The sequence below is a fragment of the Paenibacillus sp. FW104-T2 genome (assembly GCF_058789975.1).
On the sequence record NZ_JBYTCE010000034.1, the window covers coordinates 1 to 42,758 of the forward strand.

At 43.1% G+C, this 42,758-nt stretch carries 40 protein-coding genes and 2 pseudogenes; 30 read left to right on the forward strand and 12 right to left on the reverse strand.

The window, feature by feature from the left end; genetic code table 11:
• The 7 genes from AC3WQ3_RS27370 to AC3WQ3_RS27400 all read left to right on the forward strand — a co-directional run.
• The coding region (locus AC3WQ3_RS27370) for a dihydrofolate reductase family protein (protein WP_492474213.1) at positions 1-219 on the forward strand (219 nt) is incomplete at its 5' end.
• Positions 220-234: 15 nt separating this feature from the next.
• Complete coding sequence (locus AC3WQ3_RS27375) at positions 235-2,511, forward strand: ATP-binding cassette domain-containing protein (RefSeq protein WP_492474214.1); 2,277 nt, start codon at positions 235-237, stop codon at positions 2,509-2,511.
• A gap of 447 nt (positions 2,512-2,958) precedes the next feature.
• Positions 2,959-3,327, forward strand: a complete 369-nt coding sequence (locus tag AC3WQ3_RS27380) for a VOC family protein (RefSeq protein WP_492474215.1) — start codon at positions 2,959-2,961, stop codon at positions 3,325-3,327.
• A 278-nt stretch (positions 3,328-3,605) separates the two neighbouring features.
• On the forward strand, positions 3,606-4,166 hold the full coding sequence (locus tag AC3WQ3_RS27385) for a helix-turn-helix domain-containing protein (protein WP_492474216.1): 561 nt from the start codon (positions 3,606-3,608) through the stop codon (positions 4,164-4,166).
• A gap of 217 nt (positions 4,167-4,383) precedes the next feature.
• Positions 4,384-5,628 (forward strand): CynX/NimT family MFS transporter, encoded by a 1,245-nt coding sequence (locus AC3WQ3_RS27390; protein ID WP_492474217.1) that lies wholly within the window; start codon positions 4,384-4,386, stop codon positions 5,626-5,628.
• The gene (locus AC3WQ3_RS27395) at positions 5,621-6,052 is read left to right on the forward strand and encodes a universal stress protein (protein ID WP_492474218.1); all 432 of its coding nucleotides are present in this window, start codon (positions 5,621-5,623) and stop codon (positions 6,050-6,052) included. Before AC3WQ3_RS27390 ends, AC3WQ3_RS27395 begins: the two co-directional genes overlap by 8 nt.
• A gap of 427 nt (positions 6,053-6,479) precedes the next feature.
• A complete protein-coding gene (locus AC3WQ3_RS27400; protein WP_127537104.1) occupies positions 6,480-6,611 on the forward strand; it encodes a sporulation protein YjcZ in 132 nt (43 codons plus the stop codon).
• Positions 6,612-6,862: 251 nt separating this feature from the next.
• On the opposite strand, the gene AC3WQ3_RS27405 is transcribed toward AC3WQ3_RS27400, so the two are convergent.
• From AC3WQ3_RS27405 to AC3WQ3_RS27420, 4 genes are all read right to left on the reverse strand, one after another.
• The gene (locus AC3WQ3_RS27405) at positions 6,863-7,171 is read right to left on the reverse strand and encodes a winged helix-turn-helix transcriptional regulator (protein ID WP_492474219.1); all 309 of its coding nucleotides are present in this window, start codon (positions 7,169-7,171) and stop codon (positions 6,863-6,865) included.
• Between the two features lie 48 nt (positions 7,172-7,219).
• Positions 7,220-7,927, reverse strand: a complete 708-nt coding sequence (locus AC3WQ3_RS27410; RefSeq protein ID WP_492474220.1) for an ABC transporter permease — start codon at positions 7,925-7,927, stop codon at positions 7,220-7,222.
• The gene (locus AC3WQ3_RS27415; protein WP_492474221.1) at positions 7,902-8,846 is read right to left on the reverse strand and encodes an ABC transporter ATP-binding protein; all 945 of its coding nucleotides are present in this window, start codon (positions 8,844-8,846) and stop codon (positions 7,902-7,904) included. Before AC3WQ3_RS27415 ends, AC3WQ3_RS27410 begins: the two co-directional genes overlap by 26 nt.
• Positions 8,847-8,937: 91 nt before the next feature.
• Positions 8,938-10,506, reverse strand: a complete 1,569-nt coding sequence (locus AC3WQ3_RS27420) for an FAD-dependent monooxygenase (protein ID WP_492474222.1) — start codon at positions 10,504-10,506, stop codon at positions 8,938-8,940.
• Between the two features lie 121 nt (positions 10,507-10,627).
• Between AC3WQ3_RS27420 and AC3WQ3_RS27425 the strand changes: the two genes are divergently transcribed.
• Positions 10,628-11,254: a TetR/AcrR family transcriptional regulator gene (locus AC3WQ3_RS27425; protein WP_492474223.1), complete on the forward strand. Its 627-nt coding sequence runs from the start codon at positions 10,628-10,630 to the stop codon at positions 11,252-11,254.
• A 560-nt stretch (positions 11,255-11,814) separates the two neighbouring features.
• On the opposite strand, the gene AC3WQ3_RS27430 is transcribed toward AC3WQ3_RS27425, so the two are convergent.
• Positions 11,815-13,203, reverse strand: a complete 1,389-nt coding sequence (locus tag AC3WQ3_RS27430; RefSeq protein WP_492474224.1) for an MFS transporter — start codon at positions 13,201-13,203, stop codon at positions 11,815-11,817.
• Between the two features lie 115 nt (positions 13,204-13,318).
• Between AC3WQ3_RS27430 and AC3WQ3_RS27435 the strand changes: the two genes are divergently transcribed.
• Positions 13,319-14,206 (forward strand): LysR family transcriptional regulator, encoded by an 888-nt coding sequence (locus AC3WQ3_RS27435; protein WP_336781602.1) that lies wholly within the window; start codon positions 13,319-13,321, stop codon positions 14,204-14,206.
• A 183-nt stretch (positions 14,207-14,389) separates the two neighbouring features.
• Positions 14,390-15,552 (forward strand): IS3 family transposase gene (locus AC3WQ3_RS27440; RefSeq protein ID WP_492474225.1). Its coding sequence is split into 2 segments (ribosomal slippage): positions 14,390-14,654 and positions 14,654-15,552, totalling 1,164 coding nucleotides; the frame shifts between segments, so codons are not numbered across the junction.
• A gap of 317 nt (positions 15,553-15,869) precedes the next feature.
• On the opposite strand, the gene AC3WQ3_RS27445 is transcribed toward AC3WQ3_RS27440, so the two are convergent.
• Complete coding sequence (locus AC3WQ3_RS27445; RefSeq protein WP_492474226.1) at positions 15,870-17,195, reverse strand: sensor histidine kinase; 1,326 nt, start codon at positions 17,193-17,195, stop codon at positions 15,870-15,872.
• Positions 17,173-17,889: a response regulator transcription factor gene (locus tag AC3WQ3_RS27450; RefSeq protein WP_154894185.1), complete on the reverse strand. Its 717-nt coding sequence runs from the start codon at positions 17,887-17,889 to the stop codon at positions 17,173-17,175. The genes AC3WQ3_RS27445 and AC3WQ3_RS27450 overlap by 23 nt, the downstream gene beginning before the upstream one ends.
• A 193-nt stretch (positions 17,890-18,082) precedes the next feature.
• On the opposite strand from AC3WQ3_RS27450, the gene AC3WQ3_RS27455 reads away from it, so the two are divergent.
• The 4 genes from AC3WQ3_RS27455 (at position 18,083) to AC3WQ3_RS27470 (ending at position 21,643) form a co-directional block, all read left to right on the forward strand.
• Positions 18,083-19,102, forward strand: coding sequence for a DJ-1/PfpI family protein (locus AC3WQ3_RS27455; RefSeq protein ID WP_492474227.1), 1,020 nt, complete (start codon positions 18,083-18,085; stop codon positions 19,100-19,102).
• Between the two features lie 50 nt (positions 19,103-19,152).
• On the forward strand, positions 19,153-19,812 hold the full coding sequence (locus tag AC3WQ3_RS27460) for a DUF2306 domain-containing protein (protein WP_492474228.1): 660 nt from the start codon (positions 19,153-19,155) through the stop codon (positions 19,810-19,812).
• A gap of 206 nt (positions 19,813-20,018) precedes the next feature.
• Complete coding sequence (locus AC3WQ3_RS27465; RefSeq protein WP_095357945.1) at positions 20,019-20,321, forward strand: ArsR/SmtB family transcription factor; 303 nt, start codon at positions 20,019-20,021, stop codon at positions 20,319-20,321.
• A 143-nt stretch (positions 20,322-20,464) separates the two neighbouring features.
• Entirely contained in the window at positions 20,465-21,643 is a 1,179-nt protein-coding gene (locus AC3WQ3_RS27470; RefSeq protein ID WP_492474229.1) for an MFS transporter, read from the forward strand.
• 335 nt (positions 21,644-21,978) lie between these two features.
• On the opposite strand, the gene AC3WQ3_RS27475 is transcribed toward AC3WQ3_RS27470, so the two are convergent.
• Positions 21,979-22,527: a TetR/AcrR family transcriptional regulator gene (locus AC3WQ3_RS27475; protein ID WP_492474230.1), complete on the reverse strand. Its 549-nt coding sequence runs from the start codon at positions 22,525-22,527 to the stop codon at positions 21,979-21,981.
• A gap of 253 nt (positions 22,528-22,780) precedes the next feature.
• On the opposite strand from AC3WQ3_RS27475, the gene AC3WQ3_RS27480 reads away from it, so the two are divergent.
• From AC3WQ3_RS27480 to arsC, 9 genes and pseudogenes are all read left to right on the forward strand, one after another.
• A complete protein-coding gene (locus AC3WQ3_RS27480) occupies positions 22,781-23,782 on the forward strand; it encodes an NADP-dependent oxidoreductase (RefSeq protein WP_492474231.1) in 1,002 nt (333 codons plus the stop codon).
• A 372-nt stretch (positions 23,783-24,154) separates the two neighbouring features.
• Complete coding sequence (locus AC3WQ3_RS27485) at positions 24,155-24,853, forward strand: SDR family oxidoreductase (RefSeq protein ID WP_492474232.1); 699 nt, start codon at positions 24,155-24,157, stop codon at positions 24,851-24,853.
• A gap of 43 nt (positions 24,854-24,896) precedes the next feature.
• On the forward strand, positions 24,897-25,976 hold the full coding sequence (locus AC3WQ3_RS27490; protein ID WP_492474233.1) for an alkene reductase: 1,080 nt from the start codon (positions 24,897-24,899) through the stop codon (positions 25,974-25,976).
• Positions 25,977-26,196: 220 nt separating this feature from the next.
• Positions 26,197-26,625, forward strand: a complete 429-nt coding sequence (locus AC3WQ3_RS27495; RefSeq protein WP_492474234.1) for a helix-turn-helix transcriptional regulator — start codon at positions 26,197-26,199, stop codon at positions 26,623-26,625.
• 208 nt (positions 26,626-26,833) lie between these two features.
• Positions 26,834-27,094: pseudogene (locus tag AC3WQ3_RS27500) on the forward strand (glycoside hydrolase family 16 protein); the annotation flags it as partial.
• 207 nt (positions 27,095-27,301) lie between these two features.
• Positions 27,302-27,745, forward strand: a complete 444-nt coding sequence (locus AC3WQ3_RS27505; protein ID WP_492474235.1) for an ASCH domain-containing protein — start codon at positions 27,302-27,304, stop codon at positions 27,743-27,745.
• Between the two features lie 481 nt (positions 27,746-28,226).
• A complete protein-coding gene (locus tag AC3WQ3_RS27510) occupies positions 28,227-28,556 on the forward strand; it encodes an ArsR/SmtB family transcription factor (protein WP_154894196.1) in 330 nt (109 codons plus the stop codon).
• Positions 28,553-29,989, forward strand: a complete 1,437-nt coding sequence (locus AC3WQ3_RS27515; RefSeq protein WP_492474236.1) for an arsenic transporter — start codon at positions 28,553-28,555, stop codon at positions 29,987-29,989. Before AC3WQ3_RS27510 ends, AC3WQ3_RS27515 begins: the two co-directional genes overlap by 4 nt.
• A 2-nt stretch (positions 29,990-29,991) precedes the next feature.
• Entirely contained in the window at positions 29,992-30,417 is a 426-nt protein-coding gene (gene arsC, locus AC3WQ3_RS27520; protein WP_176475961.1) for an arsenate reductase (thioredoxin), read from the forward strand.
• Between the two features lie 490 nt (positions 30,418-30,907).
• Here the strand turns inward: arsC and AC3WQ3_RS27525 are convergent, their stop codons facing one another.
• Together AC3WQ3_RS27525 and AC3WQ3_RS27530 are read right to left on the reverse strand one after the other, a co-directional pair.
• On the reverse strand, positions 30,908-32,287 hold the full coding sequence (locus tag AC3WQ3_RS27525) for a sugar phosphate nucleotidyltransferase (protein WP_492474237.1): 1,380 nt from the start codon (positions 32,285-32,287) through the stop codon (positions 30,908-30,910).
• A 10-nt stretch (positions 32,288-32,297) separates the two neighbouring features.
• Positions 32,298-33,113, reverse strand: a complete 816-nt coding sequence (locus tag AC3WQ3_RS27530; RefSeq protein WP_492474238.1) for a DUF6492 family protein — start codon at positions 33,111-33,113, stop codon at positions 32,298-32,300.
• Between the two features lie 199 nt (positions 33,114-33,312).
• Between AC3WQ3_RS27530 and AC3WQ3_RS27535 the strand changes: the two genes are divergently transcribed.
• Positions 33,313-34,074: a YheC/YheD family protein gene (locus AC3WQ3_RS27535; RefSeq protein ID WP_492474239.1), complete on the forward strand. Its 762-nt coding sequence runs from the start codon at positions 33,313-33,315 to the stop codon at positions 34,072-34,074.
• 1,097 nt (positions 34,075-35,171) lie between these two features.
• Here the strand turns inward: AC3WQ3_RS27535 and AC3WQ3_RS27540 are convergent.
• Entirely contained in the window at positions 35,172-36,236 is a 1,065-nt protein-coding gene (locus AC3WQ3_RS27540) for a GntR family transcriptional regulator (protein ID WP_492474240.1), read from the reverse strand.
• Positions 36,237-36,501: 265 nt separating this feature from the next.
• Between AC3WQ3_RS27540 and AC3WQ3_RS27545 the strand changes: the two genes are divergently transcribed.
• The 6 genes and pseudogenes from AC3WQ3_RS27545 to AC3WQ3_RS27570 form a co-directional block, all read left to right on the forward strand.
• Complete coding sequence (locus AC3WQ3_RS27545) at positions 36,502-37,839, forward strand: ABC transporter substrate-binding protein (RefSeq protein ID WP_336781582.1); 1,338 nt, start codon at positions 36,502-36,504, stop codon at positions 37,837-37,839.
• Between the two features lie 84 nt (positions 37,840-37,923).
• Positions 37,924-38,820, forward strand: a complete 897-nt coding sequence (locus AC3WQ3_RS27550) for a carbohydrate ABC transporter permease (protein WP_127537155.1) — start codon at positions 37,924-37,926, stop codon at positions 38,818-38,820.
• A 31-nt stretch (positions 38,821-38,851) separates the two neighbouring features.
• Positions 38,852-39,670, forward strand: a complete 819-nt coding sequence (locus AC3WQ3_RS27555; protein WP_419720031.1) for a carbohydrate ABC transporter permease — start codon at positions 38,852-38,854, stop codon at positions 39,668-39,670.
• Positions 39,671-39,698: 28 nt separating this feature from the next.
• The gene (locus AC3WQ3_RS27560; RefSeq protein ID WP_492474241.1) at positions 39,699-40,682 is read left to right on the forward strand and encodes a glycoside hydrolase family 43 protein; all 984 of its coding nucleotides are present in this window, start codon (positions 39,699-39,701) and stop codon (positions 40,680-40,682) included.
• 540 nt (positions 40,683-41,222) lie between these two features.
• The gene (locus tag AC3WQ3_RS27565) at positions 41,223-41,366 is read left to right on the forward strand and encodes a hypothetical protein (protein WP_492474242.1); all 144 of its coding nucleotides are present in this window, start codon (positions 41,223-41,225) and stop codon (positions 41,364-41,366) included.
• 17 nt (positions 41,367-41,383) lie between these two features.
• A pseudogene (locus AC3WQ3_RS27570) lies at positions 41,384-41,740 on the forward strand (Ger(x)C family spore germination C-terminal domain-containing protein); the annotation flags it as partial.
• 163 nt (positions 41,741-41,903) lie between these two features.
• Here AC3WQ3_RS27570 and AC3WQ3_RS27575 read toward each other — a convergent pair.
• On the reverse strand, positions 41,904-42,356 hold the full coding sequence (locus tag AC3WQ3_RS27575) for a hypothetical protein (RefSeq protein WP_492474243.1): 453 nt from the start codon (positions 42,354-42,356) through the stop codon (positions 41,904-41,906).
• Positions 42,357-42,758: the final 402 nt, after the last annotated feature.

Below are 42,758 nucleotides of genomic sequence, written 5' to 3' on the forward strand. Positions count from 1 at the left end.
GGTAAAGATATCTGGCTATATGGTGGAGCAAGTCTTATTACAACTTTTATCAATTTAGGGCTTGTTGATGAATTTAGATTATCAGTCCACCCTGTTGTTTTGGGAGAAGGAAAACCACTGTTTGTTGATATAAAACAGAGGTTGAATTTAAAAATGGTGAATACAAGAACGTTCTCTTCGGGTGTTGTACAACTAATTTATCATTTAGATGAAAATTAAATCCGAGGTGAGGCTATGAACGTCAATGAAATCATCATTGAAGGAGCACGCGAAAATAACCTGAAAAACGTGAGTGTACGCATCCCGAAACGAAAAATCACGGTCTTCACTGGTGTTTCGGGTTCTGGCAAATCCTCTCTGGTCTTTGACACCATCAGCGCCGAAGCTCAGCGGCAGCTTAATGAGACGTTTTCTGCATTCATCCGCAATCGGCTGCCCCGGTTCAGTCAGCCGGACACCGATCGGATCGAGAACCTGTCTACAGCGATTGTCATCGATCAGAAAAGGTTTGGTGGCAGCTCCCGTTCGACGGTCGGCACGATAACCGATATTTATGCGATGCTCCGGCTGCTGTTCTCCAGAATTGGTAAGCCCTTTGCCGGCAATTCTCATGTTTTTTCGTTTAACGACCCGGCCGGTATGTGTCCGGAATGCTCCGGAGTCGGGCAGGTTGTACAGTTCGATGTTGACAAGCTGTTGGACAGGTCCAAGTCGCTGAATGAAGGCGCGATCCTGTTCCCTGTATTTAAAGTGGGGAGCTGGTACTTGAATACGTATGTCCATTCTGGTTTGTTCGACAACAACAAGCAGCTTGCTGAGTATACGCTGGCAGAATGGGATACCCTCCTCCATGGCAAAGAAAGCAAGATCGTATACCGCACCAAAGGCGGCGACATTGAATCGGATTATGAAGGTCTGCTACCCAAGCTCACCCGCCTGTATTTAAAGCGGGATAACAGTGAAATGTCAGATGCTAAACGCGAAACTCTTGACCAATTTCTATCCTATAGCGAATGTAACCTTTGCAGGGGAAGTCGGCTTAATCAAGCGGCATTAAGCTGCCGAATCAACGGGTACAACATTGCACAATGCGCGGCGATGGAGATAGGGGATCTTATTCGGATGATCGAGATCGTTCGAGACCCCGTTGCTAGCCCGATAATAGACGGAATTCTGACACGGCTGAACCATCTGGTCGATATTGGGCTGGACTATCTTAGTCTTGACCGACAGACAGCGACTTTGTCGGGCGGGGAGTCACAGCGCATCAAAATGGTCCGTCATCTGAGCAGTAGTCTAACTGACATGATCTACATTTTCGATGAACCGAGCGTCGGACTGCACCCCCGAGATGTCCATCGTTTGAACGGCATGCTGCGCCAGCTACGGGACAAAGGGAATACCGTACTTGTCGTTGAACATGACCGCGAAGTCATGGAGATCGCCGATTGCATCATCGATGTCGGACCTTATGCGGGAACCCGCGGCGGGGAGATCGTCTACAAAGGAGACTTTGTAGGCTTGCTGCGCTCGGATACATTGACAGGAAGGTGCTTGAAGCAAAATCTGCCCTTAAAAACAACAACTAGGGTGCCGAAGGGCAAAATGACAGTAGCTGGTGTCAGCCTGCACAATCTGAGGGATGTTACGATTGATATACCCGTTGGTGTGCTAACGGTGGTTTCTGGAGTAGCGGGCTCAGGTAAAAGTACGCTGATTAACGGAGCCTTCCTGCAAACGTATCCGGAAGCGATTGTCGTTGATCAGACGGCTGTGGGAACTTCCGTCCGCTCCAATCCGGCTACCTACACAGGTATGATGGATGAGATTCGGCGGCTGTTCGCAGCAGCTAACAAGGTAAGCGCATCCTTATTCAGCTTCAACTCCAAGGGAGCCTGTTCCAATTGTCAGGGTCTAGGGATGATCTACACGGATTTGGCCTTTCTCGAGCCGGTAAGGACGACATGTGAAGTTTGTGAGGGCAAGCGGTTTAACAATGAAGTGCTGCAGTATGAACTGAACGGAAAATCCATCAGCGATGTCCTTGAAATGACAGTACGGGAAGCTTCGGAGTTCTTCAGCAGGAAGGAGCTGCTTCGTCAATTGCAGACATTGGAGGAGGTGGGACTCGGATACTTGACACTGGGCCAGCCTCTGAACACTTTATCGGGCGGTGAATGCCAGCGCATTAAACTGGCCGGAGAACTTCACAAGGAAGGCAGTCTTTACGTAATGGATGAACCGACAACCGGACTGCATATGTCCGATATTTCCCGTCTGATGGACATAATGAACCGCTTGGTAGACGGGGGTAACACGCTGGTGGTTATCGAGCACAACCTGGATGTGATCAAAAGCGCGGATTGGATTATTGACATGGGTCCAGAGGGCGGCTACCGGGGTGGCCAAATTGTATTTGAAGGTACTCCTGTCCAGCTTTCAGCTTGTGAGCATTCGATAACGGGGGCATATTTACGCAAAGCAGAAGCCGCCAAGTCAGCATCATCCTGATTGAAAAGGGAAAAGCCCGGTATTATTAAAAACATGGATAAAGCTTCAGACTTGAATTAACGTTCATCAGTCACTAAACAGCAATCGGTACAAGTTCGTGTTCCGTAACAAGGACAAGAAGAACTTGTGCCTTTTCGTGTCCGTCAACCTGAAGCTTACCAAAACCAGGTAAGAAAGAAAAGAAATCAAAAACTGAAAAGTGCTACTGACATACTGTTGGCAGTAACGGGTTTATATAATCGAGACATACAAAGTGAGAGAGAGGTTATTTACATGACTTTATAATAAATGAAGGGTGAACAGAGGGAGGATGACCTACGCTTTTTCAGGGCGATGGCGAATGATCCACGAGAGAGCGAGTTAAGAGTAGAGATCTCTTACCATTGAGAAATAAAATTACAACAAATAACATAACAACCCCTAATAACAAAGGAGGACATAAACATTATGTCAGCAATTGGACCCGACTTCATTTCACTTCAAGTGAGTAATCTTGAAAGCTCTGCAGAATTCTATCAAAAATATCTTGGACTGGTTCGCTCACAGGCAGGACCACCTCATGCGGTAGTCTTTGAAACTAAGCCTATTGCATTTGCCTTTCGTGACTTAATGCCAGGAGTAGAGCTCGGTTCAGGTAGTCAGCCTGGACTTGGTGTCGCTCTGTGGCTTCAAGCCCCAGATACGCAAGAAATCCACGACAAGCTAGTTGCAGCAGGCGTAAAGATCACATCTGCACCAATCGATGGACCATTTGGGCGAACCTTTACATTTGCAGACCCAGACGGTTACTTAGTTACCCTTCACAGTAAAGCCTGATATGAAAGTGTACCTAGCTTAACAATACGGATAACTTTTCCAGTCACATTGAGCCAATTGTTATTACAACATTAAGAGTCTATTCCCGTAATTTGTATTCTCCCCATACAGTAGACAGGTGAAATAATCCTTCCTGATACAGTGAGGGGAGTTTTTTCATATTGATGATTCCTGCGATCCAGCAACAACTATTCCTTAGAACGTGAGGGAAGTCTGGAAAAGAATTCAGATAAACAATATACTAGCTATAACAGTTTTATTGTTGAGGTGAATATTCAATGGATGAAGTCAATGAATCAAAACAAATGGTATTACAATTGGGCGGTGCCTTGAAGAAGTACAGAAAAGAAAAAAATATGAGCTTGGATGACTTAGCGGAATTAACGGGCGTAAGCAAACTTACACTGGGGAATATCGAACGTGGCGAGACCAATCCAACGTTGGCGATTATATGGAAAATATCAAAAGGCATATCTTTACCGCTATTGGCTTTGTTCAAATCAGAAGACCCTGTTAGTTTGTATCGAGCAGGCGAAGGACTGCGATTTTCTAATGATCAAAAAAATTGGATCATTGAACCCGTCTTTAAAAGCAACGGTATTGAAATGTGTCGGGCTTACTTGCAGCCGAATAGCTCGTATCACCCTGAAGGTCATCATGTGAACACAACTGAAATTGCAACAGTAATGACGGGTTCCATTGAAATTCAAGTCAATGAAGAGATTCACACATTGAATCAATATGATACGATCAGTTTTCGTGCAGATTGTCCTCACGCTTATACCAATCATACGAATAGCGAAACAGTGCTCCATATCTCCTTAAAGTATGGTTTCTAAAAATCAAAATTCTACTTATTATACAACTCCGAATTCCATGACGGGAATTCAGAGTTGTATTTTTGTTTTTAAACAATTTAAAATATATTATATAATACTTATTGTAAATATTAATGTATTATAATATACTTTTGGTGTCCGCGCGGATGTTATTGCCTCTTTTTTCAATTAGCAGGAAACAAACCATACGTATGAATTCAGAAAGGAGAATTGAAGAATGCCGAACCAACAAAATAAAAAAGCCGTACCATCTTCTATAGGGTTTATCATTCTCGGCATTATTGTGATTGCAGCTAATTTACGTACTCCCTTAACCTCAGTTGGGCCTTTGGTGAGTCTTATAAGGGATGACGTTCAAATTTCAAATACATTAGCCGGCCTCATAACAACGCTACCCTTACTTGCCTTTGCTTTATTATCGCCTCTAGTACCCAAATTAGCACGAATGTATGGGGTTGAACGCATCATTTTGATTGCACTCATATTTCTGACTGTTGGTATTGTAATACGTTCTTTATCTGGCGCAGCTAATCTGTATATCGGGACTGCAATTCTTGGGTTGGCAATTGCCGTATGTAATGTATTATTGCCCAGTATTATCAAAAGGGATTTCCCAAATAAAATGGGTTCCATGACAGGTCTTTACTCTATTTCAATGAGTTTAAGTGGAGCAATCGCATCAGGAATAAGTGTACCGCTAGCCGTGAACGCAGGTCTAAAATGGCAGGGAGCGCTAGGAATATGGGGGATTCTAAGCTTCGTATCGATCCTTTGTTGGTTACCGCAATTAAAAAATCAAACGAGGCAAACAGCCACGACGAGCCAACACAGGGACAGCAAGGATGTGAATGTTTGGCGTTCCCCTCTTGCCTGGCAAGTAACCTTATTTATGGGTATACAATCTATGGTTTTCTATGTGTTGATCGCATGGTTACCCGAAATTTTAAAGCAACAAGGAATTGACTCCAACCAATCAGGATGGTACCTCTCGATCATGCAGTTAGCCATGCTTCCATTTACATTTGTTGTTCCCGTTATTGCTGGGCGAATGTCTAGCCAACGTTTGTTAGTGGTCATCACAACCACTTTGCTTTTGACGGGAACGCTCGGACTTCTTTATGGGAGTTCCGATATCATATTGTTGTGGATCATAATACTTGGAATTGGGGGAGGCTTCGCCTTTAGTTTGTCCATGATGTTTTTTGGATTACGTACCGAAAATGCACATCAAGCAGCTGAACTGTCAGGCATGGCGCAATCGATCGGATATCTTCTTGCCGCAGTCGGTCCTGCACTTATAGGATATCTGCATGATGCGACAAATAGCTGGAAACTGCCACTTATCATTCTACTTGGTGCTTCGGTCTTACTCTTTTTAGTTGGTATAGGAGCAGCAAGAAATCGTTTTGTAGGTAACCGATATAGCTACGAGCTGCACGGAAAGGACGATAAAAATGTTTGAGAACATTATGGTGGCCATTGATCAAGATCAAATAACAAACAAAATCCTCGATGCAACCGTTGAAATAGCCCGAAACAAACCAACTCAAGTTACCTTGATTAATGTCAGCCAGGAATATGTATCGAATGGCATGACATATGTACCAGAGAATTTCTTGGAAGAAATATTGAACGAAATGGAGAAGGCGAGCTTGGAACAATTACAACAAGCCAAATCCAAATTAGAATTTGCGGGGATTAATCCGAAAACAGTTCATCTTAAGGGAAACCCTGCACATGAAATATTAAAATATGCAAGGGATACTGAGCAGCAACTCATTATTATTGGAAGCCGAGGACTAAGCGGGATAAAAGAAATAATGCTTGGAAGTGTCAGCCACAAGGTTTCACAGCTATCCATTTGCCCAGTTCTCATTGTACATTAACACCTCTGTGCTGCAGAGATGATGTATTGATATACGAACGGGGAACGTACAGCGGCATTCTAGGGCCTTGTGTCCTACAATGCCGCTGTTTCGATATCCTTTTAGCTGACCAAATGCTGACGCAGACGCTGAAATTGAATGGAGGGAGGACCTGTCGACCATATGGTTGAGCCTTCCAATGCTACAGAGCTCAGATACATGCTGAAGGATGAAGGGTGTTTGCCAGCAAATAACTGCAGAGTGATCGGAAGGGATGGTCAGCTTGAAGAACAATCTACTATGTTTGCAGCTATGATTAAGAAGACTCCCATTCATAGTTGATTGAAGCAGACTTGCCTGTTGGTTGGTGGCCTTTTTTTAATAAAGCCTTGTCAAAATGGATATACCTGAATAATCTATCCCATACCACAAAGAGGGGGATGGAAGCATGAGTGAAGTTGGATATGGTAATGATAATGTAGGAGGAGTAAGTGGAGGATATGGTGGCTTTACGTCCATCGGTGCAATACTCGTACTGTTTATTTTATTGGTCATTATCTCCAAGGCTTTCTTAGTTTAAGAGTTCACTTCTTAGTTTTCCCGCCAGCTTTACTGGCGGTTTTTTTTTGATTTGCTTACGTTCGTTGTACGATGATAAAAACTAGAAAGTCACCTCAGGTTGATATGTATTTAAAGAATTACTATAGCACGTTAAGCTAATGGGAAACGATAACTCAATGATATAAAGAAAGCAGTTGATCAAAGCGACCAGCTGCTTTTGTTCAGGTAACGGGCAGTTTAGCGTAGTAATTGAGGGAACGTCCATTCAAATTACCTGTTTTCACCGAATTCTTTACCGAAGTCCTCCATCTTTTCAAGGATTGGAAGTAACTTCATTCCCTTTTCTGTCAAAGAGTACTCGACTCGTGGAGGAACTTCCGGATAAACATCACGTTGAATAACGCCATCATTCTCTAATTCCTTAAGTTGCTTGGTAAGCGAGCCCTGAGAGAGATCGCCAAGAAATTTTTTGATGTCCGAATAACGACGTGTTTCATTTTTTAGATACCATAATATAAAATACTTCCAGCGTCCGGAAAGAAGATTCTGCGTAAAGGCTATATTACTTTGTTCGTGCATCATCTTTTTCCAAATGGATTTTACGCAGAAGTCTTCCTTGTAAAATCATCACTGCTCCCTGTTTTGTAACCATTTAACCGTTCCAATGAGACCTAGGATTCCGACTAAGAAAACAAGTAAATAACTGGTACCCAACAAGGGAAATAAAGATACTCCGCTTTCCTGCAAATGCAAAGCAGGTACAGACCATGGCAGATAAGCTCCAAGGGCGGTTGGGCCGAACACTAATGCCAACATTAAAGTTGTAAATGCAAAGCCGATCGGTACCAGATAACCGCGTGATATACAAGCCAATAGGGCAAGAGGAGCACTTAATAATAGGTGGAGAGCACCAATTATAAGTATTAAGAACAAATAATGTTGAACAATTGCAAACGAAAAGCCAGGAAGTCTGATTGCAAAACCAAGTATTAAGGCATAAGCAAAGCTGATCAACATCATTACTAAACACCAGAATATAATTGCAACATACTTGGCAATCGCGATTTTACCACGTGATACAGGCAAAACGAGCAAATCCTTGAGCGTCCGATCGGAATACTCTCGGCCAAATGTCCAACTTGTTACCAATCCAAACCCCAGCAGCCCAAACACAGATGCATACAAAAATGCAGTCCGTTCAAAAAATGAACGCCAATTGGGCTGTCCTAAGAACAATGTGGTGACAAACAATATAAACAGAAGCGTGCCCCATAAAACATAGGAACGACGCAATTTGTAAACTTCAACACTACAGGCTGTCAACAATGGTCTCAATCCGTTTATCCTCCTCGGCTCCGATTACATTGAGAAAATAATGCTCCAAATTCTCTTCTTCAATGTTAAGCATGGTAAGCGGTACTTCATGATGAGCAAGCAATCTCGCGATATGTTCGGGATGTTTAACGGCATGATCGTCCGGTAGCGCAAAGCCGTTCGAAGTCGAATGTACCGCATACCCGGACTCTGTAAGAATAGCTTGAGCCTTTCGATCATCTTTTGTCCCGATTATCAACTGCTTTCGGCGGATGGTTTCAAAGTCTTTTGTTGTCAGTTCTTCAAGCAATACGCCTTTGTGAATAATGCCGATTCGAGAAGCCATTTTGGATATTTCCTCAAGGATATGGCTCGATATAAACACGGTAACCCCTTGTTGAGAAGCTAGAGCTTTCAGCAGCTCCCTTATCTCGACAATTCCGGCTGGATCAAGCGCATTGGTTGGCTCATCAAGAATCAGGACGTCAGGCTTATGAATTAACGCTTTGGCCAACCCAAGTTTCTGCGCGTTACCAAGTGACAAATCTCTTGCCTTACTATGCGTATATTGGGTCAAATTCAATTGCTCCATAATTTCGTTAACTGCCCTCGGAACCGATAATCCTCGCATTTTGGCCATTAAACTCAAGTTTTCCCTAACCGTAAAGGTAGGGTAGGCATAAGGAACTTCCACCATATAACCTACTCGTCTTGACAAATCAGGATTCCCATTCGCCCAGCGCTGACCAAACAAATACACTTCTCCGGAAGAAGGCTTACTCATTCCGAGAAGAGCCCGGATGGTTGTCGTTTTCCCTGCACCGTTCAATCCCAGGAATCCATAGATTTCTCCCTTCTTAACGGAAATCGAAACGCGATCTACAATGACTTTATTCCCGTACTGCTTGGTCAAGTTAACGGTTCGAATAATATCTTCCATAGTAACAGTCCTTCCATAACCTAAATTTAAAGAATATAAGAGCCGATAGCCATATGAGATGTTGAAAAGAATTCCACTGGCCTTGACCAAATCAATTTGCGCGATAAATGGAATTCAAGTAATTCGAAATCGATGCGGTATCATGATTGTAGGCCCGCAGTGCGATGTAACCGTCAGGACGAATCAATACGAGTTCATTACTTTTTACATCGTAAATCCGATAGGCATTCCCTCCGGTATCCGTTATACCTTCCACTTTTTCCACATGCGATGGAAGGATGCAATGCACATGGAGTTCGTCGTAGGCGAAGTCTTTCAAAGAAAGATGATCTGTGCGGTTTACAAAAGCCAAAAGAGTCCAGTGTGGGCCGCGCAATAAGTCAAATACACTTCCTGCAAATCCTATACCTTGCAGACCCTCGGCATTAGGAGCACGGTCCCCGGCCAATGAACGGGTAACATTCCTGCGAGCAGACGGGCGGGTAAGAGAACTTGATCGATAGGAAATGAGAAGCCCACTTGTCAGATCGTCGGATATGGTGCTCAACGATTGGGACAACCCTCCGCCTTCAGTCGCCGTTCCTATGACCCCTTGCATCTTCTTCGTGCTGTCCTCAAGCACGGCTTGAGCAACTGGGCGGCGCTCCTCATCGTATGTGTCGAGCAGGTCGGTGTCTGCTCCGCGTATGACAGCCGCCAGCTTCCAGCCGAGGTTGTACGCGTCCTGCATCCCCGTATTCATGCCTTGACCGCCGGCCGGCGAATGAACATGAGCAGCATCGCCGGCAAGGAAGACCCGGCCGTTGCGGTAACATTCAACCATACGGACGTTGACCCGGTAGATAGAAAGCCAGGAAGCATCCGTGAGCCGAACAACTCCTGCCCCGGCCCTGCGGTCAAACATGGCTTGATACGCCTCGAGTGACGGCTGCTCTGGTTCTTCGATATCTGCCGGAATTGTAGCTTGCAGCTGCCAAATATCGGATTTCGGCAGTGGTGTCACCCCGACCATCCCTTCCGAAGATGTCCAGATATGAATATGATCGCGATCCAACCCTTCCAATCGTACATCGCCAAGATACCATCGCTCATCATCGTGTGTTTCCCCAACCAGCGGTAAGTGAATAAACTTGCGGATATTGCTTTTGCCCCCGTCAGCGCCGACGACATAACGAGCGCGAATTTGCTCTTCTCCTTGCGGTGTATTCAAGGTTACCGTCACACCATCCAAGTCCTGTTCGAGCCCTACAGCTTCCACGTCCAACTCGACTTGACCGCCAAGCGCTACATAGCGGTCGCGCAATGCTTTTTCCACATCATACTGAGCAATCCAGACCGGATCACGATAGGGTGTCTCCAGTTCGGCGCTGGCTGGAACGGTAATAGCAGGCTTATCGACACTCCTGCCATCTTCGGTATAGTAACGAACAGGCAAATCCACAACACCTGTGTCCATAATGTAACGAACGGCCTCCAAATCATCAACAACCTCAAGCGAGCGGGGCTGGATTGCTTTGGCGCGAGACGCTACGTTATATAAGGCGCTTCGTTCAATAATACGATGGTCGACGTTTCGACGGGCAAGGTCGCAGGCAAGTGTAAGCCCTGTTGGTCCGGCCCCGACAATGAGAACATCAACAAAAGACTGAGCGGTTTCCATGGATAAATTCCTCCTTGATCATTAATATTGATATGATGCATTGATTATACTACACCGTGCAGTGTAGTTTGTAAAGTGGAACTCATTTTTGATAGTATACCTATAGGGGGGAAACATAAGGATGGATAATACGGTAAACAAAAAAATCCGCAAAGGCTCCTTAGACAAACGAGCCAAAATTATTGCGGCAGCACGAGACCTGTTTCTTTCAGATGGTTTTGATCGCTCCAGCGTCGATGCAGTCGCAGCTAAAGCGGGAGTTTCCAAACGGACCGTTTATGATTATTATGGGGACAAACAGAACTTGCTGCTTGCTGTTGTGGAAGAAACCAGTGAGGCGGTTCTGGACATGATCAAGCAAGGGATATCAGACTACCTCTTGGAATTCGAGGATCTGGAGCAGGCCCTCATCTTATTCTGCGAACAATTCGTAGCTTCTGCGAACGGTTCGTCCGATTACAGCGCTTTGATGCGTCTGGTTACTATGGAAGCCGCCAATCTACCAGGCTCGTTTTTAGAAAAGCTGGATAACGCAACGGAAGAGGGGATTATCAGGAGGTTTACCGAGTTTGGACAAGCCGGACTGCTCGCTGTGCCAGATCCTGTAATGGCTACAAAGCACTTTGCTGCCTTAACGTTTTTGTTGGTATTTGATCAACCGATAAAAGCAAGCGATTTGGAGGAGGAGCAAACCAAACGTATCATCACAGAAGGCGTACGCGTCTTTCTTTGCGCTTATGGAAAATAGCAGGGAAGAGAAGTGAGGAGATCAGTGTTCCTCTCTTAAAGAAAATCATTGAGATGAGATATCAATCGTTCCCAAAATAGCTCTCAAGTATAGTTATCAATAAGCAAATAAATTACATCGACTGAAATCTCAAAAAATAGTTGATTCATATGAAAACATATCGAATTTTTTAAAACCGTTAAGTTTAATATTAACGGTTTTTTGTTGTAATATTGTCGTGGTATTGAAAAATCTCCATTGAAGAATAGACAGCGGATATCGAGAGACTAGAACATGGTCCCATTGCCAGTTAGGCGTATATCTAATCGTATCTTGCCCTTCAATTCATTCAACTAACGGGAGAACTTTACTTCAATGTCGTGTAGGAGTCGGTCGGTCATATGAACCGCCTATTTTTTCGGAACTTAAGAATAGATGAACAGATGATAAGATTACCCTGCTGCTGCCGTCATTATACCAACGAGAAACGTTAATTCAACAAGAAATTACGGTAGCTGATTTTCACAATCAGCTGCCGCTTTCTGTTGAGTAACAAAGGATAATTTACATCTGTGAGATAACTAGGAGTCATGCAACTGCCCTGTCTCCTTGTGCCGCCAATTTATGAATACCAATGACAATGCAATTAACGTGAGGATCATCCCAAGTACTCGAAATCCTTCGAAGCTGAAGTGATCTCCCATTACAATGCTAATCAGTAAAGAAGAGAGAATGGTTCCCAGGTATCTTGAGGTATTGAATATTCCAGATGCTACACCAATAATTTCTTTTGGTGAGCTTTTGAATAAGGCCGCTTGCATAGCTACACTGTTCAACCCGTTGCTAATACCGAATGCAGCTAAAGCAAGACATACACTAATAACCGGTGAAGTCTGATCCAGTGTCACGATCCACACGGACCCAAATGTCATTAGTATTCCGGACATAAGCAATGCTGGCCCGGGTCCTGATTTATCGATCCATCGTCCTGCCATTGGGGAAGCAACGAGCGAGCACAAGCCTAAGCTTAGCATGAGCATCCCTGTATCGAACTCGCTGACATGACGTACGATTTGCAAGTAGGATGGAAGCCCAAAAAAGAGAGAGTAAAAAAGCAAGTTAACGACCATGAATTCGACATTGATCCAAGTCATTGCAGGATATTTAGCGAATGTGCGTAAAGGAATAAAGGGTGCCTTCGCTTTTAGCTCATGTCGCACGAAAGCTCCCAGTCCAACGAAGCCAATCAGCCCGACAATAACGTTGTTAAATGAAATCTGACCAGATGATTTTGCGGACAATAGTCCAACGAGCAGAGCTACGAGACCCACGGTAAATAGCAGAATTCCTGATGCATCAATCAAATCAAACCATTTGCGAAAGGACATGTTGCGTGCAACTGATGTGGTAGACGGATCATCCTTAGGAATATGCCTCCATGCTAATAAAAAGCTTGTCACGACGAAAGGAATATTAACCCAAAAGATAGCAGGCCAGCCCCACCAGTGAATGATGACCCCGCCAATAAAGGGGCCAATCGCTGCCGCTCCGGACAGAAATATGGACAACATTGACAGTGCAGTTGCTTGTTTCTCCGTAATATGAATTCGCACAATGGCCATTCCAACCGCAACCATCATGCTTGTTCCGATGGATTGCACAATGCGGAACACGATGAGCCATCCAAAGTTTGGGGATAGTGGAGCTAATAATGATGCAGCGAAGGATACAACAAGTCCGCTAAGAAATATCCTCCTTCTACCGAATAAATCGCTGGCTTTTCCCATAATCGGTTGAGCGATAGCACTCGCAATGTAGAACGAAAAAATAATCCAGGAGACCACTGTAAAGTCGAGATGGAACACATTTTGCAGCCTTGGAATAGCAACTGAAACCATTGAAGAATTCAAAGGGTTCAATAGAATCCCTAGTCCAACGGAAATCATCAACCACCTACTGCGAATACTCATTTTAATCCCCCACTCTGTATCTTAGTGTCATCATCGTACTTGAAATCATTTATTTATTCCAATGCATTTTATGTTATGATTTCATTGACTCAAGGGAATGAGTGGAGGGTGTAAAATGGAACTTCTTCAACTGAAATATTTTCTAGAGGTAGCTCGTTTGGAACATATGACCGAAGCAGCACGAAGTCTGCACGTCACCCAATCATCACTAAGCAAAACGATTGGGCGCTTGGAGGAGGATTTGGGAGTCCCGTTATTCGATCGAGTAGGGAGGAAACTGCGATTGAATGAGTTTGGTAGCAGATTCTATCTCCGTGCAGAAAGGGCGTTGTTTGAATTGGAACAGGGGAAGCAGGAGATTAGCGATTTGTCCAGCCCAGAACATGGCACACTCGAATTGGCGGTGACTACCGCAAGCACATTGCCTCAGATCCTTCGAGAGTTTCGGAACAAGCGACCTGATATCCAATTTCATGTGCAAATGCTCACCACGCAGGAAATGGTTACGCTTCTTCATAGAGGAGAGGTTGATTTTTGCTTGTCCTCACCTCCTATACGAGGGGAAGACATCGAATGTCAAATCATGTTTGTCGACCCGATTCTTGTAGCTGTTCCCAAAGGGCATCGGCTTGCTGACCGAAACAACATATCTTTGACTGAGCTAAGGGATGAATGTTTTGTTGGTGTAAAAAGAGGCTACGGTACTCGCGATCTGGTGGATTCTATATGCAAATCGGCTGGATTTATACCTACATATGTGTATGAAGGTGATGAACCTGCAAGGCTAAGTTCTCTAGTGGAAGCTGGGATTGGCATAGCCTTTATACCAAGTACGGCGAGGTATTCTGGGGCACATATCAAATATCTCAAAGTAGAAAATCATGAATTGGTAAGGGAGATCGCTTTGTTATGGCAGAGGAGTCGGTACATTTCGCGAGCGGCTCACGAATTCCGTGAGGTAGTTATAGAATATTTCCGGACGATATCCAAACAGACAATTTAATTATCCGACATCTAATGCCATCTCTAAATCCGTTTATTCCGCTAAGAGGAAGGAAAAATGTTGAGGGACAAGAACATGGTCCCATTAAAGTCGATATTTTGGTATTATCCCCTTTTAGTAGACATGAGAAAAAAGACATCTGTTAAGATGAACTTAATCATGTAAACGAAGGGGATTTTTTTCATGGCTAAAAAAGGACAAACATACAGGCGGTACTCCTTGGAGTTGAAATTGGAGGCCGTCCGGCTGGTCAACGAAGAACATATGAGTATACGTGAAGTAGCGACGCGTTTAGATATTCAAAATAAATCTCAGGTACAAGTGTGGGCAGCCAAAGCTAAACAGGGAATGAGTCTAGAACCTGCTACATCCAAACGGGGACGCCCTAGAACCAAGTTTTCCAGTATGGAAGAAGAGATGGCGTATTTGCGGGCGGAAATTGAATACTTAAAAAAGCAGTATCCAAATCTACACAAGGAGTGACGAGTAAAGCAGCCAGATTTCAAATCATTGAGGACCTGAGAGCACGCCATGGTCTGGGTTGGCTCTTGAAGTTAGCTGCGGTTTCACGCTCGGGTTATTACAAGTGGAGAAAAAGCATAACAGCAGCAAAAGAGCGTAGAAACAAGGAACATGAACTAGAATCCCATTTGCTTGCCATCCATCGCGTGCATCCTTACTTTGGCTATCTTCGAATGACAGTTGCTTTACGACGGGAAGGCCTTCGAGTCAACCACAAAAAGGTGTACCGATTAATGAAACAATTAGGCATTTGTTCTGTCATTCGAAAAAAGCGTCGATTCTTTGGAAAACAAGCCTCTGTGGTGAACCCGAATCGGCTGGAGCGTCAGTTTCGGGCGGATACACCACGAACGAAGCTGGTTACGGACATTACCTATATTCGTGCTGGAGAACACTTTGTGTATCTCTCTGTTATTCAGGATTTATACAATAACGAGATTGTAGCGTGGCATCTTTCTGAACGAAATGACCTTGCTTTGGTTCATGAAACGCTGGATAGACTCCGTCAGCACGTGGATCTGAGTGGTGTAATCCTACACTCGGATCAAGGATTTCAATATACTTCGAAGCCCTTTAACCGTAAACTGAACCAGCTCGGCATGCTAGGCAGTCATTCCAGGCGTGGAAATTGCTTAGATAATGCTTGTATTGAGTCTTTTTTCTCTCATTTAAAGACCGAGAAAATATACTTGAATAAGGCGGCAAACAAAGCAGAGGTTGAGCAGCAAGTGAGTGAATACATACTGTTTTACAACCAAAACCGATTTCAGAAAAAACTAAACGACCGTTCCCCGGTAGAATACCGGGAAACGGCCGCAGCATAAATTTTGTCTTTTTAGAACTGTCTACTTGACGGGGTTATGACCATTTTAGCGGCTTTTTTATTTTATCGGTACAAGTACTTGTCCTGACCCAAGGATGAAGATAGCAAAACTATCTTGCATCGTATAATAGCAGAGTTAGATTATTGATCTTTTGGACAAGAGATACTCAGTCTCACTAATTGGAGAGAGAGTGTCATCAAACTAACGAAGAAACGATAGCTTAATAAAACTAAGAAAGCAGCTGATCTATATGATCGGCTGCTATTTTTTTACTAATGGACTGGTCTCTATCAATCCATTGGGAGCCTCTTACATGATTATTTCAAGGATGGAAGCCATCCCGACAAGAGCGCTCCGCCGCGGGTATCGTTGTCAGCCAAAAGTTCGCCTCCATGTCGCCGGATGATGCGTTCGGATATAGCCATGCCCAGACCGCTGCCTCCAGTAGAACGGTTACGGGACATCTCACCTCGAAATAAGGGTTCGAATACTCGCTTCAGTTCATTCTTTGCAAATCCTGAACCCGTATCTCGGATTGTAAACCTGATTTGATCGGTAAATCTGTTGCACTCTATGATAATTTTTCCGGAATCAGGGGTGTATCTGACGGCATTATCCAATAAATTGCTGATCGCGCGTTCTAGCAGATGAGCGTCGCCGCGAACAATGCATGCTCCTGTTAAATGCAAATTTATTGAGATATTCTTTTGCTGAGCCGAGGGCGCCACACTTTCTACCGATTGCTGCAGAACAGTGTGCAGGTTTACGACTTCTTCGATAAGCATAAATTCGCTATAATCCATTTTGGAAAACGTAAATAGATCCTCAACCAAACGGTGCAGCTGTAATGCTTTTTCTTTGCATACGGCGACGTACTTCGCTGTTTTTTCTTGGGATTGGGCTATCCCCAGTTCAAGTCCTTCGAGGTATCCACGCAGTGCAAAGAGCGGGGTTCGAAGATCGTGTGCCACAGCGGCAATGACGAAACGACGTTCCTCTTCGAGGCTCGTTTGTTTCAAGTGAGACGTTTGCAATCCTTGCACCATCTCGTCAAAAGCATCCCGGACATCGGCAATTTCCTTGATGTGTGAAGCAGGAATAGGCACGTTCCAATCCCCGGAAGCAAGCAAGCGCACAGACGTACTAAGACTCTCAAGCGGTTTGATCAAAAAATGCCGCATCGCCATGCTGATGACAAACAAGGCAAGCAAAAATCCGATAAAGATTGAGAACACTTGGAGCTGGTTTGATTTAGGAATGTAAAGTTCGATTTTCCCTTTTATTTGACCATCTGCGAGCAATGTATATCGCTCAACAGTTGAATATCTATTGATATGGTCCGCATCAGTACGATAAATCTCCTGTCCGGCAGCGGAGACCAGGGAAACATTCATGTTTGTATCATCCAACAGGCCTTTCAACTGCACCTGCCATTCGGGTACACTCCAGCGGTCCATATTCGCTTCGATCTGCCCAATAATCTCATTCTGCTGCATTTGTTGTTCTTCATTCAGCAGTGGAGCTGCGGAAAATCGTAAGGTTCCGGTTTCGATATAATGAGCGGTCAAAAAGAGGAGCCAAGGCAACAGCAGGATGAACAGCAGAAAAAGCAACATGAGTTTACGAATCCTTAACGTTCTCACGTGAACCTCCTTCGTAGCGATATCCCACGCCCCAAACATTCACCAGATATTGCGGATTAGCCGGATCGATTTCGATCTTCTCGCGCAGGCGGCTTACATGCACACGAACCGTATGTCTGTCGCCAATGCCTGCCCAATACTTGTCCAGTAATTGATCATATGTAAATACGTGCTTGGGGTGCTGGGTAAACAGCAGCAACAATTCATATTCCTTGGGGGTAAACATGACTTTGTTGCCTTCTACGTATACCTCTCTGGATATGAGGTTTAATTGCAAATGACCGTTTTCCAGCAAAGATTCTACCGAGGTCTGAGGTGGGGAAGAAGAGGTACGTCTTAATACGGCCTTTACTCTAGCGACAATTTCGCCAGGAGAAGCCGTTTTCACAATGTAGTCATCTCCACCCAGCGAAAGCCCTCTAATTTTATCCACGTCATCACTTTTGGCGCTTAAGAACAAAATCGGCACAGGATTTTCTTTGCGAATCTGGCGGCACAAATCGAAGCCGTTCTGTCCAGGCATCATGATATCCAGAACGATACATTGAATGGCATAATGCTGGAGCGCATCCCAAGCCTCAGTAGCGTTGCAAGCCGTGATGACGCGAAATTGTTCGTGTTCCAAAAAGTCTTTTAATAATTCGACAATGCTAAGGTCGTCGTCAACAATAAGCACAGTAATTGAATCGTTCATACGTATCCCACCTTCAAAACCTAGTGTAACATGGTCGTATTGAAAACCAATGGATGTTTATAATTTTGTGATATTTTGTTGATGGTTTTGTGGCGAGTATGGACCTTCTTTTGAGAGGTTTTGTTGGTATCCTTATCAAAGGAACAGGGAGAATCCCCTGCATCAAGATCGAAATCATAGGGAGGACATATTTATGCTGCATGTTCAAATTGTGTTGTTTGATGGCTTTGATCTCTTGGATGCAATTGCGCCTTATGAAGTGTTTATTGCGGCATCAATGTATACTGAAGAAGCCCTGAGGGTAGAACTAGTGACCGCGGAAGGGCCGCGGCATGTCACAAGTGGCATTCAAGGGCTGGAGATCGAGGCGACTGGGAAACTGGATCCTGAATGTGGGGGCATAATCCTTGTACCGGGCGCATCCGGTAAAGTCTCCGGAGAGGAGCCTGATTCAATTCCAATCCTTCTGAACCGTGCTGCTGGTACAGAAATCGCTGTACAAATTAGACAAGCATTGGAACGAGAAGACGTTCTAGTTGCTACGGTGTGCGGTGGTTCACTTCTGCTTGCCATGGCTGGTTTGCTTGAAGGCAGACATGCAGTTACGCATCATATGGGCATGGGAGTTTTGGGCGCTACCGGAGCATTTCCTATTCAGGCACGCATTGTGGATGACGGCAATTTGGTGAGTGCAGGTGGTGTGACTTCTGGGCTGGATATTACGTTATATTTAGTGGAACGTACACTAGGCCCTCGTATCGCACATGCCGTGGAACAGCTATTTGAATTTGAGCGGCGGGGAACAGTATGGAAAGCAGAAGGAATGGTGCGGGCGGATGACATGGACGCGACAGGAAAAGAAGAGGAAATAAAATTCGCGCCGGTTATCCTAGAGAAGGTGCATGCCTCTGCGTCACTTTACGAAGGGAAATGGGAAGTAGTCATCTCAACACCAATTGGAAAACTTGAAACTAGTCTTGTGATTCATACAGATAACGGCAGCATTCGGGGCACAGCTACGCAAGACGGTGAGACTGTGGAACTCATCCATCCTCGGGATCAGGGTGATAAATTAGTCTGGGATCTTCGGGTGAGCAAACCGATGAAATTACAGCTTCATTTTGAGGTAACCGTACAAGGGGATGTGATGACTGGAACTGCCAAGGCTGGTTTCTTGCCAGCATCGAAACTGACAGGTCATCGCTTAGTTTGATTGAGATTCAGTGTAACGACAGATGATATTAGAAACGGAAAGGTTCAATCATGAAAAAAACAAACATGGCCTACCGCGTTTTGGTCGGGGTCAGCATCATTTTCATTCTGTATTCGCTAGTTAGGCATTACGTATTCGATCCGGAAGCAACCGCATTTCTCAGTCACAAAACCGGGCTGAAGCGTGAATTGAATCTTCCGGTATGGCTAAAAGTTATGTACATTCATGTTGCATTTGCATGTTTAGCAATGGCAGCAGGACTAGTCAATTTTTCAAGCTTCATACTGGAGAAACACCGGAAAATTCATCGGATCAACGGGTATGTCTATGTCGTTTCTGTAATGACGGTTGTGCTGACATCCGGCTACATGGCTCCATATTCCACTGGAGGCAAGATCAACAGCATCGCGTTTAACATAATCAACATCATTTGGCCACTAGTGACAGTTATGGCGATTGTGCAGATTAAAAAGAAACGAATCGTAAAACACCGGAATTACATGATCCGAAGTTATGCTTTCTGTTTTACGAATATGTTGGTTCATTTAATCACGTTTATGTTCAGTGAAGTCTTCGGCTTGGCCTATGCGAGTAGTTATACATATGGTTTGTATAGCAGCCTCGTTCTGTTATTGATCTTTCCGGACATGTTTATCCGGTATCTGAATAAGATTAAAAAAAACAAAACGATCGGAACCTACTTTTCATAGGTTTCGATCGTTTATGTTGAAATGTAGCAGCGTTACATGTCCTGTAACGATTCTTTTCTGTCTGTAACAAAGTTTATCCTATCTAAAAATTTGAATTTTAGCTCAAAATACTTAATACCGCAGTTATATTATCGGTACTTTCCATGATCTATATGTTATAGGAAATTTAAATTGACATATCGCAAATGATCGATATAATAAGGGTTATGAATCCAATTGAAGTATTTAAAGCCATTTCGAATGAATCCAGGTTACAGATCTTACAATGGCTCAAAGAACCATACGTGCATTTCAAACCCCATGAAGGAGTGGATATGAAGGAAGTAGGGGTTTGTGTAAGTCAAATAACCGACAAGCTTAACATGACACAGTCAACGGCTTCTCAATATCTTACGATATTGCAGCGGGCAGGGTTGATTACAACAAAACGGATAGGCAAATTTACGTATTATCAGAGAGACGAGGAAGCCATAAAGCAATTGGCTCGTTATATGATGAATGATATGTAAGTTATTACTGAGTTCTTACCAAGAATTCAGTTTTTTCTTCGCTGATCATTTCGACAATTCGTTATATGTTTATTTGTAATTATACATATCTACATTTCGCAATATGTAATTTATTATACTTTATTAAAGGAGTTGTATTACATATGTCATCGAGTTTGAAAGTCTATATTTTAGCTATCGTTAGTTTTTTGGTTGGGACTTCTGAGTATATTTTATCTGGCATTTTAGATAAGGTAGCCGGGTCTTTTGATGTCTCACTGGCTGCAGCGGGTCAGTTAATTACCATTTTTTCTCTGGTCTATGCTTTATTCACTCCAATTCTAATGGCGGTAACCGCAAGTATGGACAGACGAAAATTAATCATTATTGGCCTGGCAATATTTGTGATTTCTAATATCCTCGCATTTACCCTACCAGGATATGGACTGTTTGTAGTTGCTCGTATCATTATGGCGATTGGTGCAGGAATCGTTGTGGTCACTGCTTTAAATATTGCAGCTAAAATTGCACCAGCAGGTAAACAAGCAAGTGCTATTGCCACAGTGGTCATGGGTTTCACGGCATCATTAATCGTTGGTGTACCTCTTGGACGAATCACAGCCGACACACTTGGTTGGAAATCAGTGTTTGGGGGGATTGCACTTTTGGGGATTATCGCAATGATCATTCTTTCTTTCGCCATTCCGCGTATTAAGGGGGACGCGCCCATTCCGTTAAGACAGCAGTTAAGTTTATTGAAAAAGCCAAAAGTTGCATTAGGATTATCGATTACCTTCTTTTGGCTTGGAGGATACTCCATCTCTTATACGTACCTCTCTCCCTATTTGCTTGAAGTATCGGGACTAGGTGATAAATATCTCAGCGGCGCATTGCTTATATTTGGTATAGCCAGCATGATTGGCTCCAAAATCGGTGGCTTCAGTACGGACCGTTGGGGCGTTCATCGAACATTATCCGTTGGATTGGCACTCCACATTGTAATGCTGATCCTGTTGTCCGTTGTGACCCATACATTACTTGGTGTAATGATCGTACTTTTGTTGTGGTCCTTCTCAGCATGGTCATCCGGTCCAACGCAGCAATATCATTTAACGACAATTGAACCTGAAGCATCAGGAGTTATGCTTGGTCTTAATCAGTCCATGATGCAGCTTGCTATGGCAGCAGGTGCGGGTGTGGGAGGGATAGCTATTGAAACGATCTCTCTCACGTCGATTACATGGATTGGTGCTGCAGGGATTGCGATTGCAATATTTGCATTGGTCATCCTAAATAAAATGAATACCGTTACAAAAGTTAATTCCAGCATCAACTATAAGTGAATTACAAGGAGCGCATTACGGTGATCCGTATCATAGGTAGAAGTACAGAACATTACGCTAACGGGAAACGCTAATTTAATATACTAAGAAAGCAGCTGATCTATGGGATCGGCTGCTTTTGTTCAACTATAGGACAGTTTAGTTGAATATTAATTGCTCTGAACTAGAACAAAGGCGAATATTCTTTTGGGGAAAAGACGGAAAAGAACTCCCCAGTCCCAGGCTCTCATGTGCAAGAACAAGTTCCCACTTAGATAAGAATTTAAGTGCAGCAATGAATCAGGAGCAGGTACCTTAGGCAGGCAACACCGCTCCTTGTAATATAGGATATCCTTTCAAACACCCTGTTTGATTAAACTCCAGATGCGTTCAAACCGATCTTGGTAGTCTGGTGAATTCCAGGATTCCTTAAAAGAGGGGAGACTAAACACCGCAAAAGCAGATAGTATTGCCTCAGCCCGTTCAAAGTGAGGATCGTTATAACCCATAAACCCATCAATAATTTGATATGAATCCCAGAGAACATCCCGTAATACCAAAGGATTACTGTCCACATACTGTGTATTTAATGCGAACATTTTGGGATTCTCATTATAAGCGCGTTTTTTGGCATTCACAAATGCCCAAAGCCAGTCGTGGAGCACTTCCTGGGAAGAGGGCAAATGCGCCATGTTTATACTGATTTGTTCTGAAATCATCCGATTGAACCAGTTTTTAGCTACAGCTGCCCAGAGTTCTTGTTTATTTTTAAAATGCTTATAGAGTGCTGCATGGGTAATATTCAGTTCATCCGCTATTTGTGAGAGCGTCACTTCAGATTTCTCCGTGCGCTCCATTAATGCCTCGGCAGTTTCAATAATAAGCTGCTGCGTGATTTTAGCCATTTGTTATGGCAGGTGAATATGGGGCTTTTTGAAGCGACCAGTTACTGCTATACCCCAGTCTCACACCGTTATGCCCAACCCTTCTTTCGTTGATTAGTCTTTACCGCCCGTAATCATACCTTCCATTTATTTTAGCATATAAAATATGGAGTAACAAACGTTGACTTTTGTAACCAATAAGATTATGCTTGCTGTGTAAGTTACAAAATTAAATAAATGTTACTTGGTGAACTGCATACAGGAGGATAATTTTATGAAAGCAGCACAGATTACCCAATATTCAAAACAGTTTAAAGTTGAAGTACGCGATATCCTAGTCCCGGAAATAACGGATCACGAAGTTTTGGTGAAGGTGAAAGCTGCGGCGGTCAACCACCTGGAACTGCTTATCGCAACCGGAAGCGTGAAGTTAATCCAAGACTATGCGTTCCCGCTGACACTCGGTAATGAGCTCACTGGTATTGTCGAGAAGATTGGCAAGAACGTCACTGGTTTCAAAGTTGGCGATGCGATTTATACACGGCTCCCGCTGCAAAAAATCGGTGCGTTTGCCGAATACGCGGCGATTCATGCGGATGCCATCGCTCACTTACCGGGTAATCTGGACTTTGTAACCGGTGCGGCTGCGCCTTTAACAGGATTAACAGCCTATCAAAGTTTGCATGAAGAGCTAGCTGCAAAAGCTGGCGAAAGCTTGTTCATTCCCGGCGGCTCCGGTTCATTTGGCCAAATGGCTATTCCTATCGCTAAAAGCATGGGGCTGAAGGTCATCGTTAGTGGAAGTCCAACAGCACGCGAACGTACAATGGCCGCTGGAGCGAATCAATACATTGACTACACGACAGAGAACTATTGGGAACAACTTAGTGATCTTGATTATGTGATCGATACCTTGGGACCCAGTGAATTCGATCATGAACTCTCCGTCATTAAACCAGGTGGTCATCTTCTTTCGCTAAGGACAGGCCCTAATAAACGTTTTGCTAAAGCAATGGGCTTACCGTGGTGGAAACAGAAGCTATTTAGCTTTGCCGGAGCCAAGTATGATCACAAGGCAAAGAAAAAGAAGATTGAATATCATTTCGTTTTTGTTCGCAGCGATGGAGAGCAATTGCGGAGAATGACTAAGATTATTGAAAAGAACGGAATTGTTCCCGCGGTGGATCCTACAGAGTTTCGCATTGAAGATATCAATGAAGCTCTAAACCTTGTTGGAACAGGTCATCCTAAAGGAAAAGTCATTATCCGATTTTAAGGGAAGGGGGTGATGATCATGAAATTGAAAGGTAGAACCATTCTGATATGTTTAGTGCCTGCTCATTTCGGAAACCAATCTCACAGAAAATTTTGATGAAGGTTTCTTGACCTACAGCAGATACATCGATTCAACTGCTAACTAAATAATGATTGAAGATCCGACTAAGAAAGCTTGGTTGCATCATTCCCTATGCACTTTCTAGTATGATCGTTCTTGAATTAATGATCTATCCTTCATTTAAATAATCTTACTAAATGGTGCTTTATTCAAGCATTATTAGAATGATCGTTCTCAAACATTCAGCCTTTGGACCCTGATTTTATTATGAATAATTACAATTCAAAACAAACAAAAAAAGGAGTTAATACAATGAACATTTCTAAACAAGTCGCATTGGTTACTGGAGCAAACAGGGGGCTTGGCCGCCAGCTTACACTTGAACTTCTTTCTAGAGGGGCTAAGGTTTACGCAGGGGCAAGAAATCCAGAGACCATCGATATCCCCGGGGTTATACCTGTAAAACTTGATGTAACCAATCCTCAAGAGGTAGCAGCAGCTGCCAACCTTGCTAAGGACGTTACCCTTCTCATCAATAATGCAGGATCATCTACAGGTGCTTCTCTCCTGGAAGGGGATTTGGCAAAAATCCAGCTGGAAATGGATACGCATTTCTTCGGTACGTTATCCATGGTTCGTGCTTTTGCCCCGGTCATTGAAAACAACGGTGGAGGTACGGTTCTGAATATTCTTTCCGCATTATCTTGGTTCAGTGGCGGAACTGCGGGTGCTTATACTGCTGCGAAGGCTGCAGCTTGGGCATTGACGAACGATCTGCGTTTGAATTTGTACCCTCGTCAGATTAGAGTTGCAGGCTTACATGTAGGATTTATGGAAACAGACATGACAGCCGGTCTTGATGCTCCCAAATCGAATCCTTCAGATGTTGCGCGAATGGCTATTGATGGCATCGAAAGCGGCAGCTTTGAGATTCTTGCCGATGATAACAGTCGAATGATTCAAGCTGGACTTTCCGGTGGCGTTGCTACTCTATACCCGCATCTTTCTTAATTACAATTACGGTTTGGACTAAAATTAAAGAGGAGTGTTCAAAATGAACAAATTGTGGAGTGAAACCAAAGTCGGTAATTTGAAATTGCCGCATCGTTTAGCTATGGCACCGATGACACGCAGCAGAGCAAAAGAAGACGGTACGCCGGGTGAATTAACCTCCCTTTATTATGCACAAAGAGCTTCGATGGGGCTTCTCATTACGGAAGGGGCACAACCATCCGAAGATGGTCAAGGTTACCTGTGGTCGCCGGGGATCTATACAGAACAACATATTGAAGGATGGAAAAAAGTTACAGATGCCGTTCATGCAGCTGGCGGATTTATGTTTATCCAGTTAATGCATGCTGGCCGGATGTCTCATCCCGACAATACACCCCATCATCGTCAGCCCGTTGCGCCATCAGCGATTGCTCCTGGTGTACAGATGTTTACCGCTACAGGCATGCAGGACATCCCTGTTCCACGCGAGTTAACCAAAGAGGATATTCAGACGACCATTGCAGATTTCCGCAAAGCAGCAGCAGCGGCTATTGAAGCCGGAGCAGACGGCGTTGAAATTCACGGAGCTAATGGGTATCTCATTAATCAATTTATTGGTGAAAACTCGAATACACGGACGGATGAATATGGAGGATCGATCGAAAACCGGGCCCGCTTCGCAATTGAAGTGACCAAAGCCGTTGTAGAAGAAATTGGTGCAGAAAGAACAGGCTTCCGTATTTCACCGGGGACACCTCTTGGAGGAATTGAGGATGGGGAACAAGGTCCTGAACTGTATCTCTACCTGGTTCAAGAATTAGCGAAGCTGGATTTGGCTTACCTTCATGTGATGCATCTTGGAAATGAAAAGCTGCTGCAGGACGTTCGCTCCATTTGGACCAATCCACTATTAGTCAACCGGGCAGGACGTGCTCTGGAAGATCTGAGTAACGATCTTGATCACGACATAGCTGATATCGTACCAGTCGGTGCATGGTCATTAGCTAATCCGGATTTAGTAGAGCGCCTTAAAACAGGGGCTCCAATAAATGAGGCAGATCCTAAAACCTTCTTCGCGGCAGGAAGCAAAGGTTACACGGACTATCCCACCTTAAAAGAATTAGAAGCACAAAAGGGCTAAGGAGTAGTTAATGGACTAATATGCCGTTAAACTAACGGGAAACGATAGCGTTATAAAACAAAGAAAGCAGCTGATCAATATGATCGGCTGCTTTTGTTCAACTAACGGGCAGGTTAGTTTTATGAAATGACGCCTACCTTACGTATTTTTTATATTTCCAATTGTTCGCTTAGCCACCGTTCAGATGATGGAGGAATACGAACGAGTTATCCACCCCTACATGGGGGAAGAAAAGCTGGACCTTGGATCATTGCGTAATCTCTTTGATTATCAAGGGATGCGTGATTATATACAAGCACTGCAGCAGCAGCTGCTTCGGCTGAATCAGTTCTATTATGACTATAAGTGCAGCTATCGCCATTCGCAGGATCTAAATGAAGCCATTCGTTTTATCCACGAGAATTTCCACAAACCGCTGGACCTCGCGATGGTATCCAATCATGTATCGCTTAATTATGCTTATATTTCAAATCTGTTTAAGAAGAATACGGGTAAAGGTTTTGCTGAGTACCTACGAGATGTGCGTCTGGATAAAGCGCGGCGGCTCCTCGCTGAAACTGATCATAAAATTGTTGAGGTGGCTGCTATGGTTGGCTATGAAAGCTACAAAAGCTTTATTTTCAGCAAATTAACCTATTCGATAGAATAAAGATAGCCCCCATGTAAGCGATCTCCTTAATACGCATGGATTGGGAGAAGCTATTATTCTATTAAAGGAGGGCAATTATGAATCCATCTCACTTTAAGGAGAACGGTTTACGAAAAAGGTACTTGCTATGTTCCTGGTGGTTGTGATGCTGGCCAGTATTGGCATACTGCCGGCTTCAAAGGTTCAGGCAGCGGGAACTACCGTAACCTCAAATGATTATCATGTATACTCGGTAGTCTGGGAAGAGGACAACATTAAATGGTATGTAGACGGCAAGTTTTTCTATAAAGTTACTAACGAGCAGTGGTATTCCGCAGCTGCACCGAATAATCCGAATGCACCTTTCGATGAGCCGTTTTACTTCATTATGAACTTGGCAATCGGCGGAAACTTTGACGGTGGCCGTATTCCGAACGCCTCTGATATCCCGGCGACGATGCAAGTGGATTATGTACGCGTGTATAAGGAACAGAAATAAAACCGCTGTTTGCACAATTAACAAGCCGTTGATCTGAATAATGAGGATCAACGGTTTTTTTGTTGTTAATTTGAATTGATGTTATTTAAGCAGGTAGGATCTCAGTTTAAATCTAGAGTCGCATCATGCGGGAATGGAAAGTCTCGAGAATGTTTGGGGAATAGTAATTCATTATGAACAGAAATGGAGCGTAGAGGAATGAAAGTATTATCTATGATTCAACCATGGGCGACTCTGCTTGTCCAAGGCGAGACTCTCTATGAAACAAGATCCTGGAAGACCCGGTATCGCGGTCCGTTGGCCATTCATGCAAGCCGGAAAGTCGATAAGCAGGCCTGCAAATATGAACCCGTGCGTTCTTTACTCGCCAAGAATAGCTATACGGAACAAAACCTCCCTACGGGGGTTATCCTTGCAACTTGCGAGCTTTTAAATTGTTATCAAGTCATCGACGCTAATCATACGTCAGCCATTCTGGATTGCGGGAAGGTTGTGTCGGGTGAGGACATCCTGTTAGGCGATTACAGTCCAGGTTATTTTGCGTGGGAAATAGCGGGTTTCCGTCTGCTGAAGCCCTATATTCCAGTGAAGGGAAAACTGGGACTATGGGAATATCCTATAGATGAAGAGTTGAGGATATAACCTCTGTAAACAATAATTAATGGGGGTTCTGACATTATTAATATGAAAAAAATGACGATGGACAAGAACATGGTCTCATTTCCAAGTAGATGGATATCTATCTGTAGCAGTGAGTCTTTTTTGAGCGATTAACAGACCATAGCATGGATTATGATCAAGAGACCAGCTTCAACGCTAGGAGGTATTTCCACTGAACTGTAATCCCATTTGAAATGAATAAAACAAATATACACCAATGATGTGATGAATTATTAGATCAAGCTGGAGTCATTGATTATCAAACGAAAGATATAGTTAAGATGAAAGACCATCATTATTTTATTAAGTCAGAATGTGAATTTTTAGTTCGAGAGTAAAGTCGGTAATCTTTATTGCCGACTTTTTCGGTGCACTAAACCTTTTTATATTCGCCTTTACTTATATAAGTGATTTATTATATCATTAAAGGAAGCCGACAAGACTAATCACAGGGGGTGTACATATGGAACAAAACATTCAGGCGATGGCTGAGGCGTATAAGTTATTAGCTGATAAAACACGTTTGACGATTATTGCGCTACTTCAGGAACAAGAACTTTGTGTATGTGATATCACTGACATTATTGGCATGTCACAACCAAACGCGAGTCAGCATCTTCGAAAACTAAAGGCTGCCGGTCTCCTTAACGAAAAGAAAAAAGGGCAGTGGGTGTACTACTCTCTTAATCCAGATGCAGAAGCATATGTTCAGTGTGTGTATCCGTATCTGCCATCCATGAAAGATAAAATAGCAGGATTGAAGAACTGCTGCGGTCCTCAGGAGGAAGCATGACCATCATTGCTATTTTAATCTTTTTGCTGACACTGACTTTTGTGATTTGGCAACCTAAGGGGCTTAATATTGGATGGTCAGCGTCAGCTGGAGCTGTCCTTGCCCTCCTCTTTGGGGTCGTCAGTCTATCGGATGTAGGTACGGTCACAGAAATCGTATGGAACGCCACGCTTGCCTTCGTAGCCATTATCTTAATTTCACTGATTTTAGATGAAATTGGATTTTTTGAATGGGCTGCTCTACACATGGCAAGGCTCGCAAGAGGTAATGGCAAGCTGATGTTCGTTTATGTTGTGCTGCTTGGTGCAGGGGTAGCAGCGTTCTTTGCGAATGACGGCGCCGCACTGATATTAACACCAATCGTGCTCGCGATGGTCCGAGCGCTCAAATTTGATCAAAAGATGATTTTACCTTTCATTATTGCAAGTGGTTTTATTGCAGATACAACCTCGCTCCCACTTGTAGTCAGTAACCTCGTCAATATCGTTTCTGCTGATTACTTCGGTATCGGTTTTGTGGAGTATGCCAGTCGTATGATTGTTCCCAATTTCTTCTCAATTTTAGCAAGTCTCTTGGTGTTGTTCTTGTTCTTTAGAAAAAGTATTCCAGGGAACTACGAAGTCAGTCAGCTCAAAAAGCCAGCTGAAGCGATCAAGGACAAGAAGTTATTTAAAATATCTTGGGTAATTTTATCCGTGTTACTGGTTGCATACTTGTTGAGCGAGTTCATTCAAGTTCCGGTGTCTGTTATTGCTGGGGTTATAGCCATTTTGTTTATATTAGCTGCAAGACGGAGTCAGGCTATTCAAACATGGAAGCTCATTAAAGGAGCCCCATGGGCAGTCGTGATTTTCTCCATTGGTATGTACGTCGTCGTTTATGGGCTACGAAATGTGGGACTGACGGATGAACTTGGGAAGGTCATTCAAGCTATTGCCGACAAGGGTCTCTACATTTCCACACTTGGTATGGGCTTTCTAGCTGCAATATTGTCTTCGGTTATGAACAATATGCCAACAGTGATGATTGATGCGCTAGCTATTGATGGAACCAATACGCATGGTGCCATTCGGGAATCGCTGATTTATGCCAATATTATCGGTAGTGACTTGGGTCCAAAGATTACACCAATTGGATCGCTCGCAACACTCTTGTGGCTACATGTATTGTCCCGAAAAGATGTAAAAATCACTTGGGGAAGTTATTTCAAAATTGGGATTGTGCTCACCGTCCCAACGCTCTTTATCACGTTAACAGGCCTGTATTTGTGGCTGCACTTGATTCATTCAACAAACATAAACGTTTGGTTAATGATTGCCGTAATAACCGTGGTATTAATTGTTACTGTTGCGATCACCAAAGCGTTGATTAATCCGAAAATGGGCGAAGCAAAAATACAAGTAAGACAAACCAAAGATGAAGGAGATCAATAATTATGAACAACAAACCACTTGTTTACTTTTTGTGTACAGGAAACTCTTGCAGAAGCCAAATTGCCGATGGATTTTTGAAAGCACTTGGTAGTGATAAATATGAGGTGAGAAGTGCTGGATTAGAAGCTCATGGCTTAAATCCTCGTGCTGTACAAACGATGAAAGAAGCTGGAATCGATATTTCGAGTCATACATCAGATGTGATTGATCCTGAGATTTTAAAACAAGCAGACTACATCATCACGCTTTGTGGTCATGCCAACGATAATTGTCCAGTTGTACGTAATGACAAGGCGGAAAGATGGCACTGGGGCTTCGATGATCCAGCCAAGGCAACAGGTACAGAGGAAGAAATCACAGCTACTTTCGCTGAGGTTCGTGATTCAATTAAAGCTCGAATCGAGCAGTTTTTGAAAGAAGGTAAGTAAAATGGATCATGCCATTCATGAGGTTGTCGGAGCGTATATAGCCGGCAAGAAAGTTGCCTTTTACTGTGGTGGAGCCAAAGGTAGAACATAATGTCGTAAACAACAAGCTGAAGGCCATAATGTCGAGGGACAATAACATGGTCCCATTGAAGTCGCTATTTTAGCGGCTTTTTTATTTTTATCGGTACAAGTTCTTGTCCCGAGCCAAGGACAAGAATTTGTACCGATTGCCGGTTAGGCGTATATCTAATCTTCATCTTGCCCTTCAATTCATTGAACTAGCGGGCAGGATCGTTGAATTTAACAGGGGATGATATTACCCAAAAAAATGGAGGGAATGTCTTTGTCTAAATGGATGATTTCATTGTTTATTATGATTCGCCGAGGTCCATTCAAGATTCATATGCCTGGTTCTAGTTTACCGTAAGGCTTACCTTTGTCTAGAAAGCTAAGGAGTCGCCATATGGGCTGCTTTTTTCTTCATCTTGTATTAATCCGGTGATTTATAAGAACCTGCACGATCAATCATGACCTTCCAATCCTCTGCTTCATAAAGCATGCTGTCCTCATTCTCCGGTACGCCAAGCTGGACCTCAAGAATTACCATCCTGGTTTCGGCCAGAATAGAAAAGAGGCTATTCAAGGTAATCGCAAACTGATTGCCTGTGGTCACCTGCCTGATCTGGCCGTTAATAAGCACCTGCCCACTGCCTGAAATGACAGTCCATGCCCGGCACCCTAATCGATGCTGGCGTAATCCGATATGTTTGCCAGGCAAAAGCGTCATATTCAATGTGGTTACGGTTGTATTTTCGTCTTCTACCGATCTCTCCATGACGTGATAGCTGCCCCAAGTTGCCTCGACGTACATCGGTTGCAGTGGAATACTGCCCAATTGCTCTTTAATTTCATTTGAATCTTTTTTGTTGGCTATGAGAATTCCGTCCGGACTTGCGACAGTGATAATGCCTGGGACTCCGATGACGTGGATCGGGTAGGGGAGCTCGTTAACGATGTAGGAATTCGGGGAGGATTCGGATATTCTGCCGTGTCCCAATACATTGGAATCCAACTGATCACACAGAGCATCCCAGCTCCCGATATCCTGCCATACACCCTCATATGGCAGTACAACAGCCCGTTGCGATTGTTCAGCAACTTGTTTGTCAAAACTGCGTTCAGGCAACTGTTCATACAGGGTTAACAATTGATCGTAATGAACCGGAAGGCCATTTTTTTCAATATGGGACAACATAAACGCAAGAGAGAAGGCATACACCCCGCAGTTCCACAATGCGCCATGCTGTAGCAGGGTTTCAGCGACATCCAATTCAGGTTTCTCTATGAATTGTGTAACCGGTGCATAACCATTAGATTCTTTTTTTCCTGGCAGGATGTAACCATATTGTTCTGAAGCGTATGTGGGCCTTGTCCCAATTAAAATGATATCGGCCTGAGTCTGTTTCAATATATCCGGAAGTAATTTGAAGCTCCTGAAAAAGTCCTCATCTGCGAACACATCCGCTGGCGCGATACAAATCATATCGTCAGGCTCAGTCGCTCCGGAGGATTTCAGATACAAGGTCGCCAAGGCAGCAGCAGCAAAAGTTCCACGCTTAAAAGGTTCTCCAATGACGGGTATCTTGCCTTTGGTATGACGGGCTGTAATGTCGGTCTGGTTCTGATGTGAAATGATGAGGGTTGAGTCCAGTAGGCCTGAGCTGTCAAGCTGGCGGCATACTCTGCTGATCATGGATTCCCTTCCGCCTGCAGGTGACGGAAGTATATTCACGAACAGCTTGGATCGAAGCTCATTGGACAGCGGCCAAAGCCTTTTGCCTGCGCCGCCACATAGCAGTACGATATGCATTGGCTTCCTCCTAAGCTCGGGGAGTTTTGCTATAGATTTTACGTTTGTGAAAGGAAAGAGATCGGTATTTAAGCGCAAAATTGCGAATTTGTTGTTCTTTTAACGAAGAAGCGTTCATGTTCAGACTTTTATTCATGGAACTCTTTAGGATCATGCTGGCCGGGTTGTTCGAATACATAAAATTGGCATAGGTTTCATACTCAGAGAACCCAAACTGCTTCTTCTTATTGATATTCGAGATAATCGCTTTGTACCATGGCAGCTGATGGATCGTTTCAATTTTCTTTTTCAAAGCAGAGAGTTTCGATTTTTCGAACAGCATATAATGGGTGACAAAAGAGCGTGGGCGCGGCGCTTTCATGTTTAACAGCTTGCGATAGGTGTTGAAATATTCTGGCTGACTCCAGTCGCGACAGTAAAATACCGTCTTATTTTCAACAATAAATGAATGAGGTTTAATGAGCACCGTATCCGCATCCATCACCAGAAAGTGTTTCGCTCTCACAATGTGATCCCCGTTCATTTTAAGCAGTTGTTGATATAACCAGCCTGAGCGGTCCCAGCGGGATGATTGATAGTGTATATCGTTTTTGGTGATAGGCAGGACTGACCGCTCGTTAACAAAAATGCAGTGTTTGCGGGAACAAAGGTTTCTGATTTTGTTGCTGGTCGGGGAAACAATATAAATCTGTCCAATCGGGTGCCGCACATAACGGCGAATACTATCGATAACCTGAGGAAGGGTGCTCAAATCTTTTTCGATCGCAGGTATAAGAACATCGATCATAGGCCCACGATTTAACTGTTTTCCATGCTGAACTGGCATCTTCTCAACTCCCTGGACAAATGGTTACATCTTGTTTTCATGATATGTGTGCAAAATTGGTTTGGTCAGGGCATGTGCGAATATACCATTTTTACGAACAAGGGCATTTGTTTAGGGTTGTTTTATCGGTACTACATATAATGCATGATCTTGATGAAACATCAGGGTTTGGTTCATTTGTTGAAGGGAGAAGTGTTATATGGGGGTTGATAAATTGAAGCCGTTAAGAAGCAAATGGTTGAAAACAAAAGTGATCCTCAATAATGGTTCTATCCAACCATTTATACCTGATACGCAGCGATTTAACAAAGCCAGCCTGTGGTCCATGATCAGCAGATACGGTATGGTTTATATTAAACCCGAGATTGGCACTTATGGAATGGGTGTCATAAAGGCAGAGATGCTGAGTCATCAGAATTTCGCCTATCAGATTGAACAAAAACGACTGTCGTTTGATAACTTTGACTCGTTCTATGCAAGTCTTGTACGTCTGGTGCATAAAAGAAGCTATCTCATTCAGAGAGGAATCGATCTGCTTAAGCACAACAAGAGGCGTTTTGATATCAGAGTCATGATACAGTTAAGTCCCGACAATCAGTGGGAGGCTACGGGAATCATCGGCCGGCTCGGTCATCCGAAAAAAATCGTGACCAATTATCACAGCGGTGGTAAACCAATGGATGTTCACAGACTGCTGGAATCTCATGCATCCCTGAAACGCAGAAATGAACTCATCCAGGAGATGAATGAGCTTGGATTACGTATTGCACGCCACATGAAGAAAAAATACCCGTACCTTAAGCAAATCGGCGTTGATATTGGACTGGACCGGAGTTTGAAACCCTGGATTATTGAGGTGAACGTCAAACCGGACCCTTATATTTTCAACCAATTAAAGGACAAGACAATGTATAGAAGGGTCATAAAATATTTCCGCCATGCTGCTAAAAAAACAAAATAACGTTTCTCTGTTAATCATAACGATAGAGAGATAACCTTACTTGGCAGCCGTCTTGTCGTCATAGAATTTTGCGAAAAAAGTGAATTTATCCCTAAAATTACTCTTAGCAGAAATCCAGAAATGGCAGCATGAAACTAAGCCCAGCTTTAGTGGTTTTTAAAAACGGTGCTTCTCAGGATGTATGAGAAATTAGAACATTTAAGAGTGCTTAACAACCTTCCTCACCAGCCGTAAGAATAGTATAAAACGCCGCATCAAAATTTTCATTACGCTGTGGTGCCCCGAGAGGGGCATGGACGGCTAACGGGCAGGTTAGTTTGAAAAAATAAGATCTCTCTTGAAATGTTTAAGTTGCTTAATGGATATAATTTGGAAAAATTCATTGTCTGTTAATAAGAGGTACATATGGAGTACTACTTAAGATGAACAATCTTTTAGAAGATATAATTAACAGACTAAAGATAAGCTTGAAAGAGGATAGTAACGGAATAATAATTGGTGAGTTCAATGATGTGATCGCTAGTATTGAATTCAATTATCTTCATCTAACACAGTACAAATCATTTCTAGAAAACAAATGGTGCAAAGTTGTCGAGGGACAAGAACTTGTACCGATTACCATATTGGACAAGAACATAGTCCTATTGCTGATTAAGCGTATATCTAACTCGCAACAGTAGAGAAGTTCTAAGCAAAGAAACCACTCCTTAAAAATCGGGAGTGGTTTTTGTCTATACACTACTGTATATTTTGTGGTCAAACTGTACTTTGTGCTTAGGGCTATCGCTTTTTGAGTGGAGCATCCTCGTCACATCCCGCGGAGGGAAAAGGACTTCGTGAATGGAGGAGACTCCCCGAGACTGGGAAAGAAAAGTGTCAGGAGTGTCGATGCTGGCAGCGAACGTGCTTTTGGCGGCACATTCGCTTTTTCGCTATTCTTGGTCTCCCAGCGCCGTTGGAAGTGCTTTTGCAAGGTGAAGTACGTCCAAATCTTGTCGTGTTTTAAAAAAACTGGGCAGACAATCATGATCAACATCGCCGGTAAAACCAATCAATATCCCCAGTTCTTCGATCGCCTGGCTATAACTTTTGTCGTGTCAAGGGAAGATGAGTTGAACGGGAATGACGGCGTTCTTAGGAGAATAAATATATTCCATTTGTTCACGTAACAGCTTTACGGCAGTTCGTGCCATATCCTGTTCATCCTGCTGCACATAAGCTACGCCTGAGAGATGTGGATTATCGAAAGAAAGCAATTCGATATTTGCGTGATCGTTCAGACGACTGATAGCGGCCGATGTAAGGCGTGCGGTTTCTGCAGTCAGGGAGAAGGCTGCCGAAATTCCACTGTGGTCCTGCAAGAAGTCGCTTACATAGTCCAATGCTTGATCGCCGCGTAGAATGTCGAGAGGGATGTGACACCACAAGCTCTTGTCAATCGAGATGCCTTGATCTGTGTACGCCTGCTCGAAGCCGAGCGTGCGATCCTCGATGGCTGTATTGGCATTTTCAGGTGAGATGAGCGCAATCTGCTGATGACTCTTGGATAGCAAATGGGAGACAGCCTTGTACGCACCGCCGTAATTGTCGGATGTAATGGTGTACGTCTCAATGTTGCGCAGATAGCGGTCGATGAACACACACGGGAATTTATCGAGCGACAGACGCAGCAATGATTCGTTATACTTCTCATCTTCTGTCGGAAAAACGATCAGCCCCTTCACACCGAGCTCCGTTAGTGTACGAATGACGTTTGTTTCGATAGAGGAGGACTCGCGCGTGATGCTTAGTATCATGCTGAGGCCGGCTTCTTGAAGGAACTGTTCCGTGTAGTCAACGAGCTTCTGAATGACACGGGTCCTCATCGTCGGAATGATGAAGCCGATGAGCGGCATGGAGGACGCGCTGCATGAGGATGGCAGAGAATTGATGCTAGAAACAACAAGACTAGAAGAGACGAATGAGCCTTTGCCTTGTACGCGGATAATTAATCCTTCGTCAGCTAGTAGGGTTAGGGCATTCCTGACGGTTATTTTACTTACTCTGAATTCGTCCATTAGTTCTTGCTCAGAAGGAATACGGTCTGTTGGCCGAAGCTGTCCTGATTTAATTTTCTGAAGAATATCTTCTCGAATTTGTTTGTAGAGCGCCAGCTTTTTCAAAAAGTTGCATCTCCCCATAAACTTTATGATTTTATAATCAATTGGTTATATAAAAGCATATTTCATGTATATTATAATACGGCATGTAAAGCGCTTACAATATGGAATCTGAGAATTTGTTGCGAAGGGGTCTTTTCTTTGAACGGTTAGATTTTATGTTAAGGAGGGTGGTGCCAAGGTGGATTGAACCCGCTTAAATTAACAGAACTAACTAGTCAGCCGACTTTTCAAATGCATTAACAAAAAAAGAGAGGATGACGAACAAATGAAAAAACGCAGTACTATAATCTCCATCGTTACAGTCCTTATTATGTCACTTGTTTTTACAGCGTGTGGTACTCCATCTGAAACAAAAACGGAAACACAGCAATTAGGCGCTAATGCCGGAGAGAATGCAACAGAATTGTCATTTTGGACATTCGTAGATTTGCACGGCAAGCATTTGGATAAAATGCTGGGGTTATGGAACCAACAGAACCCAGACAAACAGATTAAGTTGAATGTAACGGTTATGCCTTACGATGATATGCACAACAAGCTCTTATTGGCAGTTACAAGCGGAAAAGGTGCTCCTGATATCGCGGATATCGAGCTTGGTCAATTCCCTAAATTCTTGGAAGGTGACAACGTTCCACTGGAATCTTTGAATGATGTATTTGCACCATACAAAGACGTTGTTGTTCCTTCGCGTGTCGAGATTTACTCCAAAGCTGACCAGGTTTATGGCTTTGATTATCACGTAGGGGCTACGCTTGCTTTCTACAACACTGAAATTTTAGAACAAGCAGGCGTTGACTACAAGACAATCAAAACGTGGGAAGATTACAAACAAGCAGGTATCCAGGTTTATGAAAAGACAGGCAAGTACTTAGGTACTGCTGATACATCAGCTACGTGGCAAGCATCGCTGCTGCTAGCTCAGCAAAACGCTGATTTTACAGATGAAAATGGTAATCCAAAAGTGAACTCGCCTGAAATGATTAAAGCGTATGAAATGTTAGTCGATCTGCAGAAGAACAATGTTATTCATACGATCCCTGGCGGACAACCCGACACAGAAGAAGCAAAAGGCGAATACAACAAAGGCAACTACGCAAGCGCATTGATGCCTGAATGGTACATGTCCCGCTTTGTAAACGAAATGAAGGACCTTAAAGGGAAGTATGCAATTGCTCCATTGCCTGTATTTGAAGAAGGTAATCCTCGTTCCGTTGGTTTGGGCGGTACTGGCACAGTTGTTACTAAGAATGGTAAAGACGTTCAGTTGGCCAAAGAATTTGTAGCCTTTGCCAAGCTTTCGAAAGAAGCTACGACTGAAATCTGGAATACACTTGGATTTGACCCAATCAACATGGAAGTATGGCAAGATGATGCAGTAACGAAAAACCCTGATAATGAATACGTCCAATACTTCAAAACAAATGCATTTGATACTTTGAATGAAATCAAGGACGAAATTAGAGCAATCAAGTCCGTTAAAGCTTCACCGACCATCGGCAATATATTCAATACGGTTACCTTGAATGCTATCTTTGAAGATGGCCAAGACGTGAAGGAAGCGCTGGATGAAGCACAAGAAGCAATTGAACAAGAATTGAAATAAATTCAATAAGTAAATGATTTGATTAAACCTGTCGGCAGGTATAGTAGTCGGCAGGTTTAACCATAGTCAAGGGAGATTGAGAATATGATAAAGAAATTTGTATACTCTCAAAAGGTTGCACCTTATGTTTTTGTATTGCCATTTATACTCATATTTTTGTTATTCTGGTTCTATCCGCTTGTAAATTCATTCGTAATGAGCTTTCAAGATAAGATGTTAGGACAGGATCCTAAATGGGTTGGTGAAGCGAATTATTCGAAATTACTTACAGATAAAGTGTTTTTGACGGCTATTAAAAATAGCGTTGTGTACATGTTAGGAACCTTAGTGTTGTTAATTCCCTTTCCCATGTTATTCGCCGTTATGATCAACAGTAAGTTAATGCTGGGAAGAGAATTTTTTAAATCTTCGTTCTTTCTCCCTGCATTGACATCTGTCGCAGTTGCGGGTACCATTTTCCGCCTTACATTTGGTGAAATGGAAGGTTCATTAATGAACAGTTTCCTAGGTCTATTTGGTGTAGAGCCTATTAAATTCCTGAAAGACGGAGAATGGAGTATGGCAGCACTGTTAATCCTCGCATGTTGGAGATGGACAGGTGTTAATATGCTTTACTATCTATCCGGTTTGAAAAGCATTGACAATGAATATTATGAGGCTGCTTCAATTGACGGGGCATCGGCTTGGCAGAAGTTTAGAACGATCACAATGCCATTATTGAAGCCGACCACGGTATATGTTACGACAATTAGTGTTTATGCAGGTTTAGCTATGTTTACCGAGAGCCTGATGATGTTTAACGGTAACAATTCACCCAAAAATATTGGCTTAACCATTGTTGGATTTCTGTATAGACAAGGGATTGAGAAGAATAAGCTGGGTTACGCAGCTGCAGTTGGTATCATTCTGTTAGTCATTGCTATGGTTATCAATTTAACGCAGTTGAAATTAAGTGGAATGTTCAAAAAGGAGGAGGATTAAAGTGGGCAAAAGTCAGACGAGGAATAATTTTATTTCCAGAATAGTTATTATTTGTTTGTTCATTATACTATTCGTGATAATTATGATTCCATTCTATGCAGTGGCCCTATCTTCCTTTAAACCAGGTGAATCCTTAATTAGATATGGTCTTAACCTAAGTTTGGATTTTAGTATTATGAGTTTTGACAATTTCATCTATCTGTTTACTGGAGAACATGATTATTTTGTATGGTTTTGGAACAGTATGACTTTAACCATCGTTCAAGTGGTTTTAACACTTTTTGTAAGCGCATTTGTTGGATATGGTTTCGCAGCATATGATTTTAAAGGGAAGAACTTCCTCTTTATATGTGTTTTGCTCATTATGATGGTGCCTTTCGAAATACTGCTGGTTCCTTTGTACAGCCTAATTAATGATTTGGGAATGGTGAATAGCTATTCGGCAATTATTCTGCCAGGTGTGGCCAATGCCGCGACCATATTTTTCTTCAGGCAATATCTAAGAAGCATACCCAAAGAGATTATTCAATCTGGGCGGGTTGATGGCGCAAACGAGTATGCAATTTATTTCAGGCTCATTATGCCGATTATGAAGCCATCCTTTGCAGCAATGGCCATTCTTAATGGTATGAATAGCTGGAATAATCTGTTGTGGCCATTCATGGTATTAGGAGATCAGAGTAAATATACACTTCCAATCGGTTTGAAAACGTTGTTAACTCCTTATGGCAATAACTATGACCTATTGATCGTAGGCTCCTTCTTCTCCATCATTCCAATTTTCATACTGTTTATTGCTTTCCAGAAATATTTTATAGACGGTATGACTGCAGGTGCTGTTAAAGGGTAGCAAATATTATGATGAAACAGGTGATAAGATGGAAGGCCAACAAAGAGCGTTACACGACATTCAACCACTGATTGAGCAGAGAGCGGATCCTTTTATTTACCGGCATTCGGATGGTTATTATTATTTCGTAGCATCCGTTCCGGAGTATGATCGGATTGAAATCCGTAGAGCCCGGAGCCTTGAGGGGCTTGTTACATCAACTCCTGTGGTGATCTGGAGAAAACGCGAGATGGGTATCCTTAGTGCCAACATTTGGGCGCCTGAACTGCATTTTATTGATGACAAATGGTACGTGTATTTCGCTGCCGCACACACGACGGATACGAATGAAGGCTTGTTCGACCATCGGATGTATGTGCTAGAGAATGACAATGCCAATCCGCTCGAAGGCAGTTGGACGGAAAGAGGACAGGTTCGTACCGCGTGGGAAAGCTTCGCCCTCGATGCCACTACCTTTGAGCATAATGGCAGCCGTTATTACGTATGGGCACAAAAGGATCCGAATATCGAAGGTAACTCTAATCTGTATATATCTAAAATGAGCAATCCGTGGACGCTGACTGGTCCGCAAACGATGATTTCGATGCCGGAATATGACTGGGAGATCATTGGTTATAAAGTGAACGAAGGCGCGGCATTTCTTCGCAAGGGTAATCGGGTATTCCTCACTTACTCGGCTAGCGCCACCGATTTCAATTATTGCATGGGCCTGCTTGAAGCCGATGCGGATGCTGATTTGCTCGATGCCGCTTCATGGCGCAAGTCGCAAGCAGCGGTTTTGTCGACAGATGAGAGCATCTCGATGTATGGTCCCGGTCATAATTCCTTCACGGTGTCAGAGGACGACGAAAAGACGCTATTTGTGTTTCACGCAAGGACGTACAAGAATATTATAGGAGATCCGCTGTACGATCCGAATCGCCATACATTTGTGACGGAGCTTTTGTGGTCGGATGACGGCAGACCCGATTTCTGCGGCTCTGTTGTAGCACTTGCACGTTCTGTACAGTGAACGAGTGTCACAAAAAAGAGAGACAGTAAGAACATCGAAGGCACCCTAATGGGTGCCTTTAATTTCGCAGTACAGGTAATACGCTGAACCGTAACACAAGTAGTAGTAAGTTGCCTTAAAATTTGCCGCTTCAGCTAACCCGGAGAATCATATCATAAATAAGTGTGTTCTTGAAAAAATATATAAGAAGAGGCAGCTCATTTGAAAGCACTTGTATTTAATAAATTCGGAGGATGCACTGCACTCCAATGACCCTAGTGAAATCCCGGCATTTACCTAACAGGTCTTGTAGACAATTCATATTTGTCCAACAAAGTATGAAGTATGCCTGCCGTATCGTTAGTCAAGCTGGATGCTACCATGCAGTCAGGCCAGAGCTTTCTCCTTTAAAATGTCATTACATGTAAGGGAGAACATCAATTTTCAGGTGCAGGAATATTTCACTCGAAGACCAAACGTCTTGTTGGAACGTTTAGTCAAACTGATCCGAAGGACTATCTTGGATTCAGGAGAGACCTAAGGGAGGTGTAATAAAAACATATGAAAGTCAAACCGGAAGTAATCTATGAGATTAAGCGTTCCAAAGGCAAAATTAATCCTACAGTCCGTGGGTATTATATTTCGTTTCGTGTTAAGGTGGAATCAGAAGGAGGTTCATGGAAGATTAGACCGTTCCCGAAGTAACTGGGAACGAAGAATATCTTCACAAATTGGAGAACGATTTCGGAAAACTTGCTAAACAACAAGTAAAGCAGGTCCTTGATAAAATGCAGCATAAGTACAAGGTGGATGTTGGTGGGTTTGGCGAGAATCTGCGTATTAAATATCCAAAAGTATGGAAAAAAGTAAAACCGAAGGGGGATAAGACATTCAGTGAAATCCCGATTACGTATAACATAAAAATCAGGGATCATCCACGGATTAAACATATCCTGAACGTGCTGCCACATGGGGATTATTCAAAATCAATATTTGAGATTTCAAATTACAAAGCTAATGGGAACAATAAATCTAAAAACGAAGAAGCAGCTAACCAACGTGATCGGCTGCTCTTATGAACGAACCGTGGGATGTGACGTTTGCAATGACTAGATATTCATGGAACGGTATCTAACAAAAATTCTTCCGATGGTAACCTAAACGCGAAAAAAACACAATGTCATAAACACTAAATAATGAGTTGTAAGTTATTTTCTAATTATAGTTAACTACATAAAATGATTATGATGTTCCTGCTTGAGCCGAACCATTAAAGGACACAGGACCAACGATAGTTACAGGAGTCTCAGCAGCACTTGCAACATACATGGTATAACGAATCTGACCTGTTATAACGTTACTTACTGGTGGAAAATCTCCAGCAGTAAAAGTAAAGAGCCTGGTACCGGGACCCGAGGTTAAATCAATTGTTGAGTTAAAGATCAACTCGCCTGAACCGAATATGCCAGTACCACCTCTTTCAACATAGATGTTGACTAAGTTTATTGAAGATCTAGAAACGCCAACTGTTCCCCATAGTAAGATACGCACATCACTCTCATTAGGGGTCCCTATTGCAGCGACAGTTTGAAGACCGATATCCCCCAGTAATGTAGGAGTTGACGTTAAAATTGCAGTTCCCAAACTAAAGGTATTATTAAGAGACATACGTGAATCTAGAAATTGAATAGGCAAACTGTTCACCTCACTTTCTACATACCCTCATCTTATTCCAAGTTATTCTAACTGCTTGGACAAAGGTATAAATGTAAGTGAATCAAGAACAATTTAATCCAAGCATGAAGCTACGTTTGTTTTGGAACAAACATACTTGAACTTGGAGTCTATTCATTATTTATATCAAATTGTTCGTTCGCAAATTGAATTTTAGTTCTAGACCACGATAATATCGATTGATTGATACTAAGCTAATGCTCTAAAGGCTGATCCATTAAATAAGGCTGAAATCATTTTTTTCCTTTTATTCATGAGAACCACTCACTTTTGTAAATATATACACTACGAAATAAATACTATGTTTCTATGGAAAAATAGAAACGGACAAGAGTTAATTTTGAATAAATAAATATTTTATAT

Coding starts and splice junctions, on each gene's coding strand:
- AC3WQ3_RS27375 (WP_492474214.1), top strand. CDS start 235: ATGAACGTCAATGAAATCATCATTGAAGGAGCACGCGAAAATAACCTG.
- AC3WQ3_RS27380 (WP_492474215.1), top strand. CDS start 2,959: ATGTCAGCAATTGGACCCGACTTCATTTCACTTCAAGTGAGTAATCTT.
- AC3WQ3_RS27385 (WP_492474216.1), top strand. CDS start 3,606: ATGGATGAAGTCAATGAATCAAAACAAATGGTATTACAATTGGGCGGT.
- AC3WQ3_RS27390 (WP_492474217.1), top strand. CDS start 4,384: ATGCCGAACCAACAAAATAAAAAAGCCGTACCATCTTCTATAGGGTTT.
- AC3WQ3_RS27395 (WP_492474218.1), top strand. CDS start 5,621: ATGTTTGAGAACATTATGGTGGCCATTGATCAAGATCAAATAACAAAC.
- AC3WQ3_RS27400 (WP_127537104.1), top strand. CDS start 6,480: ATGAGTGAAGTTGGATATGGTAATGATAATGTAGGAGGAGTAAGTGGA.
- AC3WQ3_RS27405 (WP_492474219.1), bottom strand. CDS start 7,171: ATGCACGAACAAAGTAATATAGCCTTTACGCAGAATCTTCTTTCCGGA.
- AC3WQ3_RS27415 (WP_492474221.1), bottom strand. CDS start 8,846: ATGGAAGATATTATTCGAACCGTTAACTTGACCAAGCAGTACGGGAAT.
- AC3WQ3_RS27420 (WP_492474222.1), bottom strand. CDS start 10,506: ATGGAAACCGCTCAGTCTTTTGTTGATGTTCTCATTGTCGGGGCCGGA.
- AC3WQ3_RS27425 (WP_492474223.1), top strand. CDS start 10,628: ATGGATAATACGGTAAACAAAAAAATCCGCAAAGGCTCCTTAGACAAA.
- AC3WQ3_RS27430 (WP_492474224.1), bottom strand. CDS start 13,203: ATGAGTATTCGCAGTAGGTGGTTGATGATTTCCGTTGGACTAGGGATT.
- AC3WQ3_RS27435 (WP_336781602.1), top strand. CDS start 13,319: ATGGAACTTCTTCAACTGAAATATTTTCTAGAGGTAGCTCGTTTGGAA.
- AC3WQ3_RS27450 (WP_154894185.1), bottom strand. CDS start 17,889: ATGAACGATTCAATTACTGTGCTTATTGTTGACGACGACCTTAGCATT.
- AC3WQ3_RS27455 (WP_492474227.1), top strand. CDS start 18,083: ATGCTGCATGTTCAAATTGTGTTGTTTGATGGCTTTGATCTCTTGGAT.
- AC3WQ3_RS27460 (WP_492474228.1), top strand. CDS start 19,153: ATGAAAAAAACAAACATGGCCTACCGCGTTTTGGTCGGGGTCAGCATC.
- AC3WQ3_RS27465 (WP_095357945.1), top strand. CDS start 20,019: ATGAATCCAATTGAAGTATTTAAAGCCATTTCGAATGAATCCAGGTTA.
- AC3WQ3_RS27470 (WP_492474229.1), top strand. CDS start 20,465: ATGTCATCGAGTTTGAAAGTCTATATTTTAGCTATCGTTAGTTTTTTG.
- AC3WQ3_RS27475 (WP_492474230.1), bottom strand. CDS start 22,527: ATGGCTAAAATCACGCAGCAGCTTATTATTGAAACTGCCGAGGCATTA.
- AC3WQ3_RS27480 (WP_492474231.1), top strand. CDS start 22,781: ATGAAAGCAGCACAGATTACCCAATATTCAAAACAGTTTAAAGTTGAA.
- AC3WQ3_RS27485 (WP_492474232.1), top strand. CDS start 24,155: ATGAACATTTCTAAACAAGTCGCATTGGTTACTGGAGCAAACAGGGGG.
- AC3WQ3_RS27490 (WP_492474233.1), top strand. CDS start 24,897: ATGAACAAATTGTGGAGTGAAACCAAAGTCGGTAATTTGAAATTGCCG.
- AC3WQ3_RS27495 (WP_492474234.1), top strand. CDS start 26,197: ATGGGGGAAGAAAAGCTGGACCTTGGATCATTGCGTAATCTCTTTGAT.
- AC3WQ3_RS27505 (WP_492474235.1), top strand. CDS start 27,302: ATGAAAGTATTATCTATGATTCAACCATGGGCGACTCTGCTTGTCCAA.
- AC3WQ3_RS27510 (WP_154894196.1), top strand. CDS start 28,227: ATGGAACAAAACATTCAGGCGATGGCTGAGGCGTATAAGTTATTAGCT.
- AC3WQ3_RS27515 (WP_492474236.1), top strand. CDS start 28,553: ATGACCATCATTGCTATTTTAATCTTTTTGCTGACACTGACTTTTGTG.
- arsC (WP_176475961.1), top strand. CDS start 29,992: ATGAACAACAAACCACTTGTTTACTTTTTGTGTACAGGAAACTCTTGC.
- AC3WQ3_RS27525 (WP_492474237.1), bottom strand. CDS start 32,287: ATGCATATCGTACTGCTATGTGGCGGCGCAGGCAAAAGGCTTTGGCCG.
- AC3WQ3_RS27530 (WP_492474238.1), bottom strand. CDS start 33,113: ATGCCAGTTCAGCATGGAAAACAGTTAAATCGTGGGCCTATGATCGAT.
- AC3WQ3_RS27535 (WP_492474239.1), top strand. CDS start 33,313: ATGGGGGTTGATAAATTGAAGCCGTTAAGAAGCAAATGGTTGAAAACA.
- AC3WQ3_RS27545 (WP_336781582.1), top strand. CDS start 36,502: ATGAAAAAACGCAGTACTATAATCTCCATCGTTACAGTCCTTATTATG.
- AC3WQ3_RS27550 (WP_127537155.1), top strand. CDS start 37,924: ATGATAAAGAAATTTGTATACTCTCAAAAGGTTGCACCTTATGTTTTT.
- AC3WQ3_RS27560 (WP_492474241.1), top strand. CDS start 39,699: ATGGAAGGCCAACAAAGAGCGTTACACGACATTCAACCACTGATTGAG.
- AC3WQ3_RS27565 (WP_492474242.1), top strand. CDS start 41,223: ATGAAAGTCAAACCGGAAGTAATCTATGAGATTAAGCGTTCCAAAGGC.